The organism is Nostoc sp. C057 (assembly GCF_013393925.1).
Classification (GTDB): domain Bacteria; phylum Cyanobacteriota; class Cyanobacteriia; order Cyanobacteriales; family Nostocaceae; genus Nostoc; species Nostoc muscorum_A.
In genome coordinates, this window is record NZ_CP040283.1 from 57,672 (window position 1) to 115,342 (window position 57,671).

General features: G+C 45.0%; 51 protein-coding genes and 4 pseudogenes (1 of these 55 only partly in view). 15 read left to right on the plus strand and 40 right to left on the minus strand.

Annotated features, from left to right (window positions below):
* Nucleotides 1–60: 60 nt before the first annotated feature.
* From FD724_RS33040 to mobC, 3 genes are all read right to left on the minus strand, one after another.
* Complete coding sequence (locus FD724_RS33040) at nt 61–1,416, minus strand: hypothetical protein (RefSeq protein WP_179075941.1); 1,356 nt, start codon at nt 1,414–1,416, stop codon at nt 61–63.
* A 90-nt stretch (nt 1,417–1,506) separates the two neighbouring features.
* Nucleotides 1,507–3,012: a relaxase/mobilization nuclease domain-containing protein gene (locus FD724_RS33045; protein WP_179075942.1), complete on the minus strand. Its 1,506-nt coding sequence runs from the start codon at nt 3,010–3,012 to the stop codon at nt 1,507–1,509.
* Nucleotides 3,009–3,383, minus strand: a complete 375-nt coding sequence (gene mobC, locus FD724_RS33050) for a plasmid mobilization relaxosome protein MobC (RefSeq protein ID WP_256874667.1) — start codon at nt 3,381–3,383, stop codon at nt 3,009–3,011. Before mobC ends, FD724_RS33045 begins: the two co-directional genes overlap by 4 nt.
* A gap of 811 nt (nt 3,384–4,194) precedes the next feature.
* On the opposite strand from mobC, the gene FD724_RS33055 reads away from it, so the two are divergent.
* From FD724_RS33055 to FD724_RS33075, 5 genes are all read left to right on the plus strand, one after another.
* Nucleotides 4,195–5,343 carry a ParM/StbA family protein gene (locus tag FD724_RS33055; RefSeq protein ID WP_179075943.1) on the plus strand — a complete coding sequence of 383 codons (1,149 nt, stop codon included), beginning with the start codon at nt 4,195–4,197 and terminating at the stop codon, nt 5,341–5,343.
* Complete coding sequence (locus FD724_RS33060) at nt 5,340–5,978, plus strand: hypothetical protein (protein WP_179075944.1); 639 nt, start codon at nt 5,340–5,342, stop codon at nt 5,976–5,978. Before FD724_RS33055 ends, FD724_RS33060 begins: the two co-directional genes overlap by 4 nt.
* Nucleotides 5,979–6,023: 45 nt before the next feature.
* Nucleotides 6,024–6,794 (plus strand): mobilization protein, encoded by a 771-nt coding sequence (locus tag FD724_RS33065; RefSeq protein WP_179075945.1) that lies wholly within the window; start codon nt 6,024–6,026, stop codon nt 6,792–6,794.
* A 169-nt stretch (nt 6,795–6,963) separates the two neighbouring features.
* On the plus strand, nt 6,964–7,749 hold the full coding sequence (locus FD724_RS33070) for a DUF6753 family protein (RefSeq protein ID WP_179075946.1): 786 nt from the start codon (nt 6,964–6,966) through the stop codon (nt 7,747–7,749).
* Between the two features lie 152 nt (nt 7,750–7,901).
* On the plus strand, nt 7,902–8,447 hold the full coding sequence (locus FD724_RS33075) for a hypothetical protein (RefSeq protein WP_179075947.1): 546 nt from the start codon (nt 7,902–7,904) through the stop codon (nt 8,445–8,447).
* Between the two features lie 78 nt (nt 8,448–8,525).
* On the opposite strand, the gene FD724_RS33080 is transcribed toward FD724_RS33075, so the two are convergent.
* The 3 genes from FD724_RS33080 to FD724_RS33090 form a co-directional block, all read right to left on the minus strand.
* Complete coding sequence (locus FD724_RS33080; RefSeq protein ID WP_094332201.1) at nt 8,526–8,849, minus strand: hypothetical protein; 324 nt, start codon at nt 8,847–8,849, stop codon at nt 8,526–8,528.
* A gap of 185 nt (nt 8,850–9,034) precedes the next feature.
* Complete coding sequence (locus FD724_RS33085; protein WP_179075948.1) at nt 9,035–9,466, minus strand: hypothetical protein; 432 nt, start codon at nt 9,464–9,466, stop codon at nt 9,035–9,037.
* Between the two features lie 171 nt (nt 9,467–9,637).
* The gene (locus tag FD724_RS33090) at nt 9,638–10,264 is read right to left on the minus strand and encodes a primosomal protein (protein ID WP_179075949.1); all 627 of its coding nucleotides are present in this window, start codon (nt 10,262–10,264) and stop codon (nt 9,638–9,640) included.
* A 326-nt stretch (nt 10,265–10,590) separates the two neighbouring features.
* Here FD724_RS33090 and FD724_RS33095 point away from each other — a divergent pair, with 326 nt between their 5' ends.
* On the plus strand, nt 10,591–12,219 hold the full coding sequence (locus tag FD724_RS33095; protein ID WP_179075950.1) for an ATP-binding protein: 1,629 nt from the start codon (nt 10,591–10,593) through the stop codon (nt 12,217–12,219).
* Nucleotides 12,220–12,449: 230 nt separating this feature from the next.
* On the opposite strand, the gene FD724_RS33105 is transcribed toward FD724_RS33095, so the two are convergent.
* Together FD724_RS33105 and FD724_RS33110 are read right to left on the minus strand one after the other, a co-directional pair.
* Nucleotides 12,450–12,740, minus strand: a complete 291-nt coding sequence (locus FD724_RS33105; RefSeq protein WP_179075951.1) for a hypothetical protein — start codon at nt 12,738–12,740, stop codon at nt 12,450–12,452.
* 2 nt (nt 12,741–12,742) lie between these two features.
* Complete coding sequence (locus FD724_RS33110) at nt 12,743–13,705, minus strand: ParM/StbA family protein (RefSeq protein ID WP_179076021.1); 963 nt, start codon at nt 13,703–13,705, stop codon at nt 12,743–12,745.
* Nucleotides 13,706–14,287: 582 nt separating this feature from the next.
* Between FD724_RS33110 and FD724_RS33115 the strand changes: the two genes are divergently transcribed.
* The gene (locus FD724_RS33115; RefSeq protein WP_094353341.1) at nt 14,288–15,052 is read left to right on the plus strand and encodes a ParA family protein; all 765 of its coding nucleotides are present in this window, start codon (nt 14,288–14,290) and stop codon (nt 15,050–15,052) included.
* Nucleotides 15,045–15,503: a hypothetical protein gene (locus tag FD724_RS33120; RefSeq protein WP_179075952.1), complete on the plus strand. Its 459-nt coding sequence runs from the start codon at nt 15,045–15,047 to the stop codon at nt 15,501–15,503. The genes FD724_RS33115 and FD724_RS33120 overlap by 8 nt, the downstream gene beginning before the upstream one ends.
* A gap of 202 nt (nt 15,504–15,705) precedes the next feature.
* On the opposite strand, the gene FD724_RS33125 is transcribed toward FD724_RS33120, so the two are convergent.
* A complete protein-coding gene (locus FD724_RS33125; protein WP_179075953.1) occupies nt 15,706–16,242 on the minus strand; it encodes a hypothetical protein in 537 nt (178 codons plus the stop codon).
* On the minus strand, nt 16,235–17,065 hold the full coding sequence (locus FD724_RS33130) for a hypothetical protein (protein WP_179075954.1): 831 nt from the start codon (nt 17,063–17,065) through the stop codon (nt 16,235–16,237). The genes FD724_RS33125 and FD724_RS33130 overlap by 8 nt, the downstream gene beginning before the upstream one ends.
* Nucleotides 17,066–17,357: 292 nt before the next feature.
* Here FD724_RS33130 and FD724_RS33135 point away from each other — a divergent pair, with 292 nt between their 5' ends.
* Nucleotides 17,358–17,621: a hypothetical protein gene (locus FD724_RS33135; protein ID WP_256874668.1), complete on the plus strand. Its 264-nt coding sequence runs from the start codon at nt 17,358–17,360 to the stop codon at nt 17,619–17,621.
* A gap of 197 nt (nt 17,622–17,818) precedes the next feature.
* Here FD724_RS33135 and FD724_RS33140 read toward each other — a convergent pair.
* Nucleotides 17,819–19,050, minus strand: a protein-coding gene (locus FD724_RS33140; RefSeq protein ID WP_179076023.1) for an ISAzo13 family transposase whose coding sequence is annotated in 2 segments (ribosomal slippage) — nt 17,819–18,570 and nt 18,570–19,050 — 1,233 coding nt in all. Because the reading frame shifts where the segments join, the coding sequence is not laid out codon by codon here.
* Between the two features lie 206 nt (nt 19,051–19,256).
* On the opposite strand from FD724_RS33140, the pseudogene FD724_RS33145 reads away from it, so the two are divergent.
* The 4 genes and pseudogenes from FD724_RS33145 to FD724_RS33160 all read left to right on the plus strand — a co-directional run bounded on the left by FD724_RS33145 (nt 19,257) and on the right by FD724_RS33160 (nt 25,124).
* Nucleotides 19,257–20,504 (plus strand): annotated as a pseudogene (locus FD724_RS33145) (ISL3 family transposase).
* 1,206 nt (nt 20,505–21,710) lie between these two features.
* Entirely contained in the window at nt 21,711–21,839 is a 129-nt protein-coding gene (locus FD724_RS33150; RefSeq protein WP_372726543.1) for a transposase, read from the plus strand.
* Between the two features lie 325 nt (nt 21,840–22,164).
* Nucleotides 22,165–24,306, plus strand: coding sequence for a response regulator (locus FD724_RS33155; RefSeq protein ID WP_179075956.1), 2,142 nt, complete (start codon nt 22,165–22,167; stop codon nt 24,304–24,306).
* A 434-nt stretch (nt 24,307–24,740) separates the two neighbouring features.
* Entirely contained in the window at nt 24,741–25,124 is a 384-nt protein-coding gene (locus tag FD724_RS33160) for a response regulator (protein WP_179075957.1), read from the plus strand.
* Between the two features lie 268 nt (nt 25,125–25,392).
* Here FD724_RS33160 and FD724_RS33165 read toward each other — a convergent pair.
* The 13 genes and pseudogenes from FD724_RS33165 to FD724_RS33225 form a co-directional block, all read right to left on the minus strand.
* Nucleotides 25,393–26,527: pseudogene (locus FD724_RS33165) on the minus strand (ISAs1 family transposase).
* A gap of 566 nt (nt 26,528–27,093) precedes the next feature.
* Nucleotides 27,094–27,345, minus strand: a pseudogene (locus FD724_RS33170) (IS701 family transposase); the annotation flags it as partial.
* Nucleotides 27,346–27,788: 443 nt separating this feature from the next.
* Entirely contained in the window at nt 27,789–28,385 is a 597-nt protein-coding gene (locus FD724_RS33175) for an NTP transferase domain-containing protein (RefSeq protein WP_179075959.1), read from the minus strand.
* Nucleotides 28,364–29,524 (minus strand): XdhC family protein, encoded by a 1,161-nt coding sequence (locus FD724_RS33180; RefSeq protein ID WP_179075960.1) that lies wholly within the window; start codon nt 29,522–29,524, stop codon nt 28,364–28,366. Before FD724_RS33180 ends, FD724_RS33175 begins: the two co-directional genes overlap by 22 nt.
* A 63-nt stretch (nt 29,525–29,587) precedes the next feature.
* Nucleotides 29,588–31,879, minus strand: coding sequence for a xanthine dehydrogenase family protein molybdopterin-binding subunit (locus FD724_RS33185; protein ID WP_179075961.1), 2,292 nt, complete (start codon nt 31,877–31,879; stop codon nt 29,588–29,590).
* A 20-nt stretch (nt 31,880–31,899) separates the two neighbouring features.
* Nucleotides 31,900–32,892, minus strand: a complete 993-nt coding sequence (locus FD724_RS33190; protein WP_179076024.1) for a xanthine dehydrogenase family protein subunit M — start codon at nt 32,890–32,892, stop codon at nt 31,900–31,902.
* Nucleotides 32,879–33,721 (minus strand): 2Fe-2S iron-sulfur cluster-binding protein, encoded by an 843-nt coding sequence (locus FD724_RS33195; protein ID WP_179075962.1) that lies wholly within the window; start codon nt 33,719–33,721, stop codon nt 32,879–32,881. Before FD724_RS33195 ends, FD724_RS33190 begins: the two co-directional genes overlap by 14 nt.
* A 30-nt stretch (nt 33,722–33,751) precedes the next feature.
* Nucleotides 33,752–33,904, minus strand: a complete 153-nt coding sequence (locus tag FD724_RS33200) for a hypothetical protein (protein WP_179075963.1) — start codon at nt 33,902–33,904, stop codon at nt 33,752–33,754.
* A gap of 10 nt (nt 33,905–33,914) precedes the next feature.
* Nucleotides 33,915–34,469, minus strand: coding sequence for a general stress protein (locus FD724_RS33205; RefSeq protein ID WP_179075964.1), 555 nt, complete (start codon nt 34,467–34,469; stop codon nt 33,915–33,917).
* Between the two features lie 186 nt (nt 34,470–34,655).
* Entirely contained in the window at nt 34,656–35,216 is a 561-nt protein-coding gene (locus tag FD724_RS33210) for an HdeD family acid-resistance protein (protein ID WP_179075965.1), read from the minus strand.
* A 105-nt stretch (nt 35,217–35,321) separates the two neighbouring features.
* Nucleotides 35,322–37,943: an ATP-dependent chaperone ClpB gene (gene clpB, locus FD724_RS33215; protein ID WP_179075966.1), complete on the minus strand. Its 2,622-nt coding sequence runs from the start codon at nt 37,941–37,943 to the stop codon at nt 35,322–35,324.
* Between the two features lie 44 nt (nt 37,944–37,987).
* On the minus strand, nt 37,988–38,305 hold the full coding sequence (locus tag FD724_RS33220) for a chaperone modulator CbpM (RefSeq protein WP_179075967.1): 318 nt from the start codon (nt 38,303–38,305) through the stop codon (nt 37,988–37,990).
* A complete protein-coding gene (locus FD724_RS33225) occupies nt 38,302–39,306 on the minus strand; it encodes a DnaJ C-terminal domain-containing protein (RefSeq protein ID WP_179075968.1) in 1,005 nt (334 codons plus the stop codon). Before FD724_RS33225 ends, FD724_RS33220 begins: the two co-directional genes overlap by 4 nt.
* Nucleotides 39,307–39,423: 117 nt before the next feature.
* On the opposite strand from FD724_RS33225, the gene FD724_RS33230 reads away from it, so the two are divergent.
* A complete protein-coding gene (locus FD724_RS33230; protein ID WP_179075969.1) occupies nt 39,424–39,645 on the plus strand; it encodes a hypothetical protein in 222 nt (73 codons plus the stop codon).
* Here the strand turns inward: FD724_RS33230 and FD724_RS33235 are convergent.
* From FD724_RS33235 to groES, 15 genes and pseudogenes are all read right to left on the minus strand, one after another.
* Entirely contained in the window at nt 39,635–40,630 is a 996-nt protein-coding gene (locus FD724_RS33235) for a YfdX family protein (RefSeq protein WP_372726542.1), read from the minus strand. The two genes, FD724_RS33230 and FD724_RS33235, sit on opposite strands and share 11 nt — an antisense overlap.
* Before the next feature lie 222 nt (nt 40,631–40,852).
* Nucleotides 40,853–41,689 carry a YfdX family protein gene (locus tag FD724_RS33240; RefSeq protein ID WP_179075971.1) on the minus strand — a complete coding sequence of 279 codons (837 nt, stop codon included), beginning with the start codon at nt 41,687–41,689 and terminating at the stop codon, nt 40,853–40,855.
* Nucleotides 41,690–41,877: 188 nt separating this feature from the next.
* Complete coding sequence (locus FD724_RS33245) at nt 41,878–42,717, minus strand: aldo/keto reductase (protein ID WP_179075972.1); 840 nt, start codon at nt 42,715–42,717, stop codon at nt 41,878–41,880.
* A 158-nt stretch (nt 42,718–42,875) separates the two neighbouring features.
* Nucleotides 42,876–43,529 carry a TMEM175 family protein gene (locus FD724_RS33250; RefSeq protein WP_179075973.1) on the minus strand — a complete coding sequence of 218 codons (654 nt, stop codon included), beginning with the start codon at nt 43,527–43,529 and terminating at the stop codon, nt 42,876–42,878.
* A gap of 78 nt (nt 43,530–43,607) precedes the next feature.
* Nucleotides 43,608–44,279: a BON domain-containing protein gene (locus FD724_RS33255; RefSeq protein ID WP_179075974.1), complete on the minus strand. Its 672-nt coding sequence runs from the start codon at nt 44,277–44,279 to the stop codon at nt 43,608–43,610.
* Nucleotides 44,280–44,374: 95 nt separating this feature from the next.
* Nucleotides 44,375–45,571: an alcohol dehydrogenase catalytic domain-containing protein gene (locus FD724_RS33260; RefSeq protein WP_179075975.1), complete on the minus strand. Its 1,197-nt coding sequence runs from the start codon at nt 45,569–45,571 to the stop codon at nt 44,375–44,377.
* 277 nt (nt 45,572–45,848) lie between these two features.
* Nucleotides 45,849–46,622, minus strand: coding sequence for a ChaB family protein (locus tag FD724_RS33265; RefSeq protein WP_179075976.1), 774 nt, complete (start codon nt 46,620–46,622; stop codon nt 45,849–45,851).
* A 185-nt stretch (nt 46,623–46,807) separates the two neighbouring features.
* On the minus strand, nt 46,808–48,697 hold the full coding sequence (dnaK, locus tag FD724_RS33270) for a molecular chaperone DnaK (RefSeq protein WP_179075977.1): 1,890 nt from the start codon (nt 48,695–48,697) through the stop codon (nt 46,808–46,810).
* 243 nt (nt 48,698–48,940) lie between these two features.
* Nucleotides 48,941–49,531: a thioredoxin domain-containing protein gene (locus tag FD724_RS33275; protein ID WP_179075978.1), complete on the minus strand. Its 591-nt coding sequence runs from the start codon at nt 49,529–49,531 to the stop codon at nt 48,941–48,943.
* A gap of 45 nt (nt 49,532–49,576) precedes the next feature.
* Complete coding sequence (locus FD724_RS33280; RefSeq protein WP_011316759.1) at nt 49,577–50,047, minus strand: Hsp20/alpha crystallin family protein; 471 nt, start codon at nt 50,045–50,047, stop codon at nt 49,577–49,579.
* Nucleotides 50,048–50,437: 390 nt separating this feature from the next.
* Nucleotides 50,438–50,878, minus strand: coding sequence for a hypothetical protein (locus tag FD724_RS33285; RefSeq protein WP_179075979.1), 441 nt, complete (start codon nt 50,876–50,878; stop codon nt 50,438–50,440).
* A gap of 119 nt (nt 50,879–50,997) precedes the next feature.
* Complete coding sequence (locus FD724_RS33290; RefSeq protein WP_179075980.1) at nt 50,998–52,653, minus strand: IS1182 family transposase; 1,656 nt, start codon at nt 52,651–52,653, stop codon at nt 50,998–51,000.
* Nucleotides 52,654–52,912: 259 nt separating this feature from the next.
* Nucleotides 52,913–54,550: a chaperonin GroEL gene (gene groL, locus FD724_RS33295; RefSeq protein ID WP_179075981.1), complete on the minus strand. Its 1,638-nt coding sequence runs from the start codon at nt 54,548–54,550 to the stop codon at nt 52,913–52,915.
* A gap of 137 nt (nt 54,551–54,687) precedes the next feature.
* Nucleotides 54,688–55,905 (minus strand): transposase, encoded by a 1,218-nt coding sequence (locus FD724_RS33300; protein ID WP_179075982.1) that lies wholly within the window; start codon nt 55,903–55,905, stop codon nt 54,688–54,690.
* A 168-nt stretch (nt 55,906–56,073) separates the two neighbouring features.
* A pseudogene (groES, locus tag FD724_RS33305) lies at nt 56,074–56,406 on the minus strand (co-chaperone GroES).
* Nucleotides 56,407–56,915: 509 nt separating this feature from the next.
* On the opposite strand from groES, the gene FD724_RS33310 reads away from it, so the two are divergent.
* Nucleotides 56,916–57,365 carry a DUF1931 family protein gene (locus tag FD724_RS33310; protein WP_179075983.1) on the plus strand — a complete coding sequence of 150 codons (450 nt, stop codon included), beginning with the start codon at nt 56,916–56,918 and terminating at the stop codon, nt 57,363–57,365.
* Here FD724_RS33310 and FD724_RS33315 read toward each other — a convergent pair.
* Nucleotides 57,340–57,671, minus strand: the 3' portion of a protein-coding gene (locus FD724_RS33315) for a transposase (RefSeq protein ID WP_256874655.1). It continues 922 nt past the right edge of the window; 332 of the gene's 1,254 nt are visible here — the last part of the coding sequence; its start codon lies off the right edge, out of view; the stop codon is at nt 57,340–57,342. The two genes, FD724_RS33310 and FD724_RS33315, sit on opposite strands and share 26 nt — an antisense overlap.

Consider the following 57,671-nt stretch of genomic DNA (forward strand, 5'->3'; position numbering starts at 1 on the left):
TTTTAATCCTGTACAAAGATATGTGTACACGGTAAATTATGGGTAAAAATTGGAAGGGTATTACATCGATTTTGTCAACCTCGCGTTAACTAATTTTCTTGGTTTTCTGACGTACTGTTTTTTTGATTTGCGGTGTGACTTCCACTTACGAATGCTCATGACAATTGAGCCAAAGTCCCGACTGGCAAAGGCTGTTGTTTTATTTGCACTGTGCCAAATTGTATCTGCCTCAGTTGGTTCGAGTGGAGGTTTACAGCGATCGCAATATCGGTCAAATAGTTGACGTGGTTCGGGATGATAAGCGATTCGGTTTCTAGTGAGTAAATTAGATGTACCCAGTAGGTTACGAGCTAATTTATAGCCAGAATTGTTTCTGTTTCCCTCAAATTCGCCATAAGTTAGTAAAGTGCGATCGCTCAAAGTTAAACAGATAGACAAAGGAACAGACACTCCGCTAGCGCGTAGTTGTTTAAGAGATGAGCCATTATCTCTGGTTGTAGCCTGTGTTACTGTCCCTCGTCGGCAATGCAAGGTTGAGCGAGGAACAGTCACAGAAGGTTGCAGTAACGCTGCTTGTGGGTCGATAACTTCTCCATTTTTCGCTCTTGTGAGAAGTTGTACCCACTTGCGCCAGCGTTGCTCAGAAAGTTCGTAGGGAAATAAGGCTGTAGAATCAAATGCGGTTTCTAGTTCTTCCACATTGTACTGACAGTTTGACCAATGCTCTAGGGTAATGGGGATGGTTGCACTCAATATTCCATCCACCACCCGTCTGCGAAGCATACCTGGCAGTCTCATGGAACGAGCTAAGTTGCAAATGGCTGGATCTGCGTTTTGGATAATCGTCAGTTGGCGATTGAGGTACAGCCATTCAGCAGGATTTAAGGAATGGCTGCATTTAAAGTAAACGTGCAGGGATTTTCCACCTGTATAAACTACGGCGGCGGGTTCCAAGTTGATTTCATCCTTTAGCCGAACTACAGCTTGTCGCTGCTCACTCAATGCCAAATCATCAATTTCGTAGAACAAACATTGGCATTGATTAACGTGGTGATTGCTGATTCCCTTGTCTGGTTGGTTGGGGTAAAAGCTGACTGTAGCACCAAGATATGACATTTTAAATGCCAATGCCCAACCATCAGCATAGCGTTTAGGTGTCAGCCGCCAGCAGGTGTTGCCTTGTTTGTCTCGACCTCCGTAAGTGCAGCAGTAGAGTTGAAATCCTTGCTGGGTGATTTTACCGCAGAGAATGTAGTGGGAGTAGACAAATTGACCATTGCGACAGTAGTTATTCCAGTTTTTAGGTATTAGGTCTGTGGGCAAATCCCAAGAAATCCTGAGCCAAATTTTGGTTCCGGTGGTAAAGCCTATTTGTCTAAGAAATTTAATCGTTGTTTGTCTGGAATTGAAGGTCATGGCAGTTACGCCTAAAGGTTCATTTCCCAGTGGCGCAATCGCGCTCTTGTTTACAAAATCTCAGTTAAACCCTAACTCTGGTTACTAATATTAAAGTTCCCAACCTTGAGACTCTGCTATTCGACTTTGGTTGGATTGCAGTTTGCTCAGGGTTAGCATCTCATTCCAGCTTGTTTTACCTGGAGAAACTTGTTTGGCTTGAGGTAGTTCAGCCAGTATCTCAGCTGTCAAATCCTCAACTTTCTCATAATCTTTAAAAGCGATGACCACTGTATCGATTGCTCGCAAAAATTCTAAAGGTATTTGCTCGCTATCGCCTACACTCCAATACAATGTAGGTTTGCGCTTTTCTTTGTCAACAGTTGATTCTAAGGCAATGACAGAGAGAACTTCAATCGGGTCACTTAGTAGCACTGCTCTTTTTACTGTGGCATCTGTAGCAATCCAAAAACTACCATTTTTTGTCGGTTCAGAGTTAAGGGGAATAGCGGTGAAGTTACCTGTTGGTTCTAGCTGCTTGGCAAGAGTTGGAAGATCATTGAGTGTGCGTTCCACAAATATTGCTTGACCTGCAAGACTTGCATAGAGCCAACCCTTTTCATACAGTTCCGTGAGCAGAGAATTGGGTAAATTGTACTGCTGGCTTAAATTTAGGCGTATTTGCTCCCAGTTTGTTGGTTCTGGTATAGGCAAGGAGTTTGTTTGAGTAACTGCTGGCGTGGTATTTTCAACAGCTTGTGAGTTGAATTTCTGGATATGTTTGTCATCCTGTTTTGGAGGCACTGCTAGTGTGGGATTTTCAACAGCTTGTTCCATGAGTTTCTGGATACGTTTGTCATCCCGCTTGGGACTGTAGTTTACACCTCGATGCTTTTGTAAACCAGGAAAGGTATATGCTTTACCAAGATGCGTACCACTAAAAGCCACACCATCAAGTTGGTAACTAATGCCTTTGACAATGCCTGTGCGAGTATAACCAACGCGGACATTAACACCTTGTTGTTGCTCTCGCTCTATTAACTCTGGCATAGTGGGATGGTCGTGGGTTGCTTGGTCGAGCGATCGCTGAAGTTTGACCCTAACGCTTTCCTCTCCAGTTCTGGCAAGTTGCCTACGTTCGCCAGTAGTTGGACTGTGCTTATCTTTTTCCCAACTTGGTTGCACCGATTGCAAATTGTATTCCTGCTCCAACTTGCGAATTACCGCTTCACTTCTGCGATCGTCCCAGCTATCAGAAACTGTAGTGCCATCTAATTGAATGCGACTGGCAGCAATATGTATGTGTTCATGAGTCCGATCAGTATGCCGCACTACGACATATTGGTTCATATCAAAACCCATTGCTTGCAGATACTTCTGGGCGATTTCATCCCAAGTATCATCATCTAAACTCTCTTTGTGGGCCAAACTGAGAGAAGCGTGATAAACAGCCCTGTTCACCTTCGGGTTTAATCTTCGAGATATACCAAATTCAGCTGCTAATTCGCGTGGGTTTGTTCCTTCCATATTCCCACCGATTTGTCTTGCTCCATCTTTGCCAAAGAGGTAGTTTAGCAGTCCCCGAAAACTTTTACCTTTGATGTGCTTGCCAATCATGCTTCATCTTGTAAATCAGTGATTAAATCAATTTCAGCAATCTCTCGCCGCACCTGTTTCACCAAATCTCTTACCTGTGACAACAATGCTCTATCTACAACCACAGGTTCTCCCATGAGTACTGAAGTATTGATTACTTTAGCTATTTGGTTGAGATTGTTACCTATTTTCCCCAACTCCCAGTAAGTTTGGCCTGCTACTTTGGTGACACGCCTGGGCAATCTATTTTTCAGAGTCTTGGCACGAAACAACTCACTCATAGTGAGATTATTTTCATCTGCCATTAACTGTGCTTTCTCGTATTCTGCCAAAGTCAGTCTAATGTCTATCCTGTGTGAGCGTTTTTGTCGCATTATTGATGCATTAGTCATTAGCTGTTTTAAGTTTGACGACTGCACTATCATTTGTCATTGACCAAGCGGTTACTTACGATTCTGGTTCGATGCCAAGATGCGATGCGAGATAATGAAATGCGCTGCAATAGCTTTGGTTGAGTATTAAGGAAGTCAAGATAGCGCTAGGGGTATCTCAATATAGCGAAAGCGAGCGATCGCCTACGGCAAGGTGTAGCCCATCGCGCAATTAAAAAGCTAATCCGCCCAAACCTTGCAGAAATTTTCCAGGCTGAACTCCCAGAGAGAATTTTCGTATCATCTTCACCTCTGTCACGGTGGTTGACCTACTTAGGTAGGGGAACCGTGAAAGGAGGGCAAGTTTGTTGCCGCACCTGGGGGGTGCGTTTTTTCTCCCCAGAAAAAATGTCCGGACAGCAACATAGCTTGCTACTCACCAAAGGTTTTTTTGGGCTACTCAAATTAAAAACATCAGTGCATTGAGTTGGCATTTAAGTGGCACTTAATTGGCATTTTTTGACCATTTTCTTGTCAATAAGCTTAGTTCTTGATAAGAAGAATATATACATAATGTATGCAGTGGCGTTGAATTGGCACTCAATTGGGATTGAATTGGCGCTCAAGTGACACTTAAGTGGCGTTGAATTGGCATTTGAGTGGCGTATTTTTGAATCGAATTCAATAGCATAAAAATAACTACTTGAGAAAATGCAGCAAAAAAATAACCAATGGGCTAATTTTTCGCCTGATAAAAATGGTCAGTGGGTAGATTGGCATGATTTCTATTTGCACTTAACTTAAAGGAAAGCTTTTAAGTAAACCACAGTCAATGTCAAACTTGATAGTCAGTTTTGACCCTGGTGCTTCCTTGACCAAGATTGTTTACGAATTAGCAACTGAAGGCAAACCACATTTGATGACAATGGAACCAGAGATGCTGAAGTTGCCTCAAAGTTCGATTGACGCTTATATGTCAAGTCGCAAGGGTCTTGAATCTCCTAAACCAGCAGATGAAGCCTGGGTGTCAAATCCTGCGGATGGTGATACACAATGTACAGTAGTTGGATTCCTGGCACGGCAGTTTTCAGCATCTGCCAGACTCGATAAGCTCAAGTACGAAACCTCAATTCACAAAGCCCTAGCGGTTATTGGTGCGATCGCTCAACACAACAAATTGCCTAACAGGTTTTCACTATCACTGACCTCACTACTGCCCTATGGTGAATATCAAAATCGCCAAGCATTTGAGCAACAATTGCAGTCTGCACTCAAGGATTTTAGGTTTCGGGGTCAAAGGTTGCGGGTGAAACTGGAGCGATTCGAGTGCTTACCCGAAGGTGCGGGATTGGCAATGATTCGCCAACGCCAGAATGGTAAAGAATGGTTTAACGCCCAAACCATCGCAGTGCTTATGTTCGGGCATCGTAATACCAGCCTTCTATTATTTGAACGGGGTAAGATGACGGCGGGTTACACCAATGGACTGGGCTTTCACCAAATGGTAAAGCGAGTAATTGAGCGCACATCGGGACAGGATGCCACTGCTTTGACCTCTGCTATCTATGCAGCCGGTTCAGATATCACAACTGATAACCAAGCAATTCGCACTCTGGTGAAAAGCAGAGAACCTAAAAATCTTGATTATGAATTGCAGATGATTGTTAATGCCATTGCTACTGCTAAAGCTGAGTATTGGTCTAGGCTTTACGATTGGTTGGAATCAACTTTACCTGCGGTGAACGAGGTGATTTTGAGTGGTGGCGCAGCATTGTACTTAGAGCAAGAGTTACAAGACTGCTTTCAAGAAATTTCAACTTATTGGGGTGCTGACTTACAGCAACAGGTACAAGAAGTATTCAAGGATAAAAGTAATGATTATTGCCGTACTTTCCGAGAGCAGGAAGCTTTGTCGTTTAGGTTGATTGATGCGTTTGGTTTGTTTATGCGGTTTAGAGCGCAAATCGAGAAGGTAGCATGACTACAAATAAAAAACAACCCAAAAATAATGACAATAATAGACAGCCCAATAGTAGCGGTAGTCGCAAATTGCCTGAACGAACTGATACTGACAGACAAAGACAATATAAAAATTTGACTCTTCGGCTTCGTGCTTACTCAAATACTGTTGATGCAAAGCTAATTATATATTTGCAAAAAGGAAATGGGGTCAGTACTAGCAAAGAGATGGTGTTACAGGCATTACGAATGTGTTGGTTGCCTTTAGCATATCAAGCTCAAGCAAATGCGGATGTACAAATTAGTGATAAAGAGGTGCGTCAGGTAGGGTTAATTTGTTGTCATGCCCTGGAGCAACATTTGGCTTATTTGCGAATGGAACTAGGATTACCGCATAAATCAAGTGATGTTTTGCCTGTACCTCTCAGCACTATGACCAATCCTCAAACGCTTGCTACTATGTTCGGGCTAGAAATTGGTAATAGCGGTGTTATTGATGATGAAAATGATAGTAATGCTAGCGCTAAAGCTAAAACGAAAGGCAATGGCAGTAGTAATAGTAACAACCAGCCAAAACACAAAATAGATTCTGATTCCTTCATTCCTGGTGAGGGGTCTTTCTATGATGAAACAGACGATATGTTTGAGAATATTTAAGTATTTATTAATGCACATTTAGTCAAATCAGAAAGGAGATTTAAGATGGCAGCAATTCACTTCATGGATGGTGAAAAAGGTGGAGTTGGCAAGTCTTTGTTTGCACGGGTTATGGTGCAATACTGCATTGACAATAAACTCTCTTATGAGTTGGTAGAAGCAGACCAAAGTAATCCAGATGTGGGCGCATTTTACCCAGACAATCATAAAACAGCAGTTTTTAGCGAATCAGAGCGTAAAGCTTACGATGCTGATGAAATTTTTAATTTAGCGCTAACAACTTCTGTAATTGTCAATTTACCTGCTCAAGTATACCCAGCAGTAACTGATTGGATTGAGCGTAATCAAATCCTAGAAATTACGGGGAAAAATAAGGTCAAAATATATAAGTGGTTTGTTTGTAGTGGTGGATATGACAGCGTTCAATTATTTATTCAATCTCTCGAACGCTTTGAGAACAAGATTAAGCACATATTTGTACGCAATTATGGTTTATGCGACGACTGGAAACATGTAGATGGACGTAAGAATTTACAGGATTTAATCAAAGCTCATAAAGTAGCTGTCATCAATTTTCCCAAGTTCAGCTATCGAGAGCGGGATATCCTTGATGCCAATCAGATAAATTTTTCTGCGGCTAGAGATTATGGAGAGTTAGGTGTATTGGGTAAGCAGCGATTACACAATTTTCTCAAAAAAGCTTCTGAGGAAATTGAGAAAGCTAAAATTTGGAATCTTCCGACAGCTTCAATTACTGCCCCAACAGAAAAAGTTGATGATGCTAATGTCAACGGCAAAGTTGCTACCAAAAAGTAATCTAATTCAGGAGTGCTGTTATCGGTAGCGGAGTGTTTAGCCCGTGCAATTAATTTTACTTTTTTACTCAGCACTCAGCACTGTTTCGGTGACATCTCCCACCATCAAATCGGATTACCAAATGAGCGTAGGGTACGAGGGCGCTAATTAGCCAAAAGCAAATACAGATATGAGTAATTCTCACACTGAAGAACTCGATTTAGACGATGAATTTTTGGATTCAGTAGCCGCTAGAGGCAAAGGACTGAGCCAAATTCCTTACCCAACTTTACTAGATTTAGCCATTCGAGGTAAAGATGATTCATTTAAAGCTAGGGTTTGGGAAATAGTAGTCCAAACCGGACTTGACCCTGATGATCCAGCTTTTCTGATGATGATTGCTACTGGCAGGCTACAAGTACTATTGGAAGACAATCCCAAAGAAATGGAAGCAATGTTTGACCTGTGGCAAACGCAGCTTTATGACCATCTCCAGACATATGAAAAGGCAGCAGTAAAAGGTCAGCAAAAAGCGATCGCTCAGGCTGTGACGGGATTAATTAGGCGTACTGAATTTGAGCGTGCTATTCATTCAGTTCCCTCTTTAATTGCTGCGGGAATACTGCTATTAATTGCAGCTGGAGTAGGTGGACTGGTGAGTGTAGGTGGAATGTCTTGGTATCAATCCAGTCATCTAGATCCTGCTGGGCCACGCCAACTCACTCAAGCCCAAGCCAATGCTTTGGAATGGGCAACCAGTAATGAAGGTAAGTTTGCTCACAACTTAATGCAATGGAATCAAGATTTGCTGAGTCGTGACCAAAACGGTCAACTTACTTGTGCTAAGGATGTTAAGCGTTTGGGGGTAACACTGGAAATTGGAGCAAGTAGCAGAAAAGCCTCATCCGGGTTCTGCACGTTATGGACATCACCTAGCAATCAGCGCCAGTTTGTATCTAAACCGCGTCTACCTTGAAAACCGTAGTTTGTTGGAATCAGGGTAAAGTTCAGAACTCAAGCCACGAACGAATAATACACTCTCCTTAAAAACTCCAGGTTTCAAAATGGACGGGGTTTAAGTTAAAAAATTAGTTGTCAATTTCTCAATCGTAGAAGAGGATTCAGCAGATGTTTACCTGCAAAGTTAACTGGCTTTGGCTGCTGGTAATAGGAGGTATAGTTACAGCTTGTACCCCTACTACTGTAAATGTCAGTGGCAAGGATGAGAAAAATACGACTCAAGCTCAAGCTCAAACTGTGCCTGATTATCCGCCGATGTATGATGTGGATGTTAAAGTTTGTGGCAACATTATTGCCCCTCTCAAGGATGGAAAACGTTGTGTCAATCAACAATTACGTTTGTGGGGGCCAGTAGGAGAGGCAAAATTAGTTCGTGCTGGTATTTCTCTACCATCAGTTTCTAGCGTAGAGCATAAATTAGCGATCGCCTCGAAAGGCTGTTATCCTGTTTATTCCCAACCTGACCAGCAGCAGTTTTATTGGGCTAATTCCATTATTCAAGTCAACAGGGGAGGAACTGCACCCACAGTCGAAGTCAAGCCAACTCAACTTTCAAACCAGCAGATTAATGAGTTAATGACTAGTAAACTTTCCAGTCGGACAATTACAACATTTGGTGGGGTGGGATGCGAAGCTGCATCTTCGGTAAAATAAAGCTTTTACGGTTAAGGGTGGGTGGGCAAAAAAGTTACCCCACATTTTAGTGGGGCTACTGTCAGAGCCAGCAGGTAATTAAGAAGCTTCAGCCCATCTAGCTGTACGTTGTTGTTTATGAGCTTTACGCCGCTCCCGTACTGCATCCAAATCTTTCAGTCCATACAGACGTTTGGCGTATGCTAGTAGTTCATTGATGGGAGTCTCGCTATAGTCCTGGCGAAACTGAATGTTATGTTCGTTCCAATCAAACTCTTGCTGATTAAAACGTGCTTGAGCAGCAAGTTCTCTACCTGATTCCTCACGTAAAACTTCCAGTACCATTAATCGCACTTTATCCTGATATCCTATTACTTGATCCAACGCTTTTGTTTGTTGTTGATTACGAGTCATTTGAGTCATTTGATTATCCTTTGATTAACGAATTGCTACATCTCACCTAGATAGCATCGACAGATGCCTTCTGAGTTAGAGTTCACTTTTAAATCTCTTGAATTCAGCAGCAATCGCTGCATTCAATTCTGTTTATTGGATGCGGGTGGGTGGGAAATAGAATGCCCCGAATTAGATAATTCAGGGCATTATAATTAATCGTCAATTTCTACATCTTCGTCATCTTCATCTTGTTCAAAATCGTCATTTATCAAGTCATCAGAGTTGCTACTTAAACCATTGAGTCCGTCCATGCGTTTAGACCGAACAGCTTTATGAGAAGCACGTCTATCTCGAATTTCATCAAGATTATTCAAGCCGTAAAGTTTGCGGGCATAATTCACCAGTTCTTTTAATGGTGTATTTACATAGTCCTTACGGAATTGGGAATTGTGTTTGTCCCAATCAAACTCTTGTCCGTTAAATCTGGCTGCTGCTGCTAATTCTCTTCCTGATTCTTCCCGCAATACTTCAATTACCATCAGGTGTACTTTTTCCTGATAAGTCATTACTCGTTCTAAAGCAGGAATATGCCTTTCAATTTTACGTGATGCTTTGGCAGTTTTGCGAACGTTAGCGTTAACCATGAGAATTACTCCTTGATATTTAGTATTTTTCTCATAGAAACAGCATCGAAAGATGCAATTAGCTCCAATTTAAATTCTTTATTCAGCAAAAAAATAACCTGTATTGCCTCAAACAATACAGGTTGCTTTGGGTTATTATTCTGTCAATTACTGAGAATTAGTCAGAGTTATTTACTCATCTTCATCTTCTTCATCTAATTCGTCATCTTCATCTAAATCTTCGTCGAGTTCATCTTCAATATCCTCTTCATCTTCATCCAGTTCTTCGTCTAGTTCATCATCTAAATCGTCAAGTTCTTCCTCTTCTTGTTCTTGGAAAGAATTACGACGTTCCAGAGATGCGCGGTTGAATTCAACTAAATCTGCTATTGCTTGCTCTGGGTCAGTGCTGATAGTGTCGTACAGCATACTCATGAAAATTGCCACTACTTCTGGTGCATATTTGAGTGCATCTGGTTGTCCAAACAATTTAGTAAATAATTTGGTATTCCATTTTTGCCAATCAAACTTTTTGTTACCACCTTTCTTTTTCACCTGAGCAGCAATATCAAGTCCGAGTTTTTCACGAGCTGCATGACCGATTTTAGTTGAAACACGCGAATTCCGTAGTTGTAATTTAACGCCGTATTCCTTGAAGATTAGGTTCCGCAATTCCTTCAACAATGCTAATGCCTCTTCTTGTGGTGAAGCATTCGCTACCTTTGATTTAGTTGTAGCGGATGTGCCATTGGTTTTGGCAGATGTTTTAGCATTAGCTGCGTTGCGATTGTTATTGGTTCTAGCTTTAGCGATAGCCATTTTACAGCTTCCTTTAATGAAGTAAATTTTTCACCTCCTTGCCGCAATCGCGGCTTTCACATCCATTTCATTTAAATTTCATTTTTTTGCGATTTCAAACCTGTCTTTGCTGCGACAAATTTATGCTTTTAAGAGATAAAGAAGCGGACTAGGAGCAGTTTCCGAAATTAACACTGTACTGGAGGCGATGCCTGCGGCGGGCGTAGCCATCGCTCTTTTTCACACAATAAATATAGCCAACCTGTTAGTAATAATTATCCTTGTGGCTAAAGCATCAGTAATAAATTTGCTCTAAAAGGGGAAAGTAAGTTATTGAAGTCAGATTTATGAAGTTGACAGACTGGCCTGCTCTAGCTAACCAAAATACTCCAATTGTGGCTGTGGAGTATCATACGCCTGACAGAATGCAGATATTACAGCAGTTTTACCATTGGGGTGAAGAACGTTCTTTGTCAGTCTTTGTCTGGAATCCTGGTTACTGTGGACTACAGAAATTAATTCAGCATCAAGGTCACTACATCTTACAGTCAACTGACAGAGGTAAAGACGGGGACATTATTCAGTATCTTCTGGAGGAATATCAATCGGGTATTTATTTACTGGAGGGAATGCTAAATCAGGGTGATGCTAGCAAAATAAGTCAAAAATGTAGCTATCAATTACTTAATGCCTGTCATCAAGCTCTCTGGAGTCAACAACATCATTACTGGGTGTTATTGGAAACTTACATTCAACTACCTCTAGAATTACAGCCTTTTATTCCTATACTGTCAAATCCACTTCCAGACCAACAGCAGGTGCAGATGGTTGTGGAGCAGTTTTGTGATGCCTGGGTTGGAAGTAGCCATCCCCGGCTTCAGCAGTTTGCTGAGTGCGATCGCCGCGCTGTAACCGATCGCAATTCTTGGTTAAAGACAACAGAAAAAACATCAGCACTGCAATTGCTCTTTCTTGCCTGTCAGGGTTTACCCATAGGCGAGATAAATATGCTACTACAGCAATGTCTGGGTTTTACAAAGCGGCTTGAGGAAATCGCCCAATTAGTCCTAGAGCATAAAGTTAGTAAACTGCGGGGTCGGGGTTTAGAATACATTGCTCAACCGGATGTACCTTCAGCTGGGGGATTAGATTTGCTGGAGAAAAGGTTGGAAACTATTACCTGTCTACTTCAACCTAAAGCAAAACAATATGGTTTGAAGTTTCCCATTGGAATGCTCTTATGGGGGCCACCGGGTACTGGTAAAAGTCTTTCTGCCAAGTTAGCAGCTCAGAAAATGGGATTGCCACTGTTAGCAGCTAACTGGGGTGTACTACTGGGTGATCCTCATCCCGACAGAGCATTAAAGGAGTTTATTGCTTTGGTGACTTCCCTTTCTCCCTGTGTACTCTACTGGGACGACTTTGATAAAGGCTTTGCTGGCTGGGACTCCAATGCAGATGGAGGTGTGGCACGGCGTTTATCTGCGGCTTTGTTGACTTGGATGCAAGAGCATCAAGAGCCAGTTTATACCATTGCTACTGTTAATCGCTTGTCAATGCTACCTGCGGAATTAGTGCGCCGTTTTGATGATATCTTTTTTGTGGATTTACCCCATGAAGGGGCAAGATATGAAGTTTTCAATCTACATCTAGCTAAGTATTTTCCAGCTTTTCGAGACAATAACTCACCTTGGAGTGATGATCAATGGCGTAGACTGTTGGCTGAATATCGCATTTGCAGTCCAGCAGAAATTGGTAATGCAGTCCGTCGTTGTGCTGAGGAGGCTTTTTATCAAGGTAGAGCAGGGGAAATTGAGTTTGAGGATTTGCTGAAACAGCGACAAGAATTTACACCGGCTATGGAGCGAGAGTCAGAACAGATACAGGCTATTCGCAATCAGGCTATTTATGCTAAACCTGTGGCTAGTCTGGATGTTTCTCCATTTGCTTATCAGCACCAGGAGTTATTTGGGTGAGTCGAATGTAATTTTTGAAATTAAGGTTGTGTCGGATTTTAAAATGCCGATGGTAGAAGTATGGTTGAGATTATTGCTGGGTGGGTTTACATTAGAACAACGTGGTAATTTTTATCACAACCAAAATATCTGGGTGAACAGCTCTCTAACTTCGACTGGTGACATCCTTGGGCGCTGACTCTGAGACTACAGCATCGGCTGACCAACCTTACGGGAGCCCTATATTTCCCTTACAAATCAAAATCAAGGCTGAAGGTTTGGTCATCAGAATCCTCTGGTTTAGAGTCTGTAGATAGCTCTTTAGTCGGCTGAATAAGTTGGTTTGACTCAGTATTAATCGGGGTGAAAGCTACTTGTTGAGTGGGGAATGTACCCCTTCTGAAAGCAAAATAACAATCAATAATAAAGTAAAGCGTCTCCAGGTAACTTTTACCTAATTGCTGTGATTCTGCAAATATCCGCTCACGGTAGCTATCTTTGATCCGAACTTTTTCCGGTGTCAAGTCTTGTTTGTCTGTCATTGTTATAGCTTCCCAGATGTGGTTGTTGGATTCTTGCTCATAATGGTTTTTGCCATTTCTAGAAGCCCAAAAACATTAGCTTCCACTGGATTATCCAGAATTTTGAAACCATTCTTTTCTAACAACTTTTTAAATCCAGGTAAGAGGCAGCCTCCACCTATCGCCCAGATTTCGTCCCCTTGGTGCTTGGCATCAAGTGTCAGATTCACCACTTTCTTCAAGTATTTTTCATACCAATCTTTCAAACAAGCACTGTATATATCTTTGATATCAATGTCACGGCTGTACTTGGTATGTCCCATTTCCAGACAAAATCGGATTTTTGATGCATCCCCGATTTTTCCCCCATTTAGATGTTTCATTTTTTGGGAAATATCATCGATGAGAACTTCTACACCGATGGGGTAGGCGGTGTGAACTTCTCGTTTCCCCTGGTTGTAACGAGAATACAGAGTTGTACCATTGCCAAAGTCTAAAATGGTTAATTTTTTCGGCAGTTGATGCCCAAATAATGCACCCATCCCCTCTAGGACAACTTTCAGCACTTCTACTTTCACCTCTGATTGTTTGCCAGCTAGTATTGGCTGATATTCTCCATTTAGTACTTTTTGCAATTCATCAGCCAGGCCAACATCATGTAAGCTGACAACTAATTTTAAGTGCCAAGCCTTACGGTGTGGCAGATGTGCCAACGCACCAAATAAAGTCAATAATGCGTTGTTGACTTTATTTTCATTATTGTCTGTGTTGCGGTCAAAATGATAACCTGTACGGAAAGCTGATTCTCCGACTGTGTAGGCAGTACCGTTAAAAAGTACTCGTCCGGGTACATCTTCCATCTCGGCTGTGGAAATATAGCTGGGGACACGAATTACTTCAAAGCCATCGACTAAAAGTTTTAGGCTTCCATAACCGTTATCAAAGCCAGCAGGAAAAATTTTTTGTAAGGTATGAACGTTCGGCATTGCGGGAAAGGTAATACGGTTCAATTTGTAAAAGTTATCAGATGAGGAGATATGGGGGAGCAGAGGAGAGAAGAATAAAATGACTACTTTTTTTCTCCAGCCTCAAGAGCTTATCATACCCCCTTGGGGGCTAAGTGGGGTATAAAGTGTCCAATAGTCAAATATACCCCACATAACACCCATATATACCCTATAAAGGGGTCAAATACTCATCGAAGTCCTGAATCATTTTTGGGGTACATATAGCCCCTATATAGCCCCCAGCAGCATTTTGAAGTTTTATTTTATTCAAAAAATAAAACTGGTTTACTAGATTGCATCATTATAAAATTTAGTTATTTTATAATGACTAAATTCAGTCTTGACTAAAATCAGCAACAACTAAACGGGACAAAAATCTATTTTTACAACTATCTTCTCGAAGAGTAGGACTTTTTGAGAGCTAAAGTAATGACTAAATAGCGTTAATTACAATTTAGTCATTTACAAATGACTAAATTACATAATGACTAAATAACTTAAAAACAACATTATGCATTATGATATTGACTAATTTACACAATGCTGCTGGTAGTCAGTAAAATGTTAATTCTTACTTGTGCATCCTTGTCCGGTGGCCAGGGAAAAACAACTGTTGCAATCTTGTTGGGTAGAATGCTTGCTCAAACAGGACAGCGTGTACTGATGATTGATGCCGATCCCCAAGCGAACCTAACTTTTTACCTGGGGCACGAAGTTCAGCAGAATCAACCCACGCTTCTAGAAGTTCTCAAAAAACAGATCAATACTGAAGACGGTATTTATGAAATCGGAGAAAACCTATGGTTAATTCCTGCTGATGATGGATTAGATAATGCTCAAGAATTTTTGTCTGGGAGCGGTATGGGAGCTATTGTTCTGAGCAAACGCTTAAAAGAGGTATCAGATTTATTCCAATACTGCATTGTCGATGCGCCACCTCAGCGATCGCAAATCTGCCTTACCTCGTTGGGGGCAGCTGACCATATCATCATTCCTGTAGAAGCATCATCCAAAGGTGTAAATTCTCTCATCCGAACTCTAAGTTTAGTTGAAGAACTTCAAGAAATTGATGCTTTTTCAGGGATAGTGCTTGGCATCTTGCCATTCAGAGATAAATGGGTAGGTAATAACCAAGTCGCACAAAGTAAGGCGAGTATCAGTGCAATGCGAACAATTGCCGAAGAAATAGTCGTTTTACCTTCAATTTTAGAATCTGAACAATTTAAAAAGGCCATAGATAAAGGTGTAAGTTTGTCCTCTCTAGGCTTTGAACAACTCGAAACTCCCTTCCAACAAATTATCGAGAGGTTACAAAAGAATGTCTGATGTTTTTGAGCGCCTCAAGAAAAAGACACGTCCAAGTGTTCCAGCACGGGATACAACACTTGTAAAAGTACAACACGATAACTTACTAAATGACCAAATTACTGAATTTAGTCATTTACCTGAAAAACCAAAACCGGATTTAGATAGTGAGGAAGTTATAAACGATAAGGTAAGCACTTCTAATCAAGAACAGCACTTAGAGTTACCCCAGATCATCAGGCGAACAATCAGGTTAGAACAGGACATTGATACCAAACTAGATACGTTTTGCAATGTAAATAAAATTACTAGAGATACTTTCCTAGAAGGTGCATTTATCGTCTGCTCAGAAAATGAGGAATTATTGCAAGAGGTATTAAACCAAGCTAGAAAACGTTATCAACAGCGTAAACAAGCTGGTGAACAACGCAAATTTCAGACATTGGCTAAGAAAATCAACGTTAACGATTAAGTTAACCCTAATCCATCCGTGAGAGGTTGTGACTTTGATTATAAATTAAGCAAAAAGTTCAATTTATGGTTTCTTGTCAGCTTTTGGTGATAGTGATAGAAAAGGGTGGTCAGCTACTTCGCTTACCGCGTTGGCGATGGGCTACGCCCCACAGTAGGTGACATAGATGTCAGTTTCAATTTTGGAGTAGCGATCGCTCACCCTAGCTATCTAATTGGTATTCAAGAGCTTGAGACTCAAGCACAGTCAGAAGTTCCGTATGCTGATCAACCAAAGCTTGTATTGTGCTAACTGGATGACGATGAAGGCGATATTTTTGTTGACGGGGTGCTTCATCCATTGCTAATCTGCGACGTTGCGTGTTGTATTCTGCTACAGGTACTTCCCGAATTTGTGCCAGTAACATTTCTTCACTTTCGGCTAGGAATAGAACCTGATATTGCCCAAAATCACGCAACTCAACAGTTGATTTGCGCCCACTAATCCGCCTTTGATGACGACGTAAATTGCTGAACAAAGACTCGATTTTCAAATTGTCTGGCGGCAAGCCAGGGATATCATAGCAGTGCAATAAGTTAGCTCCGTATTTGTGCCATAGTCGTTGTAACTTTTTCTTGAGAGCAAACTGTGCCGGATGTTGTTGAGGATCGGGTTGAAATTTCTGTAATAATTCTTCCATGTCACATCGAACTTTAAGGTTTGTCAAGGATAAGTTGCTAGTATCTGTAGTATTAGTCACATTGTCTTTGATGGGGGTGAAAGTATTTGGGGTAGTGCAAACAATCAGCAATTCGTCGCAACCATTGGTGCGCCTGTTCCAAATCCAACGCTACGGAAAAATTGTTGCTTAAAGCTTGGTCAACCCATACTGATAAGAGAGACAAGTAATCTGTATCAATTTTCCGGCATGGTAAAGTACGTAAAATCGCACCTATGGTTTTTAGTTGCTGATAGCCTTCAATACCGCCCCAACGGAAAGGTTTGCGACTAGTGCGATTTACACAATCCCTAACAGCAGCGCGAATCTGGGACTCCACTGCCATTAACTCTGCGTTTCGTGACATATAAGGTTGCAGCCACTCAATTAACCTTTGTGCCTGTGCCTGTGGTAACTGAATTCCACTTACTGGTGTACCGCTTAATACCTCGTACAATACATACAGTAAAGTTCCGTGACCTTCAGGCTGTAACGCATCAATTGCCCAAATCAAACCACCGTGTTCAATTGCTGTGGCAGCTAATTTCTCCTGTGTATGTGCAAGCGTTCCACCCAAGAGTGCTAGAAATTGTCGATATAGCTTGCCTACATTACTCTCGTTAATTTCAACACCACGCCCTTTTAATGAGCGTTGAATTTCTACCAATTGTTGATGTTCATGCTCGTGCTGCCAACCAATAAATGCCAGCACATCTAGCCCATAGGTACTGTAAGGTAAGCTGTATTTTATTACGCCAGTTGCGTAGTAATGTTTACCAAAATGTGTGCAACTGGAATTAGTGCATTCTTTACTCTTGCCTGCCACAAATACTGCACCATCCATTGTTTGAACGGTTTTACGCATGTGTCTTGGTCTGCGTAGCGTTAATTCTGCCCCACAATGCACACACTCGATGAGCGAACATTCTAATACTATTCGTTTGATATTACTGAATTTTCGTTCTGGGCGATGGCGCGGCAATTTTTCTATCACTAATTTTTTACTGCTGCTAGGTGCTTTCCTCAGCTTACCTGCTTTGTATACCAATTAGATAGCTAGGGCCCAGAAGGTACTAGATTATCGCCAAAACCAGAGGGAGGAGAGGGAAAGGAAGCGGCAAGAATCACTTGAGCGAGATGCGGCACATAAGGCTAGAATGCAGTTTCAATACGGAATTAATGCTCCGTCCACACCCCCCAATAATGAAAGTGGAGATAATAATTGGGGGGGTATGGACACAGAGGTAGAACTCAGTGATTCTTGGTGGGATAAAGTTAAATATTACGCTCGATTGGCGATTGATCGGGTGGAGGATGGAGTTGACAAGGTTAAGGAATTACTCAGTACGCTAACGATTGATGAGCGTTGCGGTGTGATGCTGGAGTTTGAAGACGCTTGCCCAGGGACTTCCAAAGAATAAATTATTCCAAGAAAAACAAGAGACAGGTTTTATCAAGAATGATAATCATTTTAAGGGAGGAGAAAAGGGGTTGCCTTCGGCAACCCCTTTTCTCCCCCTCATCTATGCATGAAGAATCTATACACTTGTCGTCTGCTTTGAAGTTAAACAGTGTAAATAAGGGATGTTTTGTAGCTAAATAAATGCTGTTATTAAAATCAAATAACTTTTGTTTTACTACAACAAATATCAATAAACCAATTACCTAAATTTGGGAAAAGTTCATGAGTAGAATCGGTTAGCCGCTCAATCTGTTTTTCAATTTGAGCCATAGCTTTTTTTGTAAGCTTTACCCCATTCTCATAAGTTTTGTGTACTAGCTTAACTACTGGATGAGAACCTTTCCATTTCATAGTGCTAGCAAACTTTAAAGCCGTCTCCACTTCATCTAAAATGCTGCCATTCCAATGATTCTCTAGTATTGCCCATGTCCTTTCTATCGGATTATATTTACTATGATAAGGTGGATAGTAAGCTAAACGTATATTTACTTGATGCTTGTGGGCAAACTCTACTATACGTTTCATAAATTGGGTACGCCGTGAACTGTTCTGTGGCCCATTATCTTGATTGAGAAGTAGGGTTTGAATATCGGAAAAACGATGTTTTTGTTCTAACCAAAAATCCTCTAAAACATCAACAATAAAATCGCTTGTAACTTTCGATTCTGTAAAGTACAAAAATAGCTCATCAAGCTCTGGAAGAAATATACCATAAGGAGTTACAGTTGTTTTAGGATTATAATCATGGTCATCAGCTTTCGCTCCATCCCGGCTTTTACCCCCTCGATCAAATGAGCCAATCTTAACGCGGGCTTTTCCGTCCATACTTAGACGTAAAACACTCTTATCTTCATCTGCATCTTGATTTATTATGTCTAATTGCTCAAAGATTGCATCAGTTTGTGGGATTTTTTTTGAGGTTGAATTTTCTTTACCCTTCTGAGCTTGTAACCTAAATTATTTAATTTGACTCGAATTGTTTCTGATGTATGTAACTTTTCATCACTATAACCATATTTTTCAATTAATTGCTTTCTGACTTCGGCTGCACTAAGTCTGCTATATAGTCTTTGACTTTTAAAACTAGGATCAGTTTGACTTTGCGAATCTACTATATTTTTTATATCTTCTAAAAGATTTGGCAAGTGTTCTTCTGCTTTATAACGCCCTTTGCCACTCATGTTATCAAGACAAGTAATACCACTTTCTAATTCTCTTATTCCTTTCCTAATAGTATCTCGATTCCATCCTAATTCTGATTGTGCAAGCCTTTGCCCTCCTAAACCTAAGCCCTGAACTGTCTGTGCCATAAATTTGCGTTTTGCTGCACCTTTTAATTGAAATGCAGTTTCAATCAACAACTTTTTGAGAGAATCAGTTAATACTATGGACATCAGTTACCACACTCAAAAATAAGCGTCATTATTTAAATGGTTCTTCAGTACTTACTATGCCAAATTATTAGCTATATCCGTAAAATAAGATTAAGAATTGCATTAAAATTTTGCTAACCGCATTGCAATCATTGACACATAAGGAATATTTGTTATTAGCTGTAAATACTATCAGATTATTTTTTGGAAGATTTACAGCTATGGTTCATAAAAATGATATAAAAATCCTCACAGAAATTCTTGATTTAGACGACATAAAAGTAATATCACATCGTCTTCATGAGGGGATTGGAATAATTTTACAAACTGAATCGAAAAAACTAGATGCTACTTGTCCTAAGTGTGGCACAAAAAGCCATAATTTACATCAAAATCATCGACATATTGTTAAAGACTTACCCTTTGGAGAGAAGCCAGTATTTTTAGAAATAAATAGGCGACAATTCAAATGTAGAAAATGTCAAAAGCCATTTAGTGAATATCTAGATTTTGTGAGGAAGAAAAGAACTTATACAAAAACGGCTTGCACACAAAACCATACAAGAAGTTTTAGAAAATGACATACACAGCGTAGCATCAAAAGGTATCGTTACAACAGAAGAGATAGAACGTATGTTAAAAGATGCATCTGAGGATTTACCCAATTTAAAACCTTTGAATTTAAAAAGACTTGGACTTGATGAGATAGCTCTGATTAAAGGCAAGGGGAATTACTGTGCAGTATTAGTAGATTTAGATACATCTAAACTAATTGCGATTTTAAGCGGTCGCACACAAGAAATAATCAAGAAAACCCTTATGGAATGGGGCACTAAGCTGTTAGAGCAAATAAAAGAGGTAAGTATAGATTTGTGGCGAGGGTATAAAAACCTAGTGTTAGAATTAATGCCGAATGCTCAAGTAGTAGCAGATAGATTTCATGTAATGACACAGATAAATAAAGAATTAGATACACAAAGAAAAAGAGAAAAACGAAATATAGAAGATTTAATTAAGAAAGAAAAATTAGCGGCAAAAAAGATGAATACGAAGATATATTGCTCGCATTAAAAAATAGTAAATATCCCTTACTTAAGAATGAAGATAACTTAAATGAGGAACAAGCTAATAAGCTTATCCAAGTTAAAAATGTATCTCCTGTCTTAAAAGTAATGCATGAACTAAAAGAAAAGATTAGAAAAATTTTTAATAAGACAAATGATTGGTATGCGGGAGTGTTTAAACTAGGTATGTGGTTATCGAGAGCTAAAAATATTTTTCCCAATAGCAACAACACTATTATTCGTTGGTATGATGAAATTATTGCTTACTTTGATAATGGTACAAATAGTGGTATGGTTGAGGGAATTAATAATAAGCTTAAACTGATTAAACGTTCTGGCTATGGATTTAGAAATTTTGAAAACTTTAGAATTAGATGCTTATTAAATTGGCATTTTATTTATTAGTTTGGCATAACAAGTACTGAAGAGCCATTTAAATTACTACAAAAGGGGAATGAAGTGGCTGCCTACGGCAGCCACTTCATTCCCCTTTAAAATGATTATCATTATTATTAATGGAATAGTTTATTTTCTGGAAGTCCCCCAGACAAATTTGCTCAACTGGTGACGTCTGGTAAAACTGCAATGAGATAATTCATAGAACAAAATTTTACTAGTTATTTTCAAAAATTTTATTAACAATAGGCTATTTTCTAATTAACTCGTTATTTCGGCTAATTTACTATTATTTTTTCATCAAGTTAAATATAAAAATCAATTTGAAATTTCAAAATTGAGCAACTTAAATTGCACATATTAACTAGGACACCAAACCCTAGCCTCTAAAACATCTTTCTAAAGAGCCACTTACAATAAATACTTTTAGTTCTTTAGAAATAACTATTTATATTGATTTTTAACCTTCTGATAGAAGTTTTTCTTAGATAAACAAAGGCATTACAGACTCAACAAGAGGGATTAACAATATTTCAGACCTGCTTAGAAGCAGCTCCGAGCAATATTTAGGTAGAAAAAATGTCACTTAAAGGATAATGTGGTTCTTGGCAACTTTTGGTGATGATGAAAGGTTACGCGCTTTAAGGCAGAAGGCAGGAGGCAGGAGGCAGAAGGGTTTTAAGATTTTGCCTGTCGTCGTAGAACTTGTGACAAAGATCCAGATCCAACCTGAAGACTTTTCTTGTGATGTAGAGATTCTGTAACCCTTATACCACAGGGCTTTCTGTAATTTTATTCTTTCTTCCTTCTGCCCTCTGCCCTCTGCCTTCTGCCTAAACCAGCCCACTATTGATCACCAAAAGCTGACAAGAACCACTTTATCCCTTAAGTGACAATAAAGCTAGTCAGGCTCTAGGTTCGGCAAGCTTATCCTTTGAATATACCCAAATGAAATCAACACGAATGAATTTATGTCATTAGGCATAAACTATTCTCAACCTATTGGATAGATGAAGCTTTCCATTAATTTATTTAAGCTTAGTTGTATTACAGATTAATACTTTTTTACGTTATTTAAGTAGAAGGAGGTGAAAAAACCAAACTGTATAAAGATAAGTAAATACGTATAATGTGTCTACGAAGGTAACAGAGATATGGGCAGCCGTTTAAGGGGTACAACAATTATGGTCAAAGTGGGAAGACTGGGGAAAGTACATCTTTTTTCTACCTAAATATTCCTCGGAGATGAATCCAATTGAACTTGAGTGGCAACACCTGAAAAAACATGAACTTGCCTCGAAAAGTTTTGAGGATGAGTACTACCATTGCTTATGCTGTGATTGATGGAGTTCAAAGAAGAGGAGAAAAGGGGAACTACAGTACGCAACGTGTAAAATTTAACTCTAATTCTTCTGCTTAATTCTTTGTTACATACTTGTAAATTTTCTCCCCGACTTACTTAAGATTAACTTCTATAGTTTGGTTGAAATTTTTATATTTAGAGACGACAGAAAAATTCGTTGCATTAGCCTGGAATGCTATTTATAAATAAAAGATGAATTAGAGTATATTACATCACAATACACTTCAGAGATAGGGCAAGTAAATAAACTTGCTTCGGGTTGCCTTTGAAATACTTGGCTCAATTGCCTGAAAAATAGGTTTTTTTATGAAACTACTTATCGTTGAAGATGATAAAGATACGGTGGCTGCTCTCACCACTTCTCTGGTAGCACAGCAGTTTACAGTTGATACCGCTAGTGATAGTCGATCGGCACTGGAGTTAGCTGAGGCAACAGAGTATGACCTGATCGTGCTAGATGTCATGCTACCCGATGAGAATGGAATTCGTCTGTGTCGCCAACTAAGGACGCAGAATCAGCAAGAGCCTATTTTGCTGCTTACAGGGAAGGTTGATCCGGCAGATAGGATAGCAGGCTTTGAGGCAGGAGCAGATGACTATATTACCAAACCCTACGAGCTATCAGAACTGCTAGCTCGAATTCGGGCATTACTGCGCCGAGGCAGCACAGTATTAACCAAAGTACTCTGCTGGGGTCAGTTGCAGCTTGATCCAAATAATTGCGAAGTCATGTGTCAAGGCAAAGGCTTACATCTCACGCCTAAAGAATACAAACTGTTGGAGCTATTTTTGCGACATCCGCGGCGGATTTTTGACCGAAGGACTCTGCTCGATCGCATCTGTTCGATTGATGAATGTCCTGGTGAAGAAGCTGTAACAACTCAAATTCGGGGGTTGCGGCGCAAACTCCAGATGGCTGGGCTAAATTCCGATCCGATTGAAACATTGTATGGGCTGGGGTATCGGCTGAAATCTGTGCCAGAAAAGCCGGAGCAGGGATCGGAGGACGCAAAGACGCAAAGACGCGAGGAAACAGGGAATATATTTGATAGGGTCTCCGCGTTACCCTTCGCCAGTCGCCACAAGTCTTTGCCCTCCGGGTTTGGAAGTGACGCTCCTAAAGTCGCTAACGCTGCGCTAACGGACTCGACGGGAACCGGAGCTACTCCGGTCTTCTCCGAAGGGGAGAAGCCAAGGCCGATGGGGTCTTTGCAAGTCGAGAATGTGGCATCCAAGACTCCGACTTCCTCATCGCAAAGCGACTCAGTTCAAGGTGCTGGTTCACCATGTCTCTCCATCTCCGCATCTTCCTCATCCTACTCACTGAATGAAAATCGATATGATGCAGAGGTGGAGGCAGTGGCGGCAATTCGGCAGATGTGGCAGGATTCTCAGGAGCGATTGCAGGGCCAACTAGCAAAGTTGGAGGAAGCGATTGCCCACCTCTTTACTAATACTCTCACCCCTGACGGACGGCAGTTCGCCCAGACCATCGCCCATCGGCTGATTGGCTCTTTGGGGGCATTTGGTATGCCGCAAGCAGCAGAACTTGCCCGCCAGATCGAACGCACCTTGAAAACACCAACGGCTGCTGTCCAATCAGAGGAAGCGGTTCAACTAAAATCGCTGCTTGGGCAACTGAGGCAAGTTATCCAGCAGTTACCTACTTTTGCTACAACAGCGCCCACTCCAGTACTGAAGTCTAGCGATCGCGTGGTTTTGTTGATTGATGATGATACTGACTTGATTGAGCGAATGCAGGCAAATGCCTCAAACTGGAGCATTCACCTGGAAACCGTCACTGACCTTACCCTCGCCCGCCAACACCTTCAGTACCTCACGCCCGATGCCATCATATTGGATCTTACCTTTCCCAATACCACCGAAAGCGGCTTGACCCTACTGGCACAGTTGAAGCACAAATTTCCCACTATTCCTGTGCTGGTGCTGACAGGACTTGGCGATTTAACCAAGCGCGTGGAAGTCACCCGTTTAGGAGCCAACGCCTTTTTGCAAAAGCCTGCCACGCCTACCGAAGTGTTTCAAGCCGTCAGCCAACTCCTCTACCGGATTGACACTATCAATGCCAGACTGCTGATTGTGGATGACGATCCGGCATTGTTGTCCATGTTAGAAGCCCAACTACAACCGTGGGGCTTTCAGGTCACAACCTTGGCAGATTCAAGCCAGTTTTGGCAATACTTGGAAGCCAGCACTCCCAATCTGCTATTACTGGATGTCGCTATGCCGGGGTTTAGCGGCATTGAACTATGCCAGGTAGTCAAGAGCGATCCGCGTTGGAGTCGGCTACCTGTGTTGTTGTTATCGGCTCATGCCGATGCTGATACCCTGTACCGGGCCCTAGCATCGGGAGCAGATGACTATATCTTAAAACCAATCGTAGAAGCCGATTTGATTCAGCGAATTTTAAATTTCAATTCCTGGTAGGGATTTAAAATAAGGGACTTCCAAATAAAAAAATAACCAATCACTGTGTTAGCAGGGGAGCAGGGGGAGTAAGAAAAATAGAATTATGAATAAATTGAATAATTTATTTCTTGGAAATTCCTAATTAGTAATTGATACTTCATCCCTTGTATCTGATTCGTAAAGAAAATCTTAAGGGTACTTAACTCATTACTAGGTCGGAGTTTCAGCGAATAAGCGCTTTATTAACTTAAATGCCTAAAACCCTTACTAGACAAGTAGTTTACTTTAGTTTACAAATTAGCTCTCAAGGGATTGATTCAAATAATGATGCTAGCGGCAATGCTACGCGAACGTACTTTGTTATTTTCCATTAATCAATTTAGAGAGAAGTTGGATCGCATGAAACCAGATTAAATCTAACGCCCCTTCATTACGAATAACGAATTGGTATTATGTCCTCTTATACAAATCGATGCATCCTGGTGATTGATGACGAACCTGACCTGTGCAGCATTGTCAAGTTCACGCTAGAACGCCTCAAAAGCTGGAAAATCCTCACAGCTGAGTCTGCACAGGCAGGACTGATGCAGGCAGAAACGCAGCAACCAGACGTGATTTTGCTCGATCTGAGCCTGTATGGTGAAGATAGACTGACTATGCTGCAATCTTTGAAAACTAATCCGACTACGCAGTCGATTCCGGTTATATTGTTTACTGCCACAGACCCGTCAGACGATTCGCTGGGATTTGACCCCTCTGAATTTGCTGGAGTGATCCTGAAGCCGTTCAATGTCTTGCAGCTTGGCGAGCAGATTATTGAGCAATTGGGGTGGTAAGGTTAGAGTGCAATGTAGGGGAAACGCACCTTATTTACTAATAAAAACTAAGAGAGATTTCAAAATGACATAGATAAGTGTAAAAATTCCTAAAATGATAAATAAAACGAATGAAGTATTCTGAAAAATATTAATTAGATTATCTGAAACTAAATGATTATTTGTTGATACTAAAATAACTCAAGATTCGAGTTTATGAAAGTATGTCTATCTAGAGGAAAAATGAATTTATTCCTAAAGATTAAAATTTAATTTCTGATATATTAGTTTATGCTAATGCTAAAACTCTTGCTAAATAATTGTTATCCAGCCCAGCGAGAAACTGTTTATTTTTTATTCCACGTTTGACGCGCTTCTCTTGACCTAAAAGGTTGACTGCAATATGTCTGAGAATTGCAAAATTCTGTGGAGCATTATCTTTTCTAATTCGACAATCATCTTCTTTCAAAGCGACATCCAATATCCAATGTAATGAATTCTCAATTCCCCAATGACTGCGAATAGAATTACCAAACTGTTTAGCATTTGACTCAAGGCTACTGATAAAATAATGGGTTTCAACCGTTGTTTCACCATTTAATGAACGGACGGATTCTACCATCCCAACACTATTAAAATTTGACCAAACTGAATCTGGGTTAAGCCGAGACTGAATTTGAGATAACATTACGTAATTGCGGATTTCATGACGACCATGCCCTGCTTCTTCTGTCTTATATGTGCTATGTTCAATCCCATCAAAATCTGTCGCTATCCCTGAAGAGAAGAGTTTTTCGACTTCATCATGAAGATTTCCTTGATTCTTCTTTAACGCAATTACATAATCGGCATTTTGCGATGTGATTAATTTTACGATTTCTTTCTGGCAACCAATTGCATCAATTGTCACAATACATCTAGATAGTTCTAAGACCTTTAATAATTCTGGAATTGCTGTAATCTCATTTGATTTCTCATTTACTTTCACTTGTCCCAAAACTAATTTATTCGTAGTTGCCCAGGCGCTTACCATTATAATTGCGCTTTGGTCACTACTATTATCATAAGAACCACGTAAGGTTTTCCCATCAAGCGCAACCACTTCCCCAGAAGTTATCTTCTGTATTGATTTCATCCAACAAAGAAAACATTCTTGAAACTGTTGAGGATAAATTTTAAGCAAAAACTCGTGCAAATGTATCGTGGGATGGAATGCCATTTGGTAATTCTAAAAATGTTTTTAGCCACTCATATTTCGCACAGCCATACGTCTCGATTGCTGTCCAACCATCCGCTCCACAAATCACTGCACATACGGCAATGGTCATGATATCAATTAAATTGTGTCGTTTAGTGCGGTCAATTCGTGGGTCTTCTATCCCCAAAAAATGATCAGCAATCGTGATTTTTGGTTTTAGCTTCATCTTATGAGATGGGAGAATGTAATTCTTCTTTCTGATAAATGTGAGAATACCACGTTCTCTGACAGGCAGCCGTCCTGACTCTTCACGCCATCTGTAATAAGCACTTTGAAGAGTTTTCGATGGCGTAACCGCCCAACGCGCTAGCGATCGCATAAATTGAGTTTTTCTTTGCGCTGATCTTCTCGTGATTCCTGGTCATTAATCTAAAACTATTGAGAATCAGACTTTGAGAAAACCTACGCTAGAAGAGTGGAGAACTGACTGTGAAAATTCAGGCAGCCATCGGCTGCCTCTAACTCCCCCTCCTAATGATTATCATTTTCACGCTCAGTGAGATTTAATTTCCTCAAAGCCTTATGTAGTTTGAATCTTGGTGTATTTCATCCTGATTCAGGCTTGTCAATATTTAGATGCGTTTGCCCTGGAGTGCAATGCCTTTTTTATGGAAGAGACGCAAAGCAAAGAAAGGGGATGCGGAGATATTTCATATCAAATCCAGTTAATCACTTAACGCTCTTTTAGGACTGGGAAGAAGGAATAAAGGTGTACTGAGTTTTGTTCAAAAATCAAATATGGTTGCTAAACTCTGCTGGTTCTCTTGAAATTTGCGGTGATATTGCTTCATTTTTGCTTTCGCTTTCTGATTTATTTCTAGCTTGAGCCTGTAAACTGACTAAAAAATAGGCACTCATAACTAGTTCCCACCATTTTTCTATTTGCTGATAATTCGTAAGTCTAAAATCAGCCCATCCCAACTCATTCTTCCCTTGTTTAAACGCATATTCCACCCAATTACGAAATCCATAAAGATTTCCTAATTAGGCAAATGCGGTGGATAAGCTCTGGATTCAGCAAGGATGATTTTCAGAAGATTGGCCCCAAGATTATTTTAATTTTAGATAATGCTAGTTTCCATAAACAATTTGGACAACTGCTGGACGATATTCTGATCCTGGTATGGAATATTATGAGCAAAAATACCAGGATCTGATCCTCAAAAATCTTCAGAAGAAAGCGCAAGCTTTTGGTTTTCAACTTGTCCCCAAATCCCAAGATAAGGAGGAAGCTTCATTTTATCAAACCCTTTCTACATAAGCTTTACGTCAAGTGTTTCTTGAAAGAGCGTTAACTGTCCGCTTGGCGTAGATGTATGCCTGGACAACTACCCACTTTTGACTACACCCCTTACAGTCATATGAGCATTCATGCTAGTCTATTGCGTACTTTTGCTTATTGACTAATAGCCCTAAAGCCTAACTTGTTAACGATGATGTTTGTGAAGTTGTTCATAATCCTCAAGAGTATCTACATCAATAAGTCCCTCAGCAAAATAAATGCTTGAACAGTTTGAATAATGCTGACGAATGATTTTTCTAGCACCGATATCATCCTGAAGAAGAGCTAGTTCTGAAAATAACGTTTTGTGAAATATAGTAGGAACACCAAGGATACCCGCGTATTCCGAAGCAACTATCATCGAATTTGTAGCTTGATATCTTGTAACAAGTTGATTAATCAGGTCGGAGGAAACAAACGGTTGATCGCATAACATCAGTACGATCGCTTCAATCTCAGATGCGATCGCCCCAATAGCATTTAGTCCACATTGAATGGAACTGGCCATACCAGTTGACCATTTTTGATTATAAACAATGTGGATATCTAAATTTCTCAGATGCGGCTCAATAGTTTCGACGTAAGCACCCAACACAACAACAACTGGCCGACACTGAGAATTAATCGCCGCCTCCGTGATATGTCGAATTAGTGATTTACCTTGGTAAGCTAGGATCTGTTTAGGCTGACCAAGCCTTGTGGAAGCGCCTGCTGCCAAAATTATAATGCCAATGTTAGACATGGTTGCTCTAAGAGAGAATGGATCGAGCCTAGGCGATCGCGCAAGAAACTACCCCTACCTCCGCCAATTACAGCTTGAATTTCTGCCACGATGGACAGGGCGATTTCTTGGGGTGTTTCCGCAGCAATGTCTAGTCCTACAGGGTTATAAATTCGTTGTTCTTGTGCAGATGTGGTAATGATATTTTCTTCAGACAGATCATCCCACAATTTTTGCATCCGGCGTTTTGGGCCTAACACTCCCAGGTAACGCACCTGGGACGGAATCAGAGTCTTGAGAAATGCTAGATCGCTTAGATAGCGGTGTGTCATGACAACTGCTACAGTTTGCGGTGTCAGCAAATGTTTGTATGAGTGGGAATCATTGAGTTCGCACCAGAGAATTTGGTCAACTTGAGGAAAGCGATCGCCCCTCAAATACCCTGGTCGATCATCAATTACGGTAACGTGCCAACCCAGATGTTTCGCCAAATGCACCACGGGAATCGTATCATATCCAGAACCAAATACGAGCAGTGGTACTAATGGATGAATTACTTCAATCAACACATCAACGCGTCCTTGAGGTAAAGTATATGATTGTACGCAAGTTTGTTTTTTTCTCAGTGCTTGGTGAGTGTCTATTTCTATCTTTTGAGCAATGAAAATATTAGCAACGTGATTGATGACAGTGCCATCTGATTTCAGCATCATTCGAGAACCAACTGTAATATCTGACGCTCCCTCTATTTTAAAGACAGTAGCGATCGCTCCCACTTGCCCAGACTGCAAACAATCTTGAATGAAAGACATTTGGCTCGCAGCAGTTTCATCACCTAAAGATTCAATCAAAACATCGACAACGCCATTACACCCCAACCCAAAGCCAAATACAATGTCTTCATCCGATGTAGTGTCATATCTTACTACTATCGCTTCACCACCGCCAAACATCAGCGATTGCGCCCGTTCAAAAACATCACCTTCCAAACAGCCACCGCTAATCGCACTAATCATTTGTCCATCTTCAAGCAATAACATCCTCGCCCCTGATCGGCGATAAACCGAGCCACTTGTTTGTACTACCGTTGCTAAAGCACTACGCTGTGCTGACTTTTGGCTATGTACAAATGCTTGCAGGATATGCTGTAACTCATTCATATAGTTATTGCTCACTTACGGAACTATGTAAATGTAATAGCGCTAAATTTGCGGCAGCAAATTCTACAAGAGTTTGTCAGGCGTGATGGGCAAATCTCTGATTCGCTTGCCGGTCGCGTGAAAAACCGCATTGGCGATCGCCGCCGGAATTCCGACCATACCGAGTTCGCCCATGCCTTTAACACCGAGCGGATTGACGATTTTATCGTCCTCCTCAACAAAGATCGTTTCGATCTCCAGAATATCGGCATTAACCGGCACATGGTAGTGCTGCAAATTCGGGTTCATGATCCGCCCGTAACGATGGTCGATTTCAGTCGCCTCTTGCAGTGCCATGCCGATGCCCCAGACAACGCCGCCAATTTCCTGGCTGTGCGAGGCCTTCGGATTCATGATCTTGCCGCTGGCAGTCACTTCAATGGCCCGCGTAACGTGGACAGTCCCCACATCCGGATCGACCTTCACTTCAATGAACTGCGCGCCGTGCGCCAACGTCGCATACTTCTCGCGCTCCTCTGAGGGAAGCGACTCGAATGTTTCCGTGATTGCGGTGAGACCATTACGCTTCATCACTCCGGAGATGTTGACGAAACGCGATGGGTCGTTTTTTAGTCGCAGTCTCCCGTCGAGCATCTCGACATCGGCGGCGGCTGCCCCCTTGAGCGGAGAATTCGGTTCCTGGTTCGCGAGTGCGAGCAACTTCGTGCCGATCGCCAGAGCCGCGCCGCGCACGGCCGAGCCGACGCTCGCCGTCGTCCAAGATCCCCCCTGCGACGGTGCCAGAGGGAACTTCGTGTCGCCGAGTTCAAATTTCACTTGCTCCAACTTCAGCCCCAGATACTCGGCAGCGATCATGGTCATCACCGTGTAGGTGCCGGGGCCGATGTCGCTGGTCGCACTAGCAACTTGCGCCGTGCCATCCACCCGCAGCGTGATGAGGGCGGCAGCAGGCATCTGGAAAGCGCCCCAGACGCCGGTTGCCATACCCCAACCGACGAGTAGGCGTCCGTCGCGCATTGAGCGCGGCTCAAACTGGCGCTTCTTCCAACCGAATTTTTCCGCGCCGAGCCGATAGCACTCCCGCAACGCCTTACTCGAAAATGGCTTGCCGCTCTCAGGGTCTACTTCGGCGTAGTTGATCAGCCGTAGTTCGAGCGGGTCGATCTTGAGCACGTAGGCCAGCTCGTCCATCGCGCATTCGAGCGCGAACATACCGCTAACGGCCCCCGGTGCACGCATCCAGGTCGGGGTGGGGAGGTCAGTGTTGGTAATCTTCAGCGGCGCGTAGAGGTTCGGGCAGGCGTAGACCTGGCGCGTGAAAAGCGTGGTTTCGTCTGAGAACTCCTCGATGTTGGAGGTGTTGTGTACGACTTCATGAATCATCGTGGAGAGCTTTCCCGATCGCTCTGCGCCGAGCGCGACCTTCTGAATCGTGTACGGACGATAGCCGTGGCCAGTGAACATTTGTGTGCGCGTATAGACGACCTTGACTGGGCGTTTGAGTTCGCGGGCCGCCATTGCTGTCAGCGCCGGATAATAGTTCGGGCGCAGCGACGATCCGAAAGCCCCGCCGACGAAGGGTGAAAGCACGCTCACGTTTTCCTCGGGCACGCCGAAGCTCGAAGCCAAATGTGCGCGCACGCCATAGACCCCCTGCGTCTTGTCGAAGATCGTGAGCTTGTCGCCTTGCCAGACCGCGATGGCCGCGTGCGGCTCTATGGGGTTGTGGTGCTCGATAGGAATGCGGTACTCGGCCTCTACCTTCACAGCCGCTGTACGCATCGTCTCTTCCGGATTACCGCGCGTTAAAGTATGTTCAACAACTAACGGCTGAGTCTCAATCGCCGCTGTACGCATCGTCTCTTCCGGATTACCGCGCGGCTTTAGAGGCGGAGCTTGGGTGGGGACGCGCGCGATCGCTCGCACCGCCTCGGTGTCGGTCGTGTGCGGCTCTGTGTTGTAGGAGACTTTGACCAGACGTGCCGCATAACGCGCTTGCTCGTATGTCTCGGCGACGACGAGTGCCACAGGCTGCATATTGAAGAAGATTTTGTCGGACTGGAGCGCCTGAAACGACTTGTCTTGCTCATCGGTAGCGCGCGACGGAGCCTGCACCATAGAAAACTTCGGATCGAGCTTTGGTGTGTTCAGGTGCGTGAAGACGCGAATTACGCCCGCAGCGCGTTCAGCCTCACGCGTGTCGATTGATTTAATCGTGCCCTTTGCTACGGTTCCCAGCACGATAAAACCGTAAGCGAGATTGGAAACCTGAAATTCTGCGGCGTATTTTGCCTTGCCCGTCACTTTTGCGATGCCGTCTACGCGGCTCATTTCTTTTCCGATGTATCTTGCCATTTCTTTTATATTCTCCCTACTTACGCAACACCGCCCGACATCGCTCGCTGCAAAGCGAGAACAATGGCGCGTTTTCCGAGTTCGACTTTATAACCGTTATGTTCAAGCGGTTTCGCATCTTTGAAAGCCACTTCGGCAGCAGCCCGAAAAGTTTCTTCCGTCGCTGGTTTTCCGATCAAAACTCTTTCCGCTTCGCCTGAACGCCAAGGTTTATGCGCGACGCTTCCCAAAACAACGCGTGCCTGTTTGATGTTGTTGCCTCTTGTTTCTAAAGCAGCAGCCACGGCAAGCAGTGCGAAAGCATATGAAGTGCGATCGCGAACTTTTAGGTAATAAGACTTGTCGGCGAAGTTATTCCTCGGCATTTCGATGGCGACGATCAATTCCCCATGCTGAAGATTGTTATCTTTTTCCGGCGTTTCGCCCGGCAAGCGATGAAAATCCTGGATCGGGATTGTGCGTTCTTGCCCGTTCGTGCCGCGAATCCTCACTACTGCGTCAAGCGCATAAAGCGCATTCGCCATATCGCCCGGGTAAGTCGCCACGCATTTATCGCTGTAGCCAAAAATGGCATGAATGCGATTAAGCCCCTGAAGCGCTCCACATCCGCTGCCAGGCTCGCGTTTGTTACACGGCATAGCGATGTCGTAAAAATACTGGCAACGGGTGCGCTGCATTAAATTTCCCCCGTTGGTCGCCATATTGCGAAGCTGTACGGAGGCACCAGCTAAAATCGCCATTGACAGAAGCGGGTAATTTTGCCGGACGAGCGCATGGTTAGCCGTATCAGTATTTTTGGCTAACGCGCCGATAGAAATTCCGTTCGAGGTCGATCGAATTTCCGCCAGATTCAAACCTAAGATGTCAACAAGTTCGCTGGGACGCTCGACGTATTCTTTCATCAAATCAATCAAATTTGTCCCGCCTGCGAGAAACTGTGCCGTTTGATTAGCGGAAACGGTGCCAACGGCGCTTGCTGCGTCGGTTGCGCTAGAATATTTAAACGATTTCATCGGCTTTGCCCTCATTGAATGCAATGGCAATTTCTTCATCGCTTGCAAAATGCCTGGTCTGGGCTGTTTCGCGCCCGGAATGAACTTCTCTGATTGCCGCAACGATTCCTGGATAAGCGCCGCAACGGCAAATGTTGCCGCTCATGCGTTCTCTGATTTCTTCATCAGAGAGATATAAATTCTGGGGACTCGTCCGCAAATTATTAGTGACGTGACTCACGTCGCCGTTTTTGGCTTCCTGCAAAAGCGCCACTGCCGAACATATCTGCCCCGGCGTGCAGTAGCCGCACTGGAAGCCGTCGTGTTTGATGAACGCCGTCTGCATCGGATGAAGATTGTCGGCGTCAGCCAGCCCTTCGATGGTCGTCACCTCTTTTCCCTCGCAGCTCGCGGCAAGTGTCAGACACGAAAGCACGCGGCGTCCGTCAACGATCACTGTACAAGCACCGCACTGTCCTTGATCGCACCCTTTTTTGGTGCCGATCAATCCAAGTCTTTCGCGTAGAGCATCGAGCAGCACCGTGCGCGAATCCACTTCCAGGCGTTGAGTAGAGCCGTTGATTTTCAACAGGACCTTAACGGCGTTTTCCACCCCAGCGGTCGAAGCGAACACTGCGTCGGGCGAAGCGGTGAGCGTGGCAAAGACCTCCTCTTTAGCCAGCAGGTGGAAGGCGAAAGTGCCGAGTGCCGCAGCCATGTTTTGCCCCAAGAATTTTCGGCGAGCAGCACCAACAATACCGAGTTCGTCAAGTATTGTTTTTTCGTCCGCGCTGAGTTGCTCATCGCTTTCGGTTAGATCGAAATCTTGTCGTTCTTGATTGTCGTCCATGATTCTCCTTGCAACATTCTCGAACAAGCCCTAGACAAGTGTTTGTTTTTCGCGCCGACTCTTCTCACGGTCTGCACCCACCAAAGGCGCAGAAGCACCTTTCCAAGTAATACACGGTAAATCCACCGTTTTTTTGTTAAGCAATATTTCGCCAACGGTATCCGTATCTCGGCGGCCACCCAAGAAGGCTTATTTAAACCTGTGGTAGCTCATAGATACCCCAATAGTTAATATCATGCTTCTTCAAAATGACTTCAGCATTTTGAATCTCCTCATCTTTGCCTTTTAGTACTAGTAAATATTCACAGCACTGGATGCGATCGCAATAACGTCTAGCTCGGTCTTCAGGAATACCTAAACTAGCTAGCACCTTTACTAAATGATTTGTGGCTATAGTACTAACCGCAACACCCGCTACACTGATAATGAATGCTGTTCCAACCGAACCGACTGCAATTATTACTCCAATACCGCCAGGAAGTACCAAACTGCTAAGACCAACTAATACGCTTCCCCAAAAACTTGTAGCTAAAGCGTCACCAACTGCTCCAGTTGTATCTACACTTTGATTGTTGATACGCGAACTGACTGATACTTCGCCAATAGGATTTATGCGATCTGCAAATTTTGCAAAAATCGCAACTTTTTCCATTGGAAAGCTTGAGGCTTTTAATTCATTAACTGATTGCTCCGCTGCTTTACGGTTAGTAAATACTCCAACAGCGTGCTTGTTATCTGTTGTAATCATATTATCCTTATTTCAGTGAGGCAGCACTAGCTCACTAATAAAACCGAAAGTTATTTCAACAAATTAGTAAATAGTGAACAGTAAACTGTTTTTCAGTTGGGAGTCAAAGTTCCTCACCACTATTGCGTGCTACGTTTGAGTTGGGGTCTAAATCTCCAACTCAAACTTTGATAACTGATAACTGCTTTAAACTCTTGCCCTATGGTCAAGAAGACTACGAGAAGCTAATGAAAGCATGATCATCCAAACACCCGTCAACAAAAAATTAATCCCTACAAATACTCCCAATACCCAAACTGCGCTGACAGGCCATTGATACAGAATAAAAATCCCTAGAATAATAGCCATGATACCGCTAAATAGTACCCAACCCCAGTTTGGATCTCGACGCATTTGAAATGCTGCAATCACCTCCAATACACCCTCAATAAAAATGATAAATCCAAAAGCTAAGGTGAGAGAGAGCGCAGCACCAAAGATGTTGCTAATCAACAAAATTCCACCAATGACGTATAGAATACCAACTGCTAGTGTTGTCCAGAAGCCTCGTTTGTGACGTGATTGAAATGCATGAACAATTCGGACGATGCCAGCAATAATTAAAGTCCAGGAGAATACGATTGTGATGGCAATAGTGGCAATAAATGGTTCTGCGATCGCTGCAATTCCGAGCAGAATCATCAAAACACCTAAGACAATTGCCAATGCTGAATTTGTTCTGGTTTCTCTAAAATCTTCAGAAGTCATAGCTTTTCCAAAAATGTTTTGATATGTTGTTAAATTTTGAAAGAGAGACGCGATTAACCCAAGTCTTTCCAAGAGTTATCTCTCCCTTGTACTCCTCTGCCCCCTCTAAGCATTGACCAGTTCAGGTGATAAGCGCTTCAACACCAGTCGCTCATATTCCACATGGACGTAGATTGTGTCGCTTTCGTGGAACTCGCCGCGTAGAATCGCTTTGGCAATTGGAGTTTCTAGTTCTCGCTGAATCGCCCGCTTCAGGGGACGAGCACCGTAAACTGGGTCATAACCGACCTGAACAATCCAATCGAGAGCCTGGTCGGAGATTTTGAGCGAGACTTTACGCTCGCGCAATCGCTCCTCTAAATGCTGCACTTGTAGTTTGACAATTTCGCGCAACTCGTCCTTCCGCAAGCTATGGAAGATAATGATTTCATCAATGCGGTTGAGGAATTCGGGGCGGAAACTTTCTCGCACTGCTTCCATGACGCGATCGCGCATTTGTTCGTACTTGCTATCGTCTCCTGCCACATCCAAAATGTATATTGAACCAATATTGCTGGTCATAATCGCGATCGTATTTTTAAAATCTACTGTGCGTCCCTGAGAATCAGTTAGGCGACCATCATCCAGGATTTGCAGCAGGACGTTGAATACATCAGGATGAGCTTTCTCAATTTCGTCAAACAGAATTACAGAATAAGGTCGGCGGCGAATCGCCTCGGTGAGTTGTCCGCCTTCTTCATAGCCCACGTAACCTGGAGGCGCACCGATGAGACGGGCAACAGCGTGTTTCTCCATGTATTCGGACATATCGATCCGCACCAGTGCATCTTCGGTATCAAACAGATATTCCGCTAAAGCTTTTGCCAGTTCTGTTTTTCCCACCCCGGTCGGGCCTAAGAAAATAAAGCTGGCAATGGGACGATTCGGATCTGCCAACCCAGCACGGGAACGTTGAATTGCATCAGCAGCAGCTCTTACAGCTTCTTCCTGACCAATCACACGTTTATGTAGCTCTTCTTCCAGATGCAAAAGTTTTTGCATTTCCGATTCAACCAGTCTGCTCAACGGAATACCCGTCCACTTGGAGATAATTTCGGCAATGTCAGCTTCGGTGACTTCTTCGCGCAACAAAGATTTACCGCTAGTCTGGATTTGAGCTAGTCGCGCTTCGGTTTCTTCTAGTTGTCGTTGCAGCTCAGTGAGTTTGCTGTATTTCAGTTCTGCTGCCCGGTTGAGGTCGTAATCGCGTTCGGCTTGCTGAATTTCTACATTGACACGCTCAATCTCTTGTCTAATTTGGCGAATGCGATCGATAATTTGCTTCTCTGCCTGCCATTGAGCATTGAGAGCAACTTGGCGTTCTTTTAACTGTGCAAGTTCTCTCTCTATGCGTTCTAACCGCTCTCTGGAAGCACTGTCTGTTTCTTTTTGCAGTGACAGCCGCTCCATTTCCAGTTGCAGAATTTTGCGATCGATTTCGTCTAATTCTTCTGGTTTAGAAGTAATTTCCATTTTTAGTTTAGCCGCAGCTTCATCCACCAAATCAATAGCTTTGTCGGGTAGGAAGCGATCGCTAATATATCTCGCAGACAGAGTAGCTGCCGCAACTAACGCACTATCAGAAATCTTCACGCCGTGGTGTAACTCGTAGCGCTCTTTCAAACCGCGCAGAATTGAGATGGTATCTTCCACACTGGGCTGATCGACATACACCTGCTGAAAACGACGTTCCAAAGCCGCATCTTTTTCAATGTACTTGCGGTATTCATCTAGCGTGGTGGCACCAATACAGCGCAGTTCGCCGCGAGCAAGCATCGGCTTGAGCAAGTTGCTAGCATCCATCGATCCTTGCGTTGCACCCGCACCAACTACAGTGTGAATTTCGTCAATGAACAAGACGATTTGTCCCTGTGCTTCTTGGATTTCTTTTAAGACAGCTTTCAGGCGTTCTTCAAATTCTCCCCGGTATTTGGCTCCGGCAATTAACGCACCCATATCTAAAGCTATTAGTTTGCGATCGCGCAATGATTCCGGGACATCACCACTGATAATGCGCTGCGCTAATCCTTCTACAATTGCCGTTTTACCGACACCGGGTTCACCAATCAGCACGGGGTTATTTTTAGTCCGACGAGAAAGGATTTGAATCGTGCGGCGAATTTCTTCATCTCGTCCAATCACTGGGTCAAGTATGCCCTCACGTGCCAATTGGGTTAAATCGCGTCCGTATTTTTCTAGCGCTTCATATTTAACTTCCGGGTTTTGATCTGTCACTTTTTGACTCCCTCGAATCTGTTGAATGATGTTGCGGAGTTTTTTTTCATCCAGTCCCAATTCTTGAAACAACCCTTTACCAAAGCGATCGTCTTTGGCAAAGGCAAGTATTAAATGTTCAATAGAAATATATTCATCACCAAACTCTTTGCGGTATTGTTCGGCGCGATCGAGCAGCCTCTCTAAACTGTGTCCGATGTATACCGAACCACTGCTAGCCCCCGATACTTTGGGCTGACGGTTGATGAAGTCGATAGTGCGCTCGTGGAGTTTTTGAACATTCACCCCAGCTTTGTTGAAAATAGAACTGGCGAGTCCTTCCTGTTCCAGTAGCGCTAGCATCAAATGTTCGCTCTCAATGTGCTGATGCTGAAACTGCTTGGCAATTTCGGGAGTACGAACAAGGGCTTCCCAGGCTTTTTCAGTAAATTGCTCGGGATTGGTTGGTTGCATAATCGTGCTCCTTAGCTGAGAAATAAATTATTTTGTTAACGCTCTTAATTACGAATTTGTAATTCAGCACGGTAGGCACGCAGTTGCGCCTTGAGTTGGGCAATTTCAGTTACCATATCCAGCACCATTGCTGCTCCGACCCAATTCAAGTTCAGATCGCGGTGCAACCTTTGAATCTGCACAACGCGAAACATATCCTGTCGGCGCAGCATGATTCCTACAGGTTCAATTAATCCCAGGTGGGCAAATCGTTCTAGCAAAAAAACCGAGGTCTGGGTGAGGTAGGCGGCTTGCTCGAAACTATAGAGGCGATCGCCTGCTTCTGACCACACCACACTAGACAAACTCAGGTTAGAAATCATAATCGCACCTCTTCTAAGCCTTGACGGGGATTAAAACTGCTAACTTGTCGCAATTTTTCATAGCACTCTCTTTCTTGGGGACTCAAATCTTTGGGTGTCACAATTTTTAACCGCACAATCAAAGCGGTACGATTGCCTTTTGGATCGCGCCAGCCCTTGCCACGTAGCCGGAGTGCTTGGCCGGAATCCACACCGGCCGGAATCGTCATCGTTACCTTGCCATCAGGCGTAGGAACATCTATTTGTGCGCCAAGTACTGCTTCTTCTGGGCTGACAGGTAGTTCACAAGCAAGATTGTCGCCCTCAAATTTGAAGAAAGGATGGGGCAATAATTCAATTGTCAGATACAAATCAGCGCGTTGCTGACTAAAAGGACTCATCTGTCCTTTGCCTTTGACTCGAATGCGGCTTCCCGATTTTACTCCCGGCGGAATGCGAACAGTGATAGTTTCTCCATCAATTTGTAGCCGCTTCTGTGTACCGTGAAACGCTTCAGAAAAAGTGAGAGCGATCGCCGCTTCCGTATCCTGTGCGGGAACATTAGTGAAGCGGCTGGAGGGGTCTTCTCCATACCCAAAATCTACGTAGTCCCGGAATCCTTCTGGTCTTGTTGTGTGATAATTAGCTCCGCGCTGCCTTGTACGACCGCCACTGCGACCTAACCCTCCCAGCAATTCATCAATGAAATCATCAAAGTTGCCATACTGGCTAAAGTCATAACCTTGTGTACCCGCCCCTCTGGGTGGAGATGCACCCGCCGCAGCCTGTTGCCAGTACTGACCATACTGGTCATACTTCTGGCGTTTTTCCGGGTCGGACAGCACTTCATTAGCTTCGTTAATTTCTTTGAACCGCGCTTCCGCTTGCTTATCGTTAGGATTTAAGTCCGGGTGATATTTCCGTGCCAATTTCCGGTAGGCTTTTTTGATATCCTCCGGAGTGGCGTTCTTACTGACACCGAGAATTTGGTAATAATCTTTGAAATCGGTTGCTGCAACCATCAGCACCTCTTGAAATTAACGCGATGGGACGGGTGGGCAGGGGCATGAGGAAGATGAGGGGTAAGGGGGAAAGGGTAAGGGGAAAAGGGCAAGAAAGTAATATTAATGTAATTTATTATGCCTTTACCCTTTACCCGAATGGCACGAAGAAAAGGTGAAACCTTCTCAGGGCAGGGTGTTGGGGGTAGAGTGTTGGGTGTAGTGTTTCAGATAATTGAATGCAACTGCGTCAAGGAGTTCAACATCTTCTTAATTCCCCACACCCTACACCCCACACCCAAAAGCCAGGAATACCAAGGATTTACGCTTTTCTTAGTGCCATTTCCCTTTACCCTTTAACCTTTTCCCTTTCATTTCTGGCTTCTGCCCTTTTCGGGGAATCATCTGGTTTAACGACTTCGGATACTCGGTTGAAGAAACTAGAGAATTGTTCTTGAAGCTTGGCAAATGCGCCTGCTGTGTTCTCACGTGCCTTAACTTGCCGCTCTAGATTTTTAATTGCTTTGTCAAATGCTGCATACTCGCGATCGCCTCTGGCATATCCTAGTTCTTGAGCTAACTTGAGTTGGGTACGAGCATCTTCTAGCAACCTCTGTGCTGCGTCGCGATCCTTCTCTGCTAAAGTAACCGCAGTCACTAGATCGGTATGGGCTTTGACTAGCGGCAGGGGTCGAGCTTGTTCTGTGACCACTAAAGTTGAGAGCGCAAGTTGCAGCACGCCTTTGGCTTCATCAATTTTGCCTTCGTTCAACAACCGAGCTGCCTGCTTTGTTGCATCTGGATATCTCTCTAATGGCAGATTGACGATTGCTGTGCGAATCTCGCTTATCAGGTTGTTCAACAGTTCGCGAGCCGCCGGAAAATCTTCTGCAATTACAACACCCTTCACTTGTTTGCGAATTCGGTCAACCAAATTAAAATCCTGAGGGGCAAAATCGATTATCGCTACCTGAGCCGCCACCGGAATTAGAGCTAGTTTAGGGTATTGTGCCACCAGTATGTCAATTTTTCCAGTTGCTCGTTCTAAAGCTTGAAGTGCTTCTTGAGTCTTTCCCCGCTCAATGGCAGCGATCGCTTTTTTAGTTTCTTCGATTGCGGCGATCGCTTCTCGATCCAGTTTACTTTCAGCCTCAGCTGTTGCCTGTTGCCTCTCCTTTTCAATCTCCTGCTGAAGACTAGTATCAAGCTGATTCAATCTTTCAGGAGATACCGCAGCAGAGCTAACTGCATGAACGGGAGCGATGAATAAAAGCGAGGAAAAAAGAATACCCACGAACAGGACTTGCAGCCTTCTAAAGAATCTGTGATATCGGTTCACGATCATTCTCCTGGTTTATAAACTTGTTTTGCACCTGGATTGAAGAAGGTAGGGGGCGGAGGGGCAGGGGAGCAGAGGGGCAGAGGGGCAGGGGGCAAAGGAGCGGAGGAGAAAAGACTAAAATTACCCTTGATTCTCCCTATCTCCTCTGCTCCTTATCTCCCTATCCTCTTCTCGCCTCCTGCCTCACTTCGGCTACGCTCAGTGACCACCTGCCTTCTAGCTTCATCAAGCTGGTTGGGCGGGGGCGGTTCCGGATATACGTTTGAAGAAACTAGAGAATTTTTCCAGGAGCCGACTCAATGGGTCTGCGGTTCTCTCGTTTGCCCTAACTTGCCGCTCGATATCTTGGATTGCCTGCTCAAGTTCTGCATACTCAGGATCGCCTTTGGCATAGCCCAATTGTTGAGTCAACCTGAGATGGTTGCGAGCATCTTCCAGCAACCTCAGCGTTCTTTCGCGATCGCTGTCTGCTATAGCAACTGCACTCATTATGTCAATATCGGCTCTAAGCAGCGGTAGGGGTCGAGCAACTTCTGTCACCACTAGGGTTGAGAGGGCAAGTTGCAGCACCGTTTTGGCTTCATCGGTTTTACCTTCGTTCAATAACCGGGCTGCTTCCTTCATGGCATCAGGATATGTCTCTAGTGGCAGATTAAAGATTGTTGTGCGAATCTCACTCACCAGGCTGTTCAACAGTTGACGAGCAGTACGAAAATCATCCCCATTCACAGTACTCTTAATTCGATTACGAATTCGCTCAATCTCATTAGAATTGTCAGGGGCAAGATCGATTATATTTACTTGAGCCGACACAGGAACAAAACCCAGTTCAGGGTATCGTGCTACTAGAATTTCAAGTTTTCCTGTTGCTCGTTCTAAAGCTTGAAGTGCTTCTTGAGTATTTTTCTGGTTAATGGCATTAATTGCATTTCGAGTTTCTTTGAGCGCGGAAACTGCTTCTTGATCTACGCATCTTTGAGCTTCATCTGTTGCCTTTTGTCTCTCGTTGTCAATCTCTTGCTGATTACGAGCATCGAGCTGATTCAATGTTTGAGAGTTCATAATCTTCTCCTTGTTTGTTAATTTGTTTTGGGTTTGGAATAGGTGTTTTTTTCATCGCGATCAAACAATTGTTCGATCTACTTCTAAGCCTTTACTAGCCCATTAGTTTTTCCTTTGGTCTTGTACCAGAGGCTTCTCCCCTGCTCCACTCGGACTGCTCCCTTGCCTCTTCGTTGGTTGCAGGCGAGCTACAGCATTGGAAGCACGTGGGGACGGGGATCGGGCGGGAAAGCTTTATCGATCCGATCAAGCTCGGCTTCGGTCAACTGGAGCTCCCCAGCCCCGGCGTTTTCGGCTGCGTGATCTGGGCTAGAGGCCTTGGGGATTGCGAAGAGCGAGGGCCGCCGCACTAGGAACCGAAGCGCAACCTGGCGAGGGGTCGCGTTGTGCGCGGCGGCGATTTCTTGCAGCACGCGGCCTCCGGTCGTGTGCGGATCTGGGAAGTGCCCGTGACCGAACGGGCTGTAGGCGACCACGGCGACGCCATGCTTCTCACACCAAGGAATCACGGCATGCTCGATCGCGCGCTCTTTCAAATGGTAAAGAACCTGGTTGCAGACGAAACGACCCTCGCCGGCGATCGCCCGGGACTCTTCAAGGTCGGGCAGATCGAAGTTGCTCACTCCCCAGGAGAGAATCTTCCCCTCGTGCTGAAGCTGCTCGAAGGCGGCAATTGTGTCCTCCAACGGGTGCTGACTGCACCAGTGCAAGAGGTAGCAGTCCAGTCGATCAGTTTTGAGGCGAGCAAGCGACTTCTCGCAAGCCGCCATCGTCCCGCGCCGAGAGGCATTCTCGGGAAGTACCTTGGAGACCAGGAAGACCTCATCGCGTCGCCCGACGATCGCCTCGGCGACGACTTCCTCGGCGATGCCGTACATCTCGGCGGTGTCAATATGGGTCATGCCGAGATCGAGACCTCGACGCAGCGTGGCGATTGCGGAGGCGCGATCACAGCGATCGATGTACCAAGTCCCTTGACCGATCACCGCGACCTCACGCTTTGTGGAACCAAACCGACGCTGTTCCATGCTTGTTCTCCTGACTAGATTCTTTTCTTTTGCAAGTTAGCAATTACACTTCGTGTACACTGCGCGATTACACTCTGTGTACGCTGCGCGAACGCGCCGATGCGATCCTCACTCTCCATCCTCAGGCTCGTTCCTGATGTCCTCAGGAGATCTCACGTTTATGCGCCGCTACGATACACTGGCTTTTTCGGCGGCAGCGTGTATAGTAATGTCAATCCCACGCATAACACCAATCCGGCGATACCGTTCCACAACGACAGCACAAGCGCTAAGAAGTACAACACGCTAGTTAATATGTACATGCGGGTGAGGTAAGCGATGAATCGACCGTCGAGATTTCTGTTCAGCAATCGATGATTGCGGCTGGCATATAGCCAGATGAGCAGCCATGTCAACACTGATAAGAACAATACCAACGCATACAAGACGACTACGGTTTGCAGCTGCTGTGCGTCAGTAATGCATCTAGCCAGGACCGCCGTTGGAAACGGCAGAAACGAAATACACATCAGAAACAAGAGGTTGAACAGCTTAAATACTTGATCGCTCCGTTCGTAGAGTTGGAAGACGTAGTGATGATTTGCCCAGAAAATTCCAATTACCACGAAGCTGAAAATGTAGGCGAAGTAGGACGGCCACAATACGAATAATGCTGAGGCAAGACTTAGTGTGTTGGTTGTTCCCTCCGTAGAGTTCAACTCTGGCACGCGAATTTCCAGTATCAGCAGCGTGATGGCAATGGCAAACACGGCATCGCTAAACGCTTCAATCCGCTGGGTGTCCGACTCCGCTGATGCTCGTGATTTCTGCATAGTGACTTGATTCTGTGTTCCACCATACCTTTGTGCCTGCTTCGATGACAGTCGAGGCGGCCGTTCTGACGGTCAGGCTTAGGGCAAGATCGTGATCCAGTTTTCCACCGAGGTGATTCCTGGTGCCGACCACGCTGCCCGCTCTGCCTCTTGCTTCTCAGCCCAGGAGCGCACCGCCCCCCTCAGGATGACCTTGCTCCCCTCCACCTCAACCGTGATCCGCAGCGCGGAGACCGACGCGCTGCGGATCAGCGCCTGCTCAATTTTCTGCCTGAGTTCCGACGGCGACACGCGGGGCTTGATGGTGAGCAAGTTGGTCACCCCCTTGACACCTTTCAGGCGGCGGACAACCCGCTCGGCATCGCGCTTCTGGTACTCCCACTCGACCACACCCCTGAGCGTGACCCAGCCCTTGGAGACCGTGACGTCGAGATTATCGATAGACACGCCGGCATCCCACTCCAGTGCATGAATGGCGGCTGCGGCAATGTCGGCGTCAGTGCGCTCGGCAGAGACCGGCAGCTGAACCTCGATGTCGTTGGCCACAGCCAGTACGCCACGGACGCGGTGGGCAGCTTCTTCAGCAGCCCAGCGCTTGTAAAAGGAATCGACCCAGCCTGTGAGCGTAACAACACCGTCTTTGACGGCTACGCCGATTTCGGTAGACTGGACGCGGGAATCCCACTTCAACTCATTCAGCACATCCTTTTGGATTTCCTCGTCAGTTCGGGTTGCGGTTGCAGTTGTCATGGTTGTTTCTCCTTTGAGCTACTCTTATGGTTTAAAACTGCTAAACTTCATTTCAAAGGCTCTAACACCTGCTTCTGCCACAGGATGATCCTGCTCTATGCAGCTTTCTTGGTGCTGTTGTGCGGGTCGATGACGAACTTTTTCGGTGCCCCTTGGTCGAATGTCCGGTACGCCTCTGGTGCTTGGTCGAGCGAGATGAACTCGATGTTTGTGACCTCGCTCAGGTAGTCCATCCGGCCCCCGAGGATGGACTGCATCAGGAGTCGGTGGTACTTCATCACCGGGCACTGCCCCCACATGGCGAACTGCGACTTGATCCATGCCTTGCCGAAGTCGAGGATCAACTTCCCCTGCTTAGCCAGGTCCGTGGGACCACCGGGGTCGGAGCTAGTATAAATGCCAGGGATGCCCATTCCCCCACCGAAGCGAACCACCGACATCAGGTCGTTCAATACAGCCTCCGGCTGCTCGCCAGCGTCTTTCCCATGGCCGTGGGCTTCGAACCCCACGGCGTCCACCCCGCAGTCCACTTCGCGAACGCCAAGGATCGACTCGATCTGATCGGCCAGCGGCACGTCTTGCGTCAGGTCCACAGTCTCGTAACCCGACTTCTTCACCAGCTGCAATCGGGTCTGGTTCACGTCCCCGACGATGATGGCGGAGGCCCCTAGGAGGCGGGCACTGGCGGCGGCACACCGACCCACCGGTCCTGCCCCTGCAATGTACACCGTGGAGCCCGTTCCAACTCCCGCAATGACACACCCATGGTAGCCCGTGGGCAGGATGTCCGAGAGGAGGGTGAGGTCATGGATGCGCTCCATCGCCTGGTCCTTGTCGGGGAACTTCAGCAGTTGGAAGTCAGCGTAGGGGACCATGTGGTACTCGGTCTGCCCGCCTGGCCAGCCGCCCAGGTTGAAGCCGTAGGCTCCGCACGGGAAGTCAGGGTTGGTGTTCATGCAAATGTCGGTGTGCCGCTCCTTGCAGTTGCGGCAGCGGCCGCAGGCGACGTTAAATGGAACCGAGACGAGATCGCCGACCTTAATAAACTCCACGTCCCGGCCCACCTCGACGACCTCACCAGTAATCTCATGACCCAGCGTCATCCCCTCTGGAACGGCGAAGCGGCCCCGGTAGATGTGCTGGTCGCTACCGCAGATGTTCGTGGTGACCACCTTGAGAATGACACCGTGCTCGCACTTCTTGCCACGAGGGTCAACTAGTTTTGGGAAGTCGATACTTTGTACCTCGACTTTCCGAGGACCCACATAGACTACTCCACGATTGCTTACCATAGCTTGTTCATCCTCTTTCTATGGTTTGAACTACTAAATTTCATTTCAGGCCCCCTCAGCTAGTTTCACGGGGCGCAACAACATCGCATTGGCTGCCACAAGTACTCAAGGGAGGAAAAAAGAAAGCCCACGATCAAAACTTGCAGCCCTTTAAGGAGTCGGTGATATCAGTTCATGATGGTTCTCCTAGTTTTTTAAGTTGTTTTGTGACTGGAATAAGTGCCTTGTTCCTCGCGATGGGCTACGCCCCACCGTAGGTGATCGCAACTCTGGAAATTTACGATCTGACTTTAGACCTGGAATAAGTGCCTTTTTCGTCGCGATCGAACACCTGTTTGACCCGATCCCAAGCCTTCGTCAAGGCATTATCTTTTCCATTGGCTTCTCTGAACGACCGATTGTAGGTATCAACAAAAGTTTTTTGTGCGTCGTCCGACAGATTTGCTCTAATTTCTGGTGAAATCTGCTCATTATCTGCCAGTTCACCTTTTGGTTGACGGGGAATCTTCATGTCAGTGATAGCGACTTCTTCCGCACCCGCACTTTCTAACAGTGAGACAACTTCGTCTGCTTGTTCTTGTGGCACTTCCGCGACCAGTAAAAACTCACCTGCTTTCAGGCGTGTTTCGTAAATAGCAGCTTTGTCCTCCGGCATACCCATTGCGATTAAGGCAGCTCCAATGCCTGCTCCCAAGGAACCATATAAAGCACCGCCTGCCGCTCCTAATAATGCTGCTCCCAAAGGGCCTGCTGCTACTACGGTTCCTAAAAAGGGAATGAACAACACGCCCACGCCCGTAAGTAAAGCCAAGAGAGAACCAAACAGCGATCCAAAAATCGCTCCGGTGGCGAGTCCATCCAAGATCACATCTTGTTTAGTCACAAATCCGGAGATACGAGTTTCAGCATGGAAATTGCGACCAATAATCGAAATGTGATCTTTGGGAATACCGCGATTGATTAGACGCTCAACCACTTCTTGCATCTTCTTTTCATCTTTGAAGATAGCAGAGACACTTTTGAGGGCGGTTTTTTCAGATGTAGAAGTCATAAAAATTACTCCAAATTAAAGAACTAGATAGCATCACGAAATGTGGCGCAGATTTAAGGATGCGGGGATAGGAAGAGAGTATTTGATAATTTCACTGCGTCACCCAGAGGGTGACGCACGCAGGCTCCCTAAAGCAGTTCCTTTAACTCTGAGAACCAGAGCAACGGACTGCTCACTGCGTCTTGTTACTTTTGTTCCACAAAGTCTGCATCAATGACATCTTCACCACTGCGTTGTCCGTCTGCGGAGGTACCGCCATCTGGAGATGCGCCTGCTTGTGAGTAGACCGCAGTGCCGATTTGCATCAGGGCTTGTTGAATTTCGTTGGTGAGAGACTTCATGCGATCGATGTTGTTCTGCTCAATTGCCTGACGCAAGTCTCGAATTAAGCCTTCCACGCGGGACTTATCTGCTGGTGGCACTTTGTCACCCAAATCCTGAAGCTGTTTCTCGGCTTGATAGGCGACAGAATCCGCCATATTTTTGGTATCAATTTGTTCGCGCCGCCTACGGTCTTCTTCCGCATTGCGCTCGGCTTCTTTCACCATCCGTTCTACTTCAGATTTGTCGAGGGTAGACGCACCTGTGATGCTAATGGACTGTTCTTTACCTGTGGCTTTTTCTCTGGCAGTTGCTGACAGAATCCCGTTAGCATCAATGTCAAAGGTAACTTCGATCTGTGGCATACCTCTGGGAGCTGGAGGAATCCCATCTAGTCGGAAGGTTCCCAGGCTCTTGTTGTCGGATGCCATTTCGCGTTCACCTTGCAGAACATGGATTTCTACGTTTGTTTGTGCGTCAGCCGCCGTTGAGAACACCTCAGACTTCTTCACTGGGACAGTGGTATTGCGCGGAATAATCTTGGTCGTCACACCACCTAGAGTTTCAACACCCAGCGACAACGGCGTAACATCTAGGAGCAGTACGTCTTTTACCTCACCCCCAAGCACACCCGCCTGAATCGCTGCACCCACTGCTACGACTTCATCCGGGTTGACACCCTGGTGCGGGTCTTTGCCTATTATCTGCCGTACCAGTTGCTGGACAGCCGGCATTCGAGTTGCACCACCCACTAGGATTACTTCGTCAATATCTGCGGGACTCAGTTTAGCATCGCGCAGAGCTTGTTCGACAGGAATGCGGCTACGATCGAACAAGTCGGCGCACATTTGCTCGAACTGTACCCGCGTTAAGGTCATATCTAGATGTTTCGGGCCTTCCGGGGTTGCGGTAATAAAAGGTAAGTTAATGTTCGTCTGTGTTGCGCCTGACAGTTCAATTTTGGCTTTTTCTGCTGCTTCGGTGAGGCGTTGCAGGGCTTGTTTGTCTTTACGCAGATCGATGCCTTCGTTACGCTGGAATTCGGTTGCTAGCCAGTCTACGATTCTCTTATCAAAGTCATCACCGCCCAAGTGGGTGTCGCCACTGGTAGCTTTCACTTCAAACACACCATCACCCACTTCTAGGATAGACACGTCAAACGTTCCACCACCTAAGTCAAATACCAAGATAGTTTCGTTAGTTTTCTTGTCAAGTCCGTAAGCGAGGGCAGCCGCCGTTGGCTCGTTGATAATTCGCAGAACTTCAATCCCGGCAATTCTACCGGCATCTTTGGTAGCCTGCCGTTGAGAGTCATTGAAATAGGCAGGGGTGGTAATTACCGCTTGCCTCACTGGTTCCCCCAGATATGTGCTGGCATCATCTATCAGCTTGCGGACTACCTCAGCCGCGATTTCTTCGGGTGAAAATTCCTTGTTCAGAGCGGGGCAGTGTAGCTTGACATTGCCATTACTGTCACGTGCCACTTTGTAAGTAACTTGTTTTGCCTCTTGGGTGACTTCATCATACCTGCGCCCGATGAACCGCTTAACGGAGTAAAAGGTGTTTTCTGGGTTCATTACACCCTGGCGCTTGGCAATTTGCCCGACAAGTTTTTCGCCCTTCTTGGTGTAGGCAACCACAGACGGAGTTGTGCGACCGCCTTCTGTGTTCGGAATAACGACGGGTTGTCCGCCCTCCATTACAGCTATACAGGAGTTGGTAGTTCCTAAATCAATACCAACGATTTTTGCCATCGTTAGCAACCTCCTTCAAAGATTGGGATAAAAAATTGATAGTCTGGATTCAGGACAAGTTGAATAAATGGTATTAAGAAGTCAGAGGGCAGAAGGGGAATCCCCATAAATAAATTTAGGGGATTTAACAACGGCTTCTGAAAGTAAGGGTTTCCCGACTTGAGCAAACTGGCGTGGGCTTGTGACCTTTTGGCAGAGGGAAGAATCTATCCTTGAACCTTCTGCCCTCTGGCTCCTTAGCACTCAGGATTCGGCTGCGTTTTGAATCGCGGCTAACAATGAACGGAGGTCGTAAGAGCCATCGTGGCGCACACCGTTGATGAAAAAAGTCGGCGTGCCGTTGACCCCGCTCTGGATTCCGCTGAGTAAGTCTTCGCGTATCTTGGCTGCGTGGGCGTGCTCGGCGAGTTCGTGACTAAACCGAGGCACATCAAGACCGAGGTTAGCGGCATATTCTATTAGATGTTTGCGATCGAGCGCCTGTTGATGTTCAAAGAGATGGTCGTGCATCTCCCAGAACTTACCTCGCACCCCAGCGGCTTCTGCTGCTTCTGCTGCCTGCTTGGCGTGGGGATGCACGTTAGTTAACGGGAAGTGGCGGTAGACAAAGCGCATGAGATCCCCGGTCAACTGCTGGAGTTCTTTGACGATGAAATGGGCACGACCGCAATAGGGACACTCATAGTCGCCGTATTCCACGAGGGTGACGGGTGCATTTTTTGGCCCTCGGATATGGTCGCGTTCACCTTCAGGTGTGCCGTTCGCGGTAGCGTCTCTGAAAGAGAAGGCATCGCTAACTGGGAGGCTAAGTTCGCCTGTTGCTGTTGTGATCATGTTGTCACCTCCTGCTCTTAAGGGAGTGCTTTGGAAAACATTGCGTCACTGCCCTTGCCCGTTGCCCCTGTGCCCGTCACCTAAGTTTACTTTCACAACCTTGTTCCTATCTTCTTCAGCCTTGGGCAGCCTCAGCTTGAGAATGCCATCTTTGTATTCTGCTTGCACCTGATCGTGCTGGACACGGGTAGGCAACGGAATTACGCGCTGAAACCTGCCATAGCGGAATTCGGTGCGGGTGATGCCTCTTTCTTCCGTTTTGATTTCTGACTTGCGCTCACCGGAAATAGATACTGCCTCTGGCGATACCTGCACATCTAGGTCTTTGGGGTCTACACCGGGAATTTCTACCTTGAGATGAACCGCATCGGGGGTTTCTTGAATCTCTGCGGAGGGAATAAAGGCAATGCCTTCCTCTTCTCTACGACCTGTCGGTGCTATCTCATCAAACAAGCGGTTTAACTGCCGCTGCAAACTTTCAACTTCTCGGAAAGGTTCCCAACGAACGAGTGCCATAATTTTAAGTCTCCTGATGATCTATACTTGAGTGTTTAGAATTCTGCATTAGACTGGGTTTTGTCAGTCGCTGAAACAGCGTTGCTATCATGCCAGTGCTGAACTCTGTTGACACTATAAAGAAGAAATCTAAGGGCTTTCTGAGGAAATTATGATGATTGGGGATTGGGACAAGGCAAAATTGTAAGGGGAAAAACAAATAACTTCCCTTTAACCTTTCTCAGTTACGCCAGTTCGATCAACGGGGGAAACCCTCCGAAGTTGCTCCACTTGGTGAGGAAGTTCAAGTCTTGGCGGTTCCCGTAGAGTTGAAACTTCCGTTAGCGACGCAGGAGCGTCACCCGAAGGGGCAAAGACGACACTGATACCGTTGGCGAATTCCCCAAACAGCTAAACTGAACCGATTAGTTCAGAAATGAAACGATTGAGAACCTTCTGAGCAGTTTTATACCCAGTAGCTTGCTTACCTAACTTCAGTTCAGACAAAACACGGTCACGTAAAATTTCAAGTTCTCTTATCGTTGGCAACGCAACCGACTGTCTTTCGCGCTCCGTATCAGATGTTAGAGGAAACTCCCTATACCCTGTAATACTTGGTTGAGGCTCCTTTTTTGGTGGATTGAAAGCTAAAAATTCTGAGTCTTCCCGTGTAATACTTGGTTGAGCGTTATGCTTAACAATGTGTTCTAAATAGTCAGCACGGGTTAAACCCAAACATTCAGAGGCAATACCAAGTGCTTTCCAAGTATCATCTGTTAGTCGTAAAGAACGTACTTCACGATAGTCATCACTTTTAAGCGCAAACTTTCCCTGAATATCTCGTTTCCACATAACCTCAACCGTGTATTACATCGTAAGTTTAACGGGAAATGACGATGTTTTTCCATGTAATACACGGGATTAGACTTAAATCTTATTGATGTTTTAGCACCAGTCTAAACGAGTATTATCTAGCGCACAGTAGAGTTTGCCAGCCTTGCAAAGTGTGAGGAGCGAGTTTTAGCTCGTGGCATCTCCTCCAACCATGCGAAAACTCGACCCAAATTGATAGCTGCCGCCGTCAGAATATGCTGTAGATGAGTTTTAGCTAGCCCAATATAACGGCAATCGCGCAGTTCAAATGCTCGGATTCCTTGAGAAATAGTTCCTTCAATACCTGAGCGCAGTGCATACTGCTTTTGGAATTCCTCAGTTTTTTGTCGCTCCCTGCCTTTTTGAAGGGCTTCGTAATCGGGTTGTGCCTGTATGGTTAACGCTCGTGGGTCGGATTCTGCACGGGTACACTGAGAGCGAACCGGACAATTCTTGCAGTCTTTTGTACGGAAGTTAACATGAATTACTGGATGTCCATAAACATCGAGAGTATTTTTCCATCGACTACTGCGCTTACCTTGAGGACAATAGACTACTTTTCGTTTCCAGTTGACTCGAAAGTGAGATACATCAAACCCAAGTCCGGCTTTTGCTTGCCATGCACCATTAACTGCAACTGGGCCAAACAGGTCAATGTCATAGTCGCGCTCGGAACTAGAAAGCAATTGAGAGGAGGTGTATCCCTGATCAACTAAATGTTGTTGAGGTAAAAGGTTTTTTTGGGCTAAGGATTGGTGAATTGAAGGCACAACAGTTTGGTCTTGTGTTGTAGCAACAGTTGTCTCTACATGAGTGATAATGTGTGGTGAATCTTCATCACAACTTTCAGTCAAATGCACTTTGTAACCTGTCCAGTTGGTTGTGCGTTTGGTGCTGTTACGGGCATCTAAATCATAGGCAGAGCGAATTCGCACCGCAGAAGGTGGCCCATCTTTGTCACTGCGTAACTGAATTTTGTCTGTTGGTGCATAGTATTGCTGTAACCAAACTTGACGCAAAACTTCTACGGCTGGCAGTTGTCGCAGATCAATGGGGGAAGTTTGGGAATAGATGTTATCGAGTAAATGAAAACCATCCGCACCTATGATCTCGGCTAATGCTTCCCTGTCGGTAGGTGTTCTAGGGAGCCGAGAATCTTCAAGACGTTTGCTATAGCGGTCATACCACTCGGCAGGAGCTAGTGACTTCAGCCAAATGGGTGCGACTTCGGCCACAGCATTCAAGGCATACCGCAGCGTTTCCCCCAAATGTTCCAGTCTGCTTAAATCCCTGACTACAGCTAGTATATGAGTAGAGTCAGTGCGCTGTTTTCCCCTTGCTGACAGTAATTTGAGTTCCTGAAATTTCGACAGCATCAAGTCTAGTATTTGCCGCTCGACTCCACCTGTGATTAATCGATCGCGGAATTCGCTTAAAACACTAAAGTCAAAACCAGGGTCTGTCAACTCCAACGACAAAGCGTATTTCCAATCAATCCGCCCTTGCACTGCAAGAGTTGCTTGTCTATCAGAGAGATTTTCTAAATATTGCATTACCAGGATCATCGCCAACCTCCAAGGTGCTTGCGCTGGCTGACCCCGTTGTGGATACAGTGATGCGAAATCTTCATCATGATAAAAGACTCCAAGTTCATCACGCAGTCGCATATATAAATTACCTTTTGGAAATGCGCCCTTGGCTACACGCACCGTTTCATTGGGAATAGGAGGAATTTCTTCAGGATGTAAACACATATACTGCCTCCACAGGTATTTCTTCTAGTTTATTGATTATTGAGGCAGCTAACTTAATTTTTTTATTCTCGTGTAATACACGGGGAGGTGTGATTCTCCTTTTCATGTAATACACGGTAAAGCCGCCGTTTTTTTGTTAAGCAATATTTCGCCAACGGTATCCGACACTTGCTACAACGGAGGGAACCTCCGCAACGCAGTGTCTCCCAAAGACTGCACTTCTCTTTGCACGCGACTGGCTCCCCAATACCCAGTCTCCTCAATAATCGAAGCCTTCGCCAGGGCCAGGGCCGACACCAGCTGGCGCTTTCGCCTGCTTGTCAGGTTTTTCTACCACAACACCCTCAGTGGTCAGCACCATACCACCAATAGATGCAGCATTCTGCAAAGCACTACGAGTCACCTTCGCTGGATCGACAATGCCCGCCTCGAACATATTCACAAATTTATTAGCAACGGCATCGTATCCCTCATCAAAGGGCAGTTCACGGACGCGCTCCACAATCACCGCACCATTAGCACCAGCATTATCAGCAATGCGACGTAGTGGAGCATAAAGGGCGCGAGCCACAATCATAGTGCCCGTCAACTCTTCATCCTTCATTTGGCTCTTTGCCCATTCCTCAAGCTGGGGAGCAATGTGTGCTATTATTGTACCGCCACCGGGCACAATTCCTTCTTCAACTGCGGCTTTGGTGGCATTAATTGCATCTTCTAGACGTAGCTTGCGGTCTTTGAGTTCAGTTTCGGTGGCAGCACCGACCTTAATCACCGCGACACCACCTGCCAGTTTCGCCAGCCGTTGTTGCAGTTTTTCCTTATCGTAGGAGGATTCAACTTCTTGGATTTGGCGACGAATTTGTTCGATGCGAGCTTTGACAGCTTCTTCGTTGCCTTCTGCCACGATGGTTGTGTCGTCTTTGGTAACGATCGCTCGCCGGGCTTTACCAAGCATTTCTAACCTGACATTTTCTAGCTTCAAGCCCGTATCTTCGCTAATCACCTGACCACCTGTGAGCGCCGCGATGTCTTCCAGCATGGCTTTACGTTGAGCGCCAAAGCCGGGAGCCTTCACCGCCGCGACTCGCAGCACACCGCGCAAATGGTTTACAACTAAAGTTGCCAAGGCTTCTTTTTCAATGTCATCCGCAATGATTAGTAGGGGTTTGCCTGTCCGAGCAATTTGCTCCAGAATCGGCACTAAATCTTGAACCATTGTAATCTTGCGATCGGTGATTAAAATGTGGGGTTCTTCCAGCACTGCCTCCATTCGCTCTGGATCAGTCACAAAGTAAGGCGAAACGTACCCTCTATCAAAGCGCATTCCTTCAGTGACTTCCAGTTCGGTCGTTGTGGATCTGCCTTCTTCTAGAGAGATTACACCTTCTTTGCCCACTCTTTCCATCGCCTCAGCCACAATCCGACCCACTTCGGGGTCATTACCCGCTGAAATGGTTGCAACCTGCTCAATGTCCCTAGAATCTTTAATTGGACGGGCGTGTTCTTTAATTTTTTCGATGACGAATTCTGTAGCTTTATCAATCCCCCGTTTCACCGTCAGGGGATCGGCACCAGCCGTAACGTTGCGTAGCCCTTCTTTAAGCATCGCGTGAGCCAGCACAATTGCAGTGGTGGTTCCGTCACCCGCGACATCGTTTGTCTTGGAGGCTGCTTGACGTAGCAAGGAAATCCCGGTATTCTCAGCGGGATCTTCTAGTTCAATTTCTTTGGCAATAGTTACTCCATCATTGACGATTTGAGGAGCGCCAAATTTTTTCTCCAAAACTATATTCCGCCCTTTGGGACCGAGGGTGACAGCGACGGCTTCGGTCAGAGCGTCAAAGCCTTTTTCCAATGTCCAACGGGCCGTGTCCTTGTACAGAATTGTCTTTACCATAGAAATATTGTCCTTGTTAATTTTAATTAGGATGTTTTCAGTAGTGCTGAATAGAGACGCGATAAATCGCGTCTGTACAAGAGTTAGGAGTTTTATCTCCCCCTGCTCCCCCTCTTTCAAGGGTAGGGGTTTAAAAATCAGGCAGTAGAGAGAGTGATTTGAGACACATGAAGTTGTGGAGGGGAAGTGGGCCAAGGCTCAGGAAAAAAACTACCTTGAGGTAATGGCAGGCGATTGAGAACAGCGGCCTTAATGACTAAAAATCCACGACGAAAACAACTCAAGCAACGATGGAGGACACTATTTTTAAAATTGCGTCGTGCCACATGAGTTGGTGGTAAGTCATCTAAACTACTAATCGGTAGATTGGCATCAACTTCTCCACCAACGCTGACTTGCCACAGAGTAGCAACAGCCATCGCTAACCAATGTCTCTCGGCGCGTCTGGGGTGAGTAATCTTGGTGCAATGCCAACAAAAACCGCCGCGTTTACCATCTTTAAAAAGACACTCAATCCAACAGCGCATAGAATACCAGCAAGCATCCGCAACGTCAGGTGGTAAATCGGTGAGAATCAACCAGGGGTCAGTGTAACCCGCGTCATGGCGAGCTAATAAAGTACATTTGAGAGAGTTAGTCTTGAAACAGGTAACTAAGCCAGAGAAAAACTGACCAACTTCAGGAACAAGAGTATTTAAAGCTTGCCAAGACTCAACCCCAAGTGGAGTGAACTGTCCAATTTGATTAATCCGCATAAATGGATGCCAACCCAGGGATTGAATTTTTTGATATAGCCAGTCGGCATAAAGTCCGCGGTCTGTGGTCACAATCACAAACCAATCTGCTGGTACAGTTTCACTGATGTCGTTAAATAGTTTTTGCCAGTGCGGTTTCCAACTCCCTGGTTTGGTTGCTTCGACTATCTTCCAGGCGATAGGAATTCCACAACCCCTGTAGACAACACTAATTGCTAACACCGTAAATCTATCGCTCAATGTTGTGGCATCCGCAGCTAATACCAGACGTTTTTCCCCTTCTGGCCACAGGCTCAGAATCCATGACAACAATGGGCTAAAACACAATGTCACGTCCAGTGTTGCCCTGCCAGTTTTTGCTTTTGTTTTATCTTCCCCGTCTCTTAACCATTCTCTGAGTTGCTGACGGACTGTATTTTCCTTTTTTCCCAATAGCTCTGCTAAGAATACTGATACTGTTGTCAGTCCGCAAGATTGGGTCATCACTATCCCAAAACTCCACATTGCTAGTATCAATGCTTGCGACTTAGACAGATGCGGCATCTTTTCTATGACTTTCCTCGTCCATTGCCTTAATTCCTCGCTTTTTCCTAAAAGCATTTTCCCCCCACACCCTGACATTCTTCACCGCATCTAACTTGCATATTTTTGCGGTCTGACAACAGTTGTGTATTTTACCTGCTTTTCTCCCTCTTTCTTAAACCCCTACCCTTGAAAGCTGCTCCCCCTGCTCTCTTTTCCCCAATATTCAGTCCCTTTGAAAGCTGCTTACTCCACGATCGCCAGGACATCTTTTTCAGACAACAACACGTATTCTTCGCTACCGAGTTTAATGTCGGTTCCGGCATATCTGGAATAGAGAACTCATTCGCCAATTTTCACTTCCATTGGCTGACGAGATCCATCCTCATTACGCTTCCCCGGGCCGACTTGCACCACTTCTCCAATCTGTGGCTTTTCTTTGGCGGTGTCGGGCAATAAAATTCCCCCAGCAGTTTTTTCTTCCGCTTGCGCGACCTTAATAAAGATGCGTAGGCGTAGCCCGTCGCAGACATCGCCCAATGGTTTTACTGTCGAAATACTCAGCGATACGGCTGCCATAGGCTATTCTCCTGTTGAGAAGGCAGGAGGCACTAGGTACATTAGTGAGTGGGCTTTAAACCCACAACTAAAGTTTTTGTCATCTTTCTTCTGTACCCCGCAGTATGTCTCCTACCTTTTTTGTCAAAAATACTGCTCAGTGCTTATTACCTTAACCAAAAAATCTAAGGACTTTCTGAGGAAATCATGGAAGTTGCAAAACAGTTGTATGGCAAAAACCGGGCGTGCAAGAATTTCTGTTGAGGTTCAGCTTAATTGAGTACGATGGTGGAATGTACTGATAGTTGCAGATATCGGCTGAGTTGCAAAGCACTGCAAATGTGATTGGTTGTGAGATTTAGCTCACAGGCTAAAGGGTGCGGCTACTATTAACCGAACTGTATTGAAATAAAACCTCATTGGAGCGGACTGAAGAGAGTCGTCAGTACTAAGTTCAAGGTTATTAGCATCTGCTCAATTCAACCGTTAAACACTGAGGTTGTTTAATGTTCTCAAAGAGGATTTAAATCATGTCAGTAATCAGTATTTCTAAGTTCGAGCGCTTCTTCCGCACTGTGGCAGGTCTAGACGTGGACAAGAACGACCTTAAGCGTTACAGCGACTTCGTCAATCATAAAACCTACGATCTTCTCCTTCGTGGCCAGGCTACGGCGAAGGCGAACGGGCGCGACATCATCGAACCTTTTGATGTACCTATTACAAAGGGACTGGAGGAGAGAATTCACAACTTCAAGGAGATCAACGAGGAGATTGAGCTAAAGCCCATACTGGATTACATGACGACGCGACCACTGCTCGACCTGGACTACAGTAAAGAGACCGAGGCACGGCTTCCAGACATCGTGGGTGGACTTAGTGTGGCACTTGCCCGCACCTTCAAGATCATCGATCCTGCTCTCAAGAACCCCCAGACGATGCAGTGGGAGCGTGCCTTCAGCATTTTTGACTTGCTGCTGTAGACTCATTGACATACTCCCCACCCTTCAAGGGTGGGGATTCTAGGCTCAAACAGCGATAGCAGGCTCCCGCCCGACTGACATCACCTAACCCAACAGTCGATGCCCCGACTGCACAAATTACCTGAGATGCGTTTTTATCCCTCCCGTTTACTGACTGACAGGACGGACAGCGCCACTCTCTAGTAGACAAATCAAGACTTTCTAAAACATGGCCGCAGCAAGAACAAGTCTTAGTGCTGGGATACCATTGGTCGATGAAAACAACCCTCTTTTTCTTCTTTTTGGCAACCCATTCTAGTATTTGTA

Excerpts from the sequence above, each read along its gene's own strand:
- FD724_RS33040 (WP_179075941.1), bottom strand. The coding sequence starts at position 1,416 with ATGACCTTCAATTCCAGACAAACAACGATTAAATTTCTTAGACAAATA.
- FD724_RS33045 (WP_179075942.1), bottom strand. The coding sequence starts at position 3,012 with ATGATTGGCAAGCACATCAAAGGTAAAAGTTTTCGGGGACTGCTAAAC.
- mobC (WP_256874667.1), bottom strand. The coding sequence starts at position 3,383 with ATGACTAATGCATCAATAATGCGACAAAAACGCTCACACAGGATAGAC.
- FD724_RS33055 (WP_179075943.1), top strand. The coding sequence starts at position 4,195 with ATGTCAAACTTGATAGTCAGTTTTGACCCTGGTGCTTCCTTGACCAAG.
- FD724_RS33060 (WP_179075944.1), top strand. The coding sequence starts at position 5,340 with ATGACTACAAATAAAAAACAACCCAAAAATAATGACAATAATAGACAG.
- FD724_RS33065 (WP_179075945.1), top strand. The coding sequence starts at position 6,024 with ATGGCAGCAATTCACTTCATGGATGGTGAAAAAGGTGGAGTTGGCAAG.
- FD724_RS33070 (WP_179075946.1), top strand. The coding sequence starts at position 6,964 with ATGAGTAATTCTCACACTGAAGAACTCGATTTAGACGATGAATTTTTG.
- FD724_RS33075 (WP_179075947.1), top strand. The coding sequence starts at position 7,902 with ATGTTTACCTGCAAAGTTAACTGGCTTTGGCTGCTGGTAATAGGAGGT.
- FD724_RS33080 (WP_094332201.1), bottom strand. The coding sequence starts at position 8,849 with ATGACTCAAATGACTCGTAATCAACAACAAACAAAAGCGTTGGATCAA.
- FD724_RS33085 (WP_179075948.1), bottom strand. The coding sequence starts at position 9,466 with ATGGTTAACGCTAACGTTCGCAAAACTGCCAAAGCATCACGTAAAATT.
- FD724_RS33090 (WP_179075949.1), bottom strand. The coding sequence starts at position 10,264 with ATGGCTATCGCTAAAGCTAGAACCAATAACAATCGCAACGCAGCTAAT.
- FD724_RS33095 (WP_179075950.1), top strand. The coding sequence starts at position 10,591 with ATGAAGTTGACAGACTGGCCTGCTCTAGCTAACCAAAATACTCCAATT.
- FD724_RS33105 (WP_179075951.1), bottom strand. The coding sequence starts at position 12,740 with ATGACAGACAAACAAGACTTGACACCGGAAAAAGTTCGGATCAAAGAT.
- FD724_RS33110 (WP_179076021.1), bottom strand. The coding sequence starts at position 13,705 with ATGCCGAACGTTCATACCTTACAAAAAATTTTTCCTGCTGGCTTTGAT.
- FD724_RS33115 (WP_094353341.1), top strand. The coding sequence starts at position 14,288 with ATGTTAATTCTTACTTGTGCATCCTTGTCCGGTGGCCAGGGAAAAACA.
- FD724_RS33120 (WP_179075952.1), top strand. The coding sequence starts at position 15,045 with ATGTCTGATGTTTTTGAGCGCCTCAAGAAAAAGACACGTCCAAGTGTT.
- FD724_RS33130 (WP_179075954.1), bottom strand. The coding sequence starts at position 17,065 with ATGCGTAAAACCGTTCAAACAATGGATGGTGCAGTATTTGTGGCAGGC.
- FD724_RS33135 (WP_256874668.1), top strand. The coding sequence starts at position 17,358 with ATGCAGTTTCAATACGGAATTAATGCTCCGTCCACACCCCCCAATAAT.
- FD724_RS33155 (WP_179075956.1), top strand. The coding sequence starts at position 22,165 with ATGAAACTACTTATCGTTGAAGATGATAAAGATACGGTGGCTGCTCTC.
- FD724_RS33160 (WP_179075957.1), top strand. The coding sequence starts at position 24,741 with ATGTCCTCTTATACAAATCGATGCATCCTGGTGATTGATGACGAACCT.
- FD724_RS33175 (WP_179075959.1), bottom strand. The coding sequence starts at position 28,385 with ATGTCTAACATTGGCATTATAATTTTGGCAGCAGGCGCTTCCACAAGG.
- FD724_RS33180 (WP_179075960.1), bottom strand. The coding sequence starts at position 29,524 with ATGAATGAGTTACAGCATATCCTGCAAGCATTTGTACATAGCCAAAAG.
- FD724_RS33185 (WP_179075961.1), bottom strand. The coding sequence starts at position 31,879 with ATGGCAAGATACATCGGAAAAGAAATGAGCCGCGTAGACGGCATCGCA.
- FD724_RS33190 (WP_179076024.1), bottom strand. The coding sequence starts at position 32,892 with ATGAAATCGTTTAAATATTCTAGCGCAACCGACGCAGCAAGCGCCGTT.
- FD724_RS33195 (WP_179075962.1), bottom strand. The coding sequence starts at position 33,721 with ATGGACGACAATCAAGAACGACAAGATTTCGATCTAACCGAAAGCGAT.
- FD724_RS33205 (WP_179075964.1), bottom strand. The coding sequence starts at position 34,469 with ATGATTACAACAGATAACAAGCACGCTGTTGGAGTATTTACTAACCGT.
- FD724_RS33210 (WP_179075965.1), bottom strand. The coding sequence starts at position 35,216 with ATGACTTCTGAAGATTTTAGAGAAACCAGAACAAATTCAGCATTGGCA.
- clpB (WP_179075966.1), bottom strand. The coding sequence starts at position 37,943 with ATGCAACCAACCAATCCCGAGCAATTTACTGAAAAAGCCTGGGAAGCC.
- FD724_RS33220 (WP_179075967.1), bottom strand. The coding sequence starts at position 38,305 with ATGATTTCTAACCTGAGTTTGTCTAGTGTGGTGTGGTCAGAAGCAGGC.
- FD724_RS33225 (WP_179075968.1), bottom strand. The coding sequence starts at position 39,306 with ATGGTTGCAGCAACCGATTTCAAAGATTATTACCAAATTCTCGGTGTC.
- FD724_RS33230 (WP_179075969.1), top strand. The coding sequence starts at position 39,424 with ATGCCTTTACCCTTTACCCGAATGGCACGAAGAAAAGGTGAAACCTTC.
- FD724_RS33235 (WP_372726542.1), bottom strand. The coding sequence starts at position 40,630 with ATGATCGTGAACCGATATCACAGATTCTTTAGAAGGCTGCAAGTCCTG.
- FD724_RS33240 (WP_179075971.1), bottom strand. The coding sequence starts at position 41,689 with ATGAACTCTCAAACATTGAATCAGCTCGATGCTCGTAATCAGCAAGAG.
- FD724_RS33245 (WP_179075972.1), bottom strand. The coding sequence starts at position 42,717 with ATGGAACAGCGTCGGTTTGGTTCCACAAAGCGTGAGGTCGCGGTGATC.
- FD724_RS33250 (WP_179075973.1), bottom strand. The coding sequence starts at position 43,529 with ATGCAGAAATCACGAGCATCAGCGGAGTCGGACACCCAGCGGATTGAA.
- FD724_RS33255 (WP_179075974.1), bottom strand. The coding sequence starts at position 44,279 with ATGACAACTGCAACCGCAACCCGAACTGACGAGGAAATCCAAAAGGAT.
- FD724_RS33260 (WP_179075975.1), bottom strand. The coding sequence starts at position 45,571 with ATGGTAAGCAATCGTGGAGTAGTCTATGTGGGTCCTCGGAAAGTCGAG.
- FD724_RS33265 (WP_179075976.1), bottom strand. The coding sequence starts at position 46,622 with ATGACTTCTACATCTGAAAAAACCGCCCTCAAAAGTGTCTCTGCTATC.
- dnaK (WP_179075977.1), bottom strand. The coding sequence starts at position 48,697 with ATGGCAAAAATCGTTGGTATTGATTTAGGAACTACCAACTCCTGTATA.
- FD724_RS33275 (WP_179075978.1), bottom strand. The coding sequence starts at position 49,531 with ATGATCACAACAGCAACAGGCGAACTTAGCCTCCCAGTTAGCGATGCC.
- FD724_RS33280 (WP_011316759.1), bottom strand. The coding sequence starts at position 50,047 with ATGGCACTCGTTCGTTGGGAACCTTTCCGAGAAGTTGAAAGTTTGCAG.
- FD724_RS33285 (WP_179075979.1), bottom strand. The coding sequence starts at position 50,878 with ATGTGGAAACGAGATATTCAGGGAAAGTTTGCGCTTAAAAGTGATGAC.
- FD724_RS33290 (WP_179075980.1), bottom strand. The coding sequence starts at position 52,653 with ATGTGTTTACATCCTGAAGAAATTCCTCCTATTCCCAATGAAACGGTG.
- groL (WP_179075981.1), bottom strand. The coding sequence starts at position 54,550 with ATGGTAAAGACAATTCTGTACAAGGACACGGCCCGTTGGACATTGGAA.
- FD724_RS33300 (WP_179075982.1), bottom strand. The coding sequence starts at position 55,905 with ATGCTTTTAGGAAAAAGCGAGGAATTAAGGCAATGGACGAGGAAAGTC.
- FD724_RS33310 (WP_179075983.1), top strand. The coding sequence starts at position 56,916 with ATGTCAGTAATCAGTATTTCTAAGTTCGAGCGCTTCTTCCGCACTGTG.